The sequence below is a fragment of the Rahnella sp. CJA17(1/100) genome (assembly GCF_963881615.1).
GTDB lineage: Bacteria > Pseudomonadota > Gammaproteobacteria > Enterobacterales > Enterobacteriaceae > Rahnella > Rahnella aceris.
In genome coordinates this window covers 1-55,963 of record NZ_CAWOJA010000022.1, presented here as the reverse complement: position 1 = coordinate 55,963, position 55,963 = coordinate 1, and the positions used below count along the sequence as shown (strand labels likewise).

Sequence of the window (55,963 nt, the reverse complement as noted above, 5' to 3'; positions counted from 1 at the left end):
CCGGATCGCTGATGAATTTATTCAGCGTTTCAGCAGCTTCGTTCAGTTCAGTACGGATAATATCCTGGTACATAGCAGCCTCTTTTATGTCCATTTGCAGCCGGTTTCAGCACGGCCGATAGCAATAAAACGTTCCGCTGTGCAGTTTAACGGAAAGCCGAAACAGCGAGAAGCCATGAAGCGGTAATGATTCCGATAGTTTCTGTTTTTGACGCTTCGTGCGACCGGTTTGTGAGCTGTGTTGTAATTAGTATGTAAACGTATTGATAAAGAAATGAGCATGAACTAAAACCATTATATCCCTACAACAGGTCAGACCTCCTACTACTCAGGAGCTTTACTATGATGGTTCTTAGCATTGTTGCATTTATCGTGATCCTTGGTGCGTTGTTCTATCACAAGGTCAATCTCGCCCTGAGCAGCCTGATTTTACTGGCGTTTACGGCGGTTATGGGTGCCATTAATCTGTGGACACTTTGGCTGTTATTGCCGCTGGCGATCATTCTCCTGCCCTTCAATATCCCTGCCCTGCGCCGTTCATTGTTCTCCGGCCCGGCGCTTCGCACCTTCCGTAAAGTGATGCCCGCAATGTCGCGCACGGAAAAAGAAGCGATTGAAGCAGGCACCACCTGGTGGGAAGGTGACCTGTTTGGTGGCAAGCCAGACTGGAAGAAACTGCAGGATTATCCTGAGCAGCAACTGACAGAGGAAGAGCAGCGCTTTATTGACGGGCCGGTTGAAGAAGCCTGCCGTATGGCGAATGACTTCCAGATCACCCATGAACTGGCCGATTTGCCGCCGGAACTGTGGGCGTATCTGAAAGAACACCGCTTCTTCGCGATGATCATTAAGAAAGAGTACGGCGGTCTGGAATTCTCGGCTTATGCGCAGGCGCGTGTGCTGCAAAAACTGGCCGGTGTGTCAGGCATTCTGGCGATCACCGTCGGTGTGCCGAACTCCCTCGGGCCAGGCGAATTACTGCAACATTACGGCACCACGGAGCAGAAAGATCACTATCTGCCGCGTCTGGCCGAAGGTCTGGAAATTCCCTGTTTCGCCCTGACCAGCCCGGAAGCGGGTTCTGATGCCGGTGCAATCCCGGACTTTGGTATCGTGTGTAAAGGCCAGTGGCAGGGTAAGGAAGTGCTTGGCATGCGCCTGACCTGGAACAAGCGTTACATCACGCTGGCACCTATCGCCACCGTGCTGGGCCTGGCGTTTAAACTGAAAGATCCCGATCACCTGCTCGGCAACGAAACGGATCTGGGCATTACCTGTGCGCTGATCCCAACAGACACCGCCGGTGTTGAAATTGGTCACCGCCACTTCCCGCTGAACGTGCCATTCCAGAACGGCCCGACGCGCGGCAGCGATATTTTTGTACCGATCGATTACATCATTGGCGGCCCGAAAATGGCCGGTCAGGGCTGGCGTATGCTGGTGGAATGTCTGTCTGTCGGCCGTGGCATCACGCTGCCGTCTAACTCTACCGGCAGCCTGAAATCTCTGGCGCTGGCGACCGGGGCTTATGCCTATATCCGCCGTCAGTTCAAACTGCCTATCGGTAAAATGGAAGGTATCGAAGAACCGCTGGCGCGCATTGCCGGTAACGCTTACGTGATGGATGCCGCCGCAACGCTTATCACGAACGGCATTATGCTGGGTGAAAAACCAGCGGTGCTGTCTGCTATCGTCAAATACCACTGTACTCACCGCGGCCAGCGCGCCGTGATGGATGCGATGGATATCACCGGCGGTAAAGGCATTATGCTCGGCAGCAGCAACTTCGTGGCCCGCGCTTATCAGGGGGCGCCGATTGCGATTACCGTGGAAGGTGCCAACATTCTCACCCGCAGCATGATCATCTTTGGTCAGGGTGCGATCCGCTGTCATCCTTATGTTCTTCGTGAAATGGCGGCGGCGGAGAAAAACGATCTGGTTGATTTTGACCGTGCGCTGTTCGGGCATATCGGCCACGTCGGCAGTAACAAAATGCGCAGTTTCTGGCTCGGCCTGACTAACGGCCGCACCAGTGATACGCCGGTCAATGATAAAACCGCCCGTTATTACCAGCACATCAACCGTCTGAGCGCTAACCTGGCATTGCTGGCTGATGTGTCGATGGGCGTGCTCGGCGGCAGCCTGAAACGTCGCGAACGCATTTCCGCCCGCCTCGGTGATATCCTCAGCCAGATGTATCTGGCGACGGCGACGCTGAAACGTTATGACGAAGAAGGCTGTCACGAAGCGGATTTACCGCTGGTACACTGGGGCGTGCAGGATTGTCTGCATCAGGCCGAAGTCGCTATCGACGATCTGCTGCGTAACTTCCCGAACCGTTTTGTGGCTGGCGTGATGCGCCTGGTGATTTTCCCGTTGGGCCGTTCGCACTCCGCACCGTCTGATCGTCTGGATCACCAACTGGCGCGTATTCTGCAGGTGCCTTCAGCGACACGCAGCCGTATAGGGCGCGGTCAGTATCTGACACCCGGCGAGCACAACCCGGTTGGTCTGCTGGAAGAAGCCTTGCAGGATATTCTGGCCGCTGAGCCGGTTCACAAACGTCTGTGCGAAGCGATGGGCAAAAAATTGCCGTTCACCCGTCTGGATATTCTGGCGCAAAAAGGTCTGGATGCCGGTCATCTGAGCGCCGACGATGCGCGTATCCTGAGCCGTGCGGAAGAAAGCCGTCTGCGTTCAATCAACGTCGATGAGTTTGAACCGGACGCACTGGCTGCACAAAAACCGGCAGCGGAGAAAGACAGCGTAAAAAAGGCTGAGGCGAAACCCCGCCACACCGAAGCTGCCTGATTTAACTGTTAATCCATAAAAAAGCCTGAGTGTTTACGCACTCAGGCTTTTATTATTTATGAAGATACATACATATTACCCTGAATAGTTCGTGTTGCAGAAAGGCGGTAAGCTCACTCACCCTGGGAGTGCAGCCAACGCATCTGTGACGCGAAATATGACGGGTAATCAGAAGTAGTATTTAAAGCGTACCCGCGCCCCATACCGCTCATCGCTGTCATCATCGCCGCTGTAGGTTTTATCTGCTTCCAGCATGGAGACATAAGCGCCCAGATACACGTTGAAGTTTTCCATATCCATCACGTTCGGGATCAGGTAACTGGCGTGAACGGTATGAATGTCGTAGCTGCCCGGTTCATCAAACCAGTCATCGTCGTAATCGGATGCGCGAAGGCCATTGATGCTGAAGTCTTCGATTTTGTTGTGCGCATAGATGTAGCCCAGCTCGAAGCGTTTCCATAAGGCATTGGCACCGACGGTGAAGTCTTTTTCATCCGATGCATCCATATAGGCCGTGCTCAGGTTAGCCACCACGCCGTTCTCAGGGTCAGCTTTCTGCCCGTCCCAGGTCATGGTCATGCCATAACCATTACGTTTGGACTGATCAACGAATTCGCCATTTTCACCGGTGTAGCCGTACGCATTGTTCACCACGTTGGTTTCCATTGCGGCGGCCACCGAGAGCGCATCCCCTTTCCAGGCAATGACCGGACGCAGGTACGCGACGTTTTTATCATTTTCAAGTTGGTTGCCGTGGTAGTTTTGCTCAGCAAACAGTGAGGTGCCGTTTTCCAGCAGGGTGTTCAGCTCGAAATACCAGTTGCCGATATTCTTATTCAGCATGATGTTGCCGCCGCTGTCACTGCGACCGCGCCCTTCTTTCATCATGTAGACATAACCGTAGCCGTCGGCGTACAGATCATTGGCGGTATTCCCGGAGTATTCAACGAAGGTGTCCTGATTAAGCGGGAACATATCGTAAGCTTCGAAGCGGCCGATTTTTGCCATCCAGTTTTTTTCTTCACCGAAGAAGAAAGCGGCATCATCAAGATTCATTGAACCGTTCAGGTCAGCCGTTGGCTGCACAGAGAAACCGGAGAACTGACCATTATCATTTCGACGATAACCATCAAGACCGATTAATAACCGTCCGTTAACATCCCAACGCTCATTATTCCCCGGTTTCCAGTTTTTATTGTCACTGGTTCTGACGGAGGTTAATTGCCCGCTGCGGCTGGCACCGTCAACGTTAAATTCCACATCACCGTACAGTTTTAAATTATCGAATCCATTAAGTGTTAATAATTTGTCTTCCGATATGCCATCCTTTTTAACTTCTACCGGACTGGCTTCTTTCACGCGGGCAATTTCCTGCTCGCGCTTAATATCCTGATGCTTCAACTGCTGGATTTGTTTTTCGGCAGTTTCAGCCCGAGTTTCCGCCTGCTGAAGACGCTGCTCAAGCTGTGCCATACGGGCTTCAAGGCTGCTTCCAGACGTGGCGGCAACCGCAGAACCCGAAATGGCGAATCCGACGAATAAGGCCAATAGTTTAATTTTTGTCATAATAAGATATCCTTTTCACTATAAAAATTACCCGCTGCCAGTCAATTAACAGCGGTGTTTTATTTTTTGAAATAGTGCCCTGAGGTATTACGGCGAAGGATGAAGATAGTTTCCGAATTAATATGCTGTCAAAAATAAACTAGAGAAACGTGATGTGGGAAGTAAAATAACGAAATTTCGTCATTACAGAGTAAATAAACGTAAAGCGGGAGCCTTTTAAAAAAGGCTCCCGCTTATTATTTACTATTAAAGTATTCAGTATATAAATATTTATTTCATGAATACTTTATATTCAGCTTTTTTTAGGACGCACTTTCGCCGTCAGCCCTTTCAGGAAATAACGCATCACCTGATCGCCGCACGGACGGTAATTTTTGTGGCCTTCTTTGCGGAAGAATGCGCTCAGTTCACCTTCAGACACTTTGAAATCAGCCGCCGTCAGTACAGAAATCATGTCTTCGGTTTTCAGCTCAAACGCCACACGCAGTTTTTTCAGCATGATGTTATTGGTCAGGCGTTTTTCCACTTCCGGTGCCGGGAAGCGATCGTCTTTACCGCGTTTGAAGGTAATCAGGCCATTGAGGAAGTTCGCCATCACTTCGTCAGGCACTTCCATGTAACCTTCTTCGTCTTCTTTTTTCAGATAACGCGACATCACGTCAGGGCTGACGGGCGTACCGGTGGTTTTAAGGATCTCGATCAGCTGGCCTTCGCTTAAATCCAACATGTAGCGCACGCTGCGTAAGACATGGTTATGCATCATAATTCTGTATTCCTGTTAAAAGTAAACCGAGGAAATGCCACCGGGTTTACCCCTACGCACCTCGAAGGCGGGCATTATACAAGAAACTTACAGGATTAGCTGAACTGACGTATCCGCGCAATAAGTGACTCCACATCGCCGATTTGTTGTGCAGTGAGGATCAGTTTTTGCCCAAGGCTCAGCGCATGGCGCTGGCAGTCGGCGCGCATCGCATCATCTTTAATGGTATCGAGATCAGCAACATGTGCCAGGCCGATGGTGCGACGGATTAACTCCGCGCCGCAGTAACCGACGGCATCGTGCCAGACTTCCTGCAAAAAGAGTCCGGCATAGCCGGTTTCCGCCAGCGTCGGATCCTGAGATTTATCCCGCGCCAGTTGCAGGAAACGCTCTGAGAAACTCATCCACAGTTCACGCACATCTTTCAGGCGCTGCTCGCGGCCGTCCGCCGCCTCGCGCACACCCACCAGCCCCGGCAGACCACAATAGTTCAGCAACAGGTTGCCGATAGCAGAACCGGGATCAAAGCCCATGGGGCCGTAATAACCGAACTCCGCGTCAATGGCTTTCAGTTTGCCTTCAGCAACAAAAATCGAACCACTGTGAATATCACCGTGCAACAGCGCTTCGGCCTTGCTCAGGAAACGATGTTTGAGCGCGGCCACAGCCAGACGCAGCGGTTTGTCCTGACGCAGTGCATCCACCGCCGGCTGCAATACCGGCTCAAAATTATTGCGCTCATGGTCAACATACGGATCGGTGAAGAACAGATCTTCGGTGATCTGACACAATTCAGGGTTGGTAAAACGCGAGACTTCGGCTTTTTTGGCCTGCGCATTCTGGTAGAAATCGGAAGTATGAAACAGTGTCTGTGCCAGATACTCACCCAGTTGGGCTGCCGCCTGCGGGTAATGTTTCCCCAGTACCAGTTCACTGCGCCAGATCTGATGATCCGATAAATCTTCCTGCACCATCACCGCCAGTTCAGCGTCGTGATGCAACACATTAACCGTGTGCTGCGGACAATACTGGCCGTGGATAATCAGGGTTTCAGCTTCAATGCGCGCACGATCTAACGTCAGCGGCCAGGATTCCCCCACACAACGCACGTACGGCAGCGCCTGTTTTACAATCACCCGGCTTTTTCCCGCAGTATCGCGGATCTTAAACACCAGGTTCAGGTTTCCGTCACCGATTTCATCGGCCGTGACCAGAGATTGCGGATCCGCCACGCCACCAAACTGACGGGCATATTCAACGGCATCGTTGGCGGTAAATGTGTAGTAGCGTGACATCCTGACCTCTCGAATTCTTTTTTTAGCCTTTAAAGCGTTTAGACGTCTATACATCCGTGAAGCATGTTGGCAGAATAAGTGAACAGATGCAACCGGGCAACAAGGATTTAACTAACAATGCAAAGCCTCACAACCACCAGTTTACGTATTCGTGAAAACCAGCTGTGGATCCTCGACCAGCAAGCTCTGCCGCAACGTTCAGACTGGCGCGAATGCCGTGATGTCAGCGAACTGGTGGATCACATCCGCACCCTGCGCGTACGCGGTGCGCCGCTGATTGGTTTGTCCGCCAGTCTGTTGCTGGCGCTGCTGGCCGAACAGGGAATGGCGCAGGATGAATTGCATCATGCTCTGGAGACATTGCGCGCCTCACGTCCGACCGCAGTGAATCTGATGAACAATCTCGACCGTATGAAGGCCGCGTTGCAACAAGCTGATTACGTGAAAGCGCTGGTGGAAGAAGCATTGCGGCTGGTGGATGAAGACCAGACATTGTGCGATAGCATTGCCACTCACGGCGCAAAACTGGTCACGCCCGGCAGCCGTCTGCTCACCCACTGCAACACCGGCGGCCTGGCAACAGCGGGCGTCGGCACGGCCATCGGCGTGATCCGCCGAGCCCATGAACAGGGCAATGTAGAACAGGTTTGGGTGGATGAAACCCGTCCGTTGTTGCAAGGGGGGCGCCTGACCGCGTGGGAACTAGGCGAGCTGGGTATTCCTTATCAGCTGATTTGTGATTCGATGGCCGCCAGCCTGATGGCGCAAAAACGCGTTGATGCCATCTGGGTCGGCGCTGACCGCATTGCTGCGAATGGCGATGTCGCCAACAAAATCGGCACTTACAGCCTGGCGGTGCTGGCGAAATATCACGGTATTCCGTTCTATGTTGCCGCGCCGCATACCACCCATGACCCGCACTGCCCGAACGGTGCCGCCATCCCTATCGAACAGCGCGCGGCAAATGAAGTGACCGGCGTTTCCGGCAGCTTTGGTTCCGTACAATGGGCGCCGCTCGGCGCGCAGGTTTATAACCCGGCGTTTGATGTCACACCGGCGGAGTTGATCAGCGGATGGGTGCTGGATGTGGGGGTGGTGACGCCGGAGCAGGTACGGGATGGTGTGTTTGCGAAGGCGTTGAAGTAATCTTTTCTCCTCCCGGCAAACTGTGGCGAACAACTCGGTTTTACTCCTCCCCCTGCGAAGGGGGAGGCTGGGAGGGGGTTTTAAGGGCTAACACCTCAGTTAAAGCACACTTCAACATCTTGATTTTGCTTTAAAACCCCACCCCAACCCTCCCCTTCGCAGGGGAGGGAGTCAAAGCTTACTCCCCCATCCGCGGATACGCATCCGCAATCTTATCGCCGGTGAAATGCGCTACCCAGCCTTCCGGATTATCGAATACACGGATCGCGGTAAATGACGGGGATCCGCCCATGTCAAACCAGTGACGGGTGTTGGCCGGTACGGAAATCAGATCGTTTTTCTCGCACAGGATCTGAAAAATCTTGCCGTTCAGATGCAGGCAAAACAGCCCGGCACCTTCGACGAAGAAACGCACTTCGTCTTCGCCATGTGTATGTTCAGAGAGAAATTTGGTGCGCAGCACCTCACGCTGTTCGTTGTCCGGGCGCATGCTGATCACATCCCAGCTCTGATAGCCCTTCTCTTCGACCAGTTTGTCGATTTCATGCTGATAGGCGGCAATCACGTCCTGCGGCTGCGGGTTCTCGCCTAAATCGCGGTCAGCCTGCCAGCGTTCGAAACGCACATCAATTTTGCTCAGCTCAGCAGCGATCGCGTCCCCGTCGCGGCTTTCCCACAACGGTGCGGAAGGATCCTGGTCACTAAAAATCGTTAATGCACTCATGGTCAACCCTCTTATAAGAATGTTTCTAAGGCTATCTGATCAAAACGATTAACTTGCAGGTGATCGCTGAGTTCGTCCGCGTCATCGCGGATCAGTTGACAGGTATGCCAGCCCGCTAAGCGCGCGGCATCCAGCTCCTGACGGATGTCTGATAAAAACAGCAAATCCTGCGGCGGCAGGATCAGTTGCTCAGCGATGTTCTGATACGACTCCGTTTCACGCTTAGCACCGACGCGGGTATCGAAATATCCGCTGAACAGTGAGGTTAAATCACCGGCATCGCTGTAACCAAACAACAGCTTTTGCGCGTCCACCGACCCCGAGGAATACACGCAAAGTTGCAGACCTTCAGCTTTCCACGCTTCCAGCTGCGGCGCGACGTCAGCATACAGATGCCCGCGAAAATCGCCGTTTTCATAGCCGGTACGCCAGATGATGCCCTGCAACACTTTCAGCGACGTCGATTTCACGTCGTTATCCATGTAGGTAAAGAGTTGTTCAATCAGCGCCTCGACGCTGGCCTGTGGCCGGTCGATTCCGGCGCGTAAGGCATCCAGTGCCGCCGCAACGTCCGGCTGTTCATGCTCATGGCGCAGGAATTCAGCAAGACGCTGACGGGCATACGGGAACAACACCTGATGCACAAAACGGATATCCGTGGTGGTACCTTCAATATCAGTCACAATGGCGCGGATCATTTAGCCTCCAGCAGGCGACGTTGCAGTTCACACTGGAATAAAAATTCCAGCCCTTCCAGATGGCGGCGCGCTTCGGCCACATCCCGTCCCCAGCAGGTCAGCCCATGACCGCGCAGCAGAAAACCATACTGCAACGGCGTGTGCTCCGCTGATGCGATGATCTTCTGCGCCAGCGCGGGAATATCCTGACTGTTGTCGAAAATCGGGATCACCACCTGATCAAGGTGCGAGGTCTGGCCGCTGAGCGATTTCTGCATCTCATAGCCTTCCAGCACCAGCGCACCACTGCGTTCTACCCGCGATAACACTGTCGAATTGACCGAATGGGTATGCAGCACCGCGCCTGTTTCAGGATAGCGGGAATACAGCATGGTGTGCAGGCCGGTTTCCGCAGAAGGACGACGTCCGCTGGGCGCAAGGCCGCTTTCCAGTTCCACCAGCAGGAAATCGTCTGCGGTGAGTGATCCTTTGTCTTTTCCCGATTCGGTGATCAGGCAATGAGCATCGCCTTCGCGGACGGACATATTGCCGCCCGTTGCCGGGCTCCAGCCCTTCTGACCAATCCAGTGACAGGCTGCCAGCAGCGCGCCCAGTTGCAAATTCTCTGTCATCGTATTCCTGAAAAGCTGTGCGTTGAGGGACGGAGTTCGGAATGAAATAGACGCTTTTTACCGCGATATATTCAATGTGTTGCGGCTTAGATCGAATTGGCATTTAGCCATCTAAGCGTCTCGATTGCCAAATATTAACATCGTGTTATATTGTGAGCAACATCGCTATTTGCACACCTGACGCCTGTCAGGTCAACGGTCCAGGAGTATTGACCCGCCATGAGCACAGCAGCATTGATCCCCGAAAGTAAACTTCCTGCATTAGGCACCACGATTTTCACCCAAATGAGTGCGCTGGCGCAGAAACACAATGCCATTAACCTGTCGCAGGGGTTTCCTGATTTCGACGGCCCGCAATATCTGAGGGATCGTCTGGCGTATCACGTCAGTCAGGGCGCGAACCAGTACGCCCCGATGACCGGCACGGCGCAGCTACGTGAAGCGATTGCCACCAAAACCGAACAGATTTACGGCTATGCACCGGACGCCAACACCGACATCACCATCACGGCGGGCGCGACAGAATCGCTGTATATCGCCATCACCGCGCTGGTGTCGAAAGGCGACGAAGTGATTGCTTTCGACCCGAGCTATGACTGTTACGCCCCGGCGGTAGAACTGGCGGGCGGCGTGATGAAACGCATTCAGTTGCAGCCGCCGGAATTCAAAGTGAACTGGGCGGAATTCGCCGATCAGATTACCGACCGCACAAAGCTTGTGATCATCAACACGCCGCACAACCCGTCGGCTACCGTCTGGAGCCACAGCGACGTCGGGCAGCTTTGGCAGATCATTGCGGATAAACACATTTTCGTGCTGAGCGATGAAGTGTACGAACATATTTGTTTTGCGCCGGAAGGTCACGCCAGCGTGCTGCGACATCCGCAGCTGCGTCAGCGCGCCATTGCCGTATCGTCGTTCGGCAAGACTTACCACATGACCGGCTGGCGCGTGGGATATTGCATCGCACCGGCGGTGATCAGCGCCGAACTGCGCAAGGTGCACCAGTATCTGACCTTCTCCGTCACCACGCCGGTTCAGCTGGCGCTGGCGGATATGCTGCGTGAAGCGCCGGAACACTGGCAGGAACTACCGGCCTTTTATCAGGCCAAGCGCGACCGTCTGGCGCAAGGGCTGGCGAACAGCCGCCTGAAAGTTTTACCGAGCCAGGGCACCTATTTTCTGCTGGTCGATTACAGCGAGGTGTCCGGTTTAGACGATGTTGCATTCTGCCACTGGCTGACTGAACATGTGGGCGTAGCGGCCATTCCGATGTCGGTTTTCTGCGCCGCGCCTTTCCCACATAAACTGATCCGGCTGTGCTTCGCCAAACAGGAAGCCACGCTGGACGCTGCTTCGGAGCGCCTGTGTCAACTTTAAAACTGTCCGTATTGCAACAGCCGCTGGTGTGGCTGGATGGCGAGGCGAACCTCGCACATTTCGACGGTCTGCTCAGTGCACTGACCGGCCGCGACCTGATTGTTCTTCCTGAAATGTTTACCACCGGTTTCGCCATGCAGGCACCGGGCAGTGCGCTGCCTGAATCGCGTGTCGTGCAATGGCTGCAACAGTGGGCAAAACAACTCGGGGCGATGATTGGCGGCAGTGTGGCGTTAAGCACCACGGAAGGCGCTGTGAACCGTTTCCTGCTGGTTGAACCGCAGGGCAAGGTGCATTTTTACGATAAACGTCACCTGTTCCGCATGGCCGGTGAACACAATTATTATGTAGCGGGCAAACGTCGTGAAATCGTGGAATGGCGAGGCTGGCGTATTCTGCCGCAAGTCTGTTATGACCTGCGTTTTCCGGTGTATTCACGCAACCGGCAGGATTATGACCTGGCGCTTTACGTCGCCAACTGGCCTGCCCCGCGCAGCCGCCACTGGCAGACGCTGCTCGCCGCCCGGGCGATTGAAAATCAGGCTTATGTCGCCGGATGCAACCGCGTCGGCACCGATGACAACGGCCACTACTACAGCGGTGACAGCCTGATTATTAATCCGCAGGGGGAAGAGCTGGCGCGTGCTGAGCCGGGTTCGGCAATGATTATCGACGCAGAGTTGTCGCTGGAAGCGTTACAGGATTACCGCGAAACCTTCCCCGCCTGGCGCGATGCCGATACCTATTTGTTACATGACTAAAAAAATGCCCCGGACTTTTCAGCCGGGGCATTTTTAATTCCTGCCTGTCTGTTTAGTTTCCACCAATAAAGTCCATTTTACCGATGTTCACGCCCAGATGGCGCAGAATGTTGTAGGCGGTGGTGATGTGGAAGTAGAAGTTCGGCACGGCAAACACGGTAACATAGCTGTGCGCAGTAAATTTCATTTCACGATTTCTGCCTTTCACCACGATCTCACGGGATTCATCACCTTCCAGCTGTTGTGCATCCACACTTTCGATAAAACGCAGCGTTTTGGCGATGCGCTCCTGCAACTGGGCGAATGTCACTTCATTGTCTTCCATTGCAGGCGCGGCGATACCGGCCAGACGGGCAATTGCGCCTTTCGACATATCACTGGTGATTTGCACCTGTCGCGCCAGTGGATACATATCTTCTGCCAGACGGGTATTCAGGACTTCTTCTTCTGATTTTCCGTTTTCCTTTGCCCATGCCGCGCCTTTTTCCAGCAAGGCTGAAAGATTTTGTAAACCACGAACAAATTGTGCCGCCGTACTGCCATAAAGCGATGCTGACATGATGCTTCCTTAATGAATGATGGGTTAGAACAACTGGCGCTACCTTAGCGCGTTATGGTCTGAACAGCGCGCCGTTTTATAGCAATGAAGTGTGACGAAAAATCCGCTTTGCGAGCTGCCCCTGTTTTTTTGTCAGCGCATGTAAAAACATCCAGGTGTGGATCACTTCTTGCATTCAATACCCCCGCAAAAACATCTGACAGAGGATCACTGATGACTATCACCTTTATTGCCCACTCCACGCCCGAACCTGCGTTGTACGGCGCGATGGCAGCGATACTTGCTGAGCTACGCGCTTTGCCGCTGTGTCACTTTCCCGTCAGCCATGATGCGCAACGTTACCCGAATGCCCGCCAGCACGTGACGGCGCAAGGGCATGCACTGACCAGCGGGCTGCTGTGGCTTGAGCGCCTGACCGGGCGCGGTGCGGGTGAAGAATCCGGTGTTGAATCCCTGATTTATCGGGCACTTAAAGAAGATATCGTCGTACCGTTGCGTGAACCGTTATCCGCAGAACTGGCAGTGCAAATCGCCGAGCAGGGTATTGAAATTGAATCATTAACCGTGGTGCGTAATCAGGATAAATTCCAGCTTGAAGACGGCATCACCGGCAAAATTCGCAGCAACGGCTGGGGGCGTGATGCCTTTGGCCGCTGGGCATTAGGCCCGGTTTCACAACCGGTCATGCGGGCAGGAAAAACCCTGCGCGTGGCACTGGTCGGGGATTTTACCGAGCAGCGTGACAGTTATCCGGCGATGCTGGCTGCACTGGGAGACGCCGCCGATGCACTGGCAATGAACATTGATGTGATCTATGTGCCATCGACGTTACTGGGCAGCCAGCTTGATTGCACGCTGTTTGAAGTTGACGGTATTATGTTGCCGGGCGCGACGCTCACCCGCAGCGACACGCAGGCCGGACAACTGGCGACCGCCACCTGGGCTCTGGAAAACCAGACGCCGGTATTAGGGATTAATCAGGGTATGCATCAGATGATCACTGCGCTGGGGCAGAAAGTGCTCGGGCAGGAACGCGTGGTGATGCACGGGCCGTCGACGCTCGGCAGCCTGCAAACCGCGTTGCCGCTGGCCGAGCACGTGCAGCCGCGTGTGGGGAATCATCCGGTCATTACCCGCAACGGCAGCCTGCTGGCCAATAAAACGGGGGATGAATTTATGCTGCGCTACAACCAGCGCCGCTATCTGAATCCGCATTTGCTGGCTGAGCTGGAAAACGCCGGGCTGATCGTTTCAGGGTATGACGAAAGTGGCGAACAGGCGCAGGCAATTGAGCTGAACAATCATCCGTTCTTTATGGGTGTGCAGGGGCAGCCGGAGCTGATGTCACGCCGCGAGCGGCCAAATCCGCTGCTGATGGCGTTCCTGCAACAGGTCCGTCAGGGCAACCGTGACCGCGATGTCAGCCACGCCGCGCTGACCCAAAGCGTGCGGCTTAAACATCCGCACCTGCTGATGGGCTGACTGACAGAAACCTAACTGCCGCGATATGTTGAATAAGAATACGGACTGATCAGCAGCGGCAGATGGTAATGATCCTGATCACCGTCGATCACCACATCAATGATCGCCGAGTGATACAGCGTCTCACGACCGGTGGCGGCGAAATACGCGCCGATATCCGCACACAACCGGTAATGCCCGGAGGTGACCGGTTCCGGCGTTAATTTTGCGGCGCGGCCATCGGCATCGGTTTGGATTTCACTGATAAGCGTGACATTCTGCCCTTCAATACATTCCAGCCAGACGCGCACATTCACCGCGGGCTGCCCTAAAGACGTATCGAGAATATGGGTAGTGATGCGGGTCATTATTGAAATATCTCCTTTAAACGCAGCAGGGTAATTTCTTTGAGTTGTTGCGCCGTTTCCTGATCTTCAGCCTCCGGCGAATTCTGTAGCCGCCGTTGCAGATTATCAAGGATCTCCTCTGAACTACGCCCTTTAGCGCGGATCAGAAACACCCGCCCGAAACGCTGTTCATAACGCAGATTCCCCTCGTGCAGTGCATCAATCACTGCCTGCTGGCTGATATTGAGCGTCGCCTGTTCGCCACGGGAAAGCTGAGCTTCTTTACTGGCACCGGCGGCGCGTTCGCCGATACGCGGGTGCGCCGACAGCGCCTGAGTTATATCTTCAGGTTGCCAGTTTTCGCAGGCCGCTCCGGCGCTGTGCAATACGTCTTGCACAGAAGCATAAGGTCGCGCATCGCTGACGGTTTTCGCCCACGACGGGATATTCACCAGCGGGCGTAACAGGGCTACCGCTTCGAATTCGGATAATGCGTTGAATTCTTCAAAGGTCATAAATGTCCCTCAGCAAAACTCAGCACCGTATTGATATACGCCTGCACCGCGTAAGCCACGTCGCCGGTGGTGACAGATTCATCAGGATGATGGCTGATGCCGTCCTTGCAGCGCACAAACAACATGCCGACCGGCCAGCATTCAGCGATAGCAATCGCGTCATGCCCTGCGCCGCTTGGCAGCGACATCGCCTGTCCCTGCAAGTGTAAAACGCTCTGACTGAGACGATGCTGCAAACCGTCGTTACATTCAGTCGCGCTGATGCCATAAAACTGTTCGGCGGCAAACGTCAGCCCGCGACGTGCAGCAATATCGCGGCCCTTCGCCAGCAGCGTTTCCAGCAGTGCCGATAAATCATCATCACGCGGTCCGCGTACATCCAGCGACAATTTCACCTGTCCCGGAATGACATTCACCGCACCCGGCAGGCATTCCAGCGTGCCCACTGTCGCCACCAGATTGCGGCCGGTGGCGGTGGTGATACTTTCAATGGCCAGCGTCCATTCGGCGGCGGCAGTCAGCGCGTCCTGACGCTGCCCCATCGGCACGGTGCCGGCATGACCGGCGTGACCGGTAAATTCACAATTCAGGCGACGCGCGCCGTTAATCGCCGTGACCACGCCGAGCGGCACATCCGCCGTTTGCAGGCACGGCCCCTGCTCGATGTGCAATTCCAGGTAAGCGCAAAAGTCGCTGACCGCACGCTGTGATGCGCCGATTCTCAGCGGGTCCAGCCCGACGTCACGCATCGCCTGGGCGACCGAAATCCCCTGCGCGTCCTGACGTTCCAGCCAGTCCGCAGGCCAGGTACCGGTCAGTCCGCGACTGCCCAGCAGCGTGATGCCAAAACGTGTACCTTCCTCATCGCAGAACCCGACAATTTCCACCGCCATCGGCAAACGAATGCCGTTCTGATGTAAATGCGCCACCACTTCCAGCGCGGTCAGCACCCCCAGCGGGCCGTCGTAACGCCCGGCATTACGCACGCTGTCGAGATGTGATCCCAGCAAAATGGCCGGCGCTGTCGCATCCAGCCCGTCATAGCGCCCGCAGATATTGCCGACGCTGTCCTGCCAGACACGCATACCGGCCGCTTCCATCCACTCGCCCACCTGTCGGTTAGCCTGCAAATGTTCCGGCGAGAGATAGACGCGGGTCAGTTGTCCCGGCGTTTCGCTGATGGCGGCGAGTGCGTCGCAACGCGCCATCACCCGTTCAGCGGCAAGCTTTGCGCTTTCTGAAACCGCAGCCAGCGTAAAAGCTTCAGCCATTACTGACCTCCCGCGTAATGATCCCAGGCACCCTGCGCCCCTGCGCCGTATTTTGACGCAAAGCCGAGACGGTTGAGCACCGCTTCAAGCGCCACCAGCGTTTGCAACACGCAGTCTTTACGCGCGTTGTAACCCATGGTGCCGATACGCCAGATTTTCCCGGCCAGCGGACCAAATGAGGTGCCGATTTCAATGCTGAAATCATTAAGCATCATCTGGCGAACCTGTTCGCCGTGGATGCCCGGTGGAATGACTACGCCGAGCACGTTGCTCATGCGATTATTCAGGTCGCCGAACACTTCCAGCCCCATGCCCTGAATGCCTGCCAGTAATGCGCCGCCGTGTAATTTATGACGGGCGATGCCGGTATCCAGCCCTTCTTCCAGAATGATGCGCGCACATTCACGCGCCGCAAACAGCATGCTGGTGGCTTCAGTATGGTGGTTAAGACGCTCCGGCCCCCAGTAATCCATGATCATCCCCAGATCGAAATAGTTGGAGTAGATCATCTCGTCGTCGCCGTCAGCATGGTCGGCGGTACGGATACCTTGCTCGACACATTTACGGCGACGGATTTGTTCTTCAAAGCGCGGGCTGATGGTCACCGGCGAACTGCCTGACGGACCGCCGAGGCATTTTTGCAAACCGGCAGATACGGCGTCTAAACCCCATGCGTCGGTTTCCAGCGGGTTACCGCCAAAGGACGCCGTGGCATCGGAGTAGAACAGCACGCCGTGACGGCGGCAGATTTCACCCAGTTGCTCCAGCGGCTGCAACATGGTGGTGGAGGTATCGCCCTGCACGGTCAGCAACCAGCGCGGTTTAACGGATTTAATCGCATCTTCGATTTGCTGCGGATCAAACACTTCGCCCCACGGCACTTCGACGGTATGAACTTCCGCACGACAGCGACGGGCAATTTCGCACAGCAGATGACCGAAACGACCAAACACTGGCACAAGCACTTTGTCGCCCGGACGGATGCCGGAAAGCAGCACGGCTTCGATACCGGCGCGCGAGGTGCCGTCGATCAGGAACGTCCACTGATTGTCGGTTTTGTACAAGGCGCGGTACAGCGCCATCACTTCGTTCATGTAGCCGGTCATCACCGGATCATATTGCCCGACCAGTTGACTCGCCATCGCCCGCAGTACGCGCGGATCGGCATTGATGGGTCCCGGCCCCATCAGCAGACGGGTTGGCGGGTTGATTTGTCCGGGAGAGATGAAATCTGACATAGTTAATCCTTTACGATGTTAGCTTGCGGCAGCCTCAGTAAGGCCGCGTACGGATGCTATAAATTGTTTTAACTCCGGCGTTTGCGGATTGGCAAACAGCGCCCGGCTTTCGCCCTGTTCCCACACGGTGCCCTGATGCATAAACACCACGCGGTCGCCCACTTCGCGGGCAAAATTCATTTCGTGTGTCACCAGCACCAGCGTCATGCCTTCTTTCGCCAGTTGCTCGAGCACTTTCAATACTTCGCCGACTAATTCCGGATCCAGCGCCGAGGTGATTTCATCACACAGCAGCACTTTCGGGTTCATGGCCAGCGCACGGGCAATCGCCACGCGTTGCTGCTGGCCGCCGGAAAGATTCGACGGGTAATAATCCATGCGATCCGCCAGACCGACTTTCGCCAGCATCTGCGCGGCCAGTTCACGGCATTCGGCAGCGGACTTTTTCAGCACGCGGCGTGGCGCCAGCATGACGTTTTCCAGCGCGGTCATGTGCGGGAAAAGATTGAAACTCTGGAACACCATGCCCACGGAACGGCTGATGTCACGCGCCTGAGAATCGCGGTCGGTAATGGTCATCCCGCCGAGTTTGATGCTGCCTTCCTGATAGCCTTCCAGCCCGTTCATGCAGCGCAACAGCGTACTTTTGCCTGAACCGCTGCGGCCGATGATCGAAATCACTTCGCCGCTGTCAATATCCAGATCCACGCCTTTCAGTACGTGGTTCTGACCGTAAAATTTCTGAACCTGGTTGATGGTGATCAGTGGCATTACTGTTTCTCTCCACGCAATGATTTTTCTAAATGCTGGCTGTAACGGGACAGCGGATAGCACATCAGGAAGTAGCCCAGCGCCACTAATCCAAACACTTTGAACGGCTCATACGTCACGTTGTTCAGCATCGTTCCGGCTTTGGTCAGTTCGACAAAACCGATAATCGAGGCCAGCGCGGTCCCCTTCACCACCTGCACGGAAAACCCGACAGTCGGCGCGATAGCAATGCGCAACGCCTGCGGGGTGATCACCCGCCATAACGTCTGACCGAAATTCAGGCCGAGACAGCGCGACGCTTCCCACTGGCCTTTCGGTAATGCGGCAATACTGCCGCTCCAGATATCCACCAGATAAGCGCTGGTATACAGCGTCAGCGCCAGCGCGGCGGCGGTCCACGGGCTGACATTAATCCCAAACAGGCCAAGACCAAAGAAGGCCAGGAATAGCTGCATCAGCAGCGGCGTGCCCTGAAACAGCTCGGAATACAGACGGACAAAAAGCGTCGGCCAGCGGCGTTTGGTGAGACGCAGTAACAGCAACGGCAACGTCACCAGCGTGCCGCCGATAAAAGCGGTCAGCGACAACAATAACGTCCAGCGCGCCGCCAGCAGGAGATTGCGCACAATGTCCCAGTCGGTGAAGGTCATCATCAGTTTTCACTCCCAAAGACACGGCGTCCGGCCAGCAGCAACAACTGACGCATCGCAACCGACAGCAACAAATAAAACAACGTGGTGACCAGATACACTTCAAAACTGAGGAAGGTGCGCGACTGAATTAAGTTCGCGGCAAACGTCAGTTCTTCATAGGACACCTGCGATACCACGGAAGATCCGAGCATCACGATAATGCACTGGCTGACCAGCGACGGATAAATGCGTTTCAGCGACGGCGGCAGCACGATGCGCAGGAACGTCTGACTGCGGGTTAATCCCAGCACGCGCCCGGCTTCCCACTGACCTTTCGGCGTCACCTGAATACCGGCGCGGATAATCTCCGTGCTGTAGGCGCCGAGGTTAATCAGCATCGCCAGCAGCGCCGCTTCACCGGCAGTCATTTTCAGGCCAATGGCTGGCAGGCCAAAGACAATGAAAAACAGCTGCACCACAAACGGCGTATTACGGATGGCTTCGACATACACGCCCCAGACCGCACGCAGGGTTTTATGGTTGCCGCAGCGGATGGCCGCGCCGCAAATCCCTATTGCGACACCGCCAACCGTTGCCATTACCGTCAGCTCAATGGTGGTCCATAAACCGGCCAGCAGTTCCGGCATATAAGGCCATAGCGCGCTAAAGTTAAGCTGATAGGTCATGAAAGATCTCCGTCAGGCCTCTGATCACGCGCCGATGGACGCTGGCAGCGGTGCCTTCATCCATTTTTCAGACAGTGTATTCAGCGTCTTGTCTTTGATGCCTTCGGCGATCAGTTCATTCACTTTGTCTTTCAGCGCGGGTTCGTCTTTACGCAGACCGACGTAGCATGGTGAATCTTTCAGCATGACTTTCGAAACCGGTGCTTTGGCCGGGTTCATGCGGGCAATCGCGGCGACCACCAGGTTGCCGGTAGCGATGTATTCCACCTGGCCGGAAAGGTATGCAGACAGCGTGGTGTTGTTGTCTTCATACCGCTGAATTTTGGCATCTTTCGGTGCCACGCCGGTCAGTGCCAGATCTTCCACCGCGCCACGGGTCACGCCGATGGTTTTACCGGACAGTTCTTTCAGGTCGGACAGTTTGTCACCCTGGGCACCAAACACGCCGAGGAAGAACGGTGCGTAAGCGTTGCTGAAGTCGATGACTTTTTCGCGCTCAGCGTTTTTACCCAGGCTTGAAATCACCAGATCGACTTTATCCGTTTGCAGATAAGGCACGCGGTTGGCGCTGGTGACCGGCACCAGTTGCAACTTAAGTTTCATCTTATCGGCCAGATAATGCGCCATATCGATGTCATAACCTTCCGGCTGCAAATCCTTGCTCACCGAACCAAACGGCGGGAAATCCTGAGGAACAGCCACACGCAGCACGCCACGTTTCTGAATATCCTGCAACTGATCCGCCATTACGCTGGATGCCTGAAGCACCAGCATTGCCGCACCTGCCCATGCCAACAGCCGTTTGTTCATGTTCATAGATTATCTCCGGTGAAAGGTTTTTGGAACGATAGATTCTTATGTTTATAGCTTTGCAACGAATGTGCCAAAAGCCGGGCAGCAGAAAAATTGTGCACAAAGTCACGGTATGACAAGGAATTAGACAATGAGAGGCGCGATCAGAAGAAGTTTTTTTGCCCTGAATCAGGGCAAAAAGTGTGAACCAATGAAAAATATGATGCACTGAAATTGTGCGAAAGCACCAGAAAAGCGCCCGATTTGTTCTTCAAACGGGAATCAGCGCTGCTCCAGCTCATCCAGATCGTTATACAAATCGCTTATCTGATGAATACGCTGGCGGCCTGAAGCGAGCATATCGTGCAGCAATGCATTGCTGAGCAAATTCGCCAGACTCATGGCAGAAGAATAACTGTCGAATGCCGATACGCTGTCGAGCGGAGCAGCCAGATGCCAGGTTGCCAGCGGGATAAGTGTCTGCGCCTGCGGCTCGCAAATCAGCAACACCGGCACGCCAAGTGACTGTAACTGCATCAGAATTGCCTTCGCCATGCGCGGCCTGCGGCGGAAAGCGACGAAAATCACCACGTCCTGCGCGGTAAGATCCACCAGTTCTTCCGCCAGCGTTTGCCCCGGCTGCGGCATTATCATCACGCCAGCACGCACCTGAATCAGTTGCTGACGCAGGTGCAGCGCCACCGGGTAACTGTTACGAAAACCCAGCAAACGTACTTGCCGCGCCTGATTCAGGGCGGCGATCAGCGCACCGAACTGGGTGCCATCAATCTGGTTAATCCACTGCGTCAGGTTGGCCATTTCCTGTTTATAGTGCCGTGATAACAAGGTGTTACCTTGCACCGCGTCGCGGCTGTCGGTCAGCGGCATACCGCTCTGGCGCAGGGTGCGCATTTCATCGCGCATATCGCGGTAGCTCGGGTAACCGAGGCGTTTGAACAGGCGGCTGACCGTGGCTTTCGATACGCCGCTAAGCCGCGCCAGTTCGGCGCTGTTATAGCTCATCAGGTCGTCAATACTGGCAAAAATAAAGTCGGCCACCCGCTGTTCCTGCGGCGTCAGTTCTGCGTAATGGTCACGCAGACGCTCATCAATCTGTTTCATCTCTGGCCCTTTTGTAACCAATGTTTCAGTAAATCAGCGGAACATACCATGCACTATGCTTGCCAATGCAAGAGAAATTAGCGCTAAAGCTGCAAGGTTTTGCCGATGTGGAACACCTCTTGCTTAACTTTATCCCTACGCGCCCACAACCCTGCAAGCACGGGCAGCATAAAAAAGCGTTTCTAAAAAGGACATCGCATGATTAACAGTAACAGCGCACCGCTGGGCATGGCGGTCACACCTCATCATCTGGCGAGCCAGAGTGCGCTTGCGGTATTGCGTGAAGGCGGCAATGCCATCGAGGCCATGGTGGCTGCGGCCGCGACGATTGCCGTGGTCTATCCGCACATGAACGGGCTGGGGGGCGATGGCTTCTGGCTGATCGTGCCGCCGCAGGGCAATCCGGTGGCGATAGACGCCAGCGGTGCCGCAGGCTCCCTCGCCTCTCTCGATTTCTACGCCGGTGAAACGCACATTCCGCACCGTGGCCCGAAAGCCGCGCTGACGGTAGCGGGCACCGTCGGCGGCTGGCAGGAAGCGCTGAACGTGTCGGCTGAATTTGGCGGCGAGCAAAAACCGCTCTCCCGCCTGCTGCGTGACGCCATCCGTTATGCCGCTGATGGTATTCCGGTGACGGCATCGCAGGAAGCGGCGACCCGCGCCAAGCAACACGAACTGAAAGATTTCCGCAGCTTTGCCGATGTTTTTCTGCCTAACGGCGATGTGCCCCGCGCCGGAAACCGCTTCACTCAGCCGCAACTGGCGCAGACGTTATCGATGCTGTGCGAGGACGGGCTGAACAGTTTCTATCGCGGTCATCTGGCCGACAATATGGCCGCCGACATGGAAAAGCTCGGCATGCCAGTGACCCGCGCCGATCTCGCCGCTTACAAGCCACAGCGCCGTGTGCCGTTGCGGCTCAAACACAGTAAAGGCGAAATCTACAACCTGACACCCCCGACGCAGGGGCTGGTTTCGCTGGCGATCCTCGGCCTGACTGACCGTTTGCCGCTGGAAACCATGGACGAAAGTGCCACCATTCACAGCGTGGTGGAAGCCACCAAACTGGCGTTCGGTCTGCGCGATCGCTTTATCACCGATCCGCGCATGATGACGCAGGATGCACAGGAACTGCTGGATCCGCAGTATCTCGATGCTCTTGCGACCCGCATCAAACCACACAGCGCCGCCGACTGGGGTAAAGGTAAAGGGCCGGGCGATACCGTCTGGATGGGCGTGATGGACAGCAGCGGGCTGGCGGTTTCTTTTATCCAGAGCATTTATCACGAGTTCGGCAGTGGCGTGGTGCTGCCGGGCAGCGGCGTGTTGTGGCAAAACCGCGGCGCGTCCTTCAGCCTCGACGCCAGCCATTTACTGGCGCTGGCACCGGGCAAGCAACCGTTCCATACCCTCAACCCTGCCGCCGCACGCTTATACGACGGGCGCACCATGGTTTACGGCTCGATGGGGGGTGACGGCCAGCCGCAAACGCAGGCCGCCGTGTTTATCCGCCATGTAGTACAGGGGCAATCGTTGCAACAGGCGATCAGCGGCCCGCGCTGGCTGCTTGGCCGTACCTGGGGCGAGAGTTCGGATTCACTGAAACTGGAAGGCCGTTTTGCCTATCCGACGCTGGCCGGGCTGAGACAGCGTGGTCATGACGTCGAACTGTTGCCTGATTTCAGTGAAGCCGTCGGTCACGCCGGTGCCATCGTTCGTCACACCAACGGCATGTTTGAAGGTGCCTCCGACCCGCGCAGCAACGGCAGCGCCGCCGGTTTTTGATCAGGGTTTGCATAACAGAATGGATAAGGAAGCAGAATGAAAAATACCTCCGCAGCGACCGACTGGGCCGCCTATATCCGCCAGATGGAATCCGTTCTGGCGCTGGAACTCGACGACGCACGCCGTCAGGAATTGCTGGTGCAGTTCAGCCGCATTGCCCAAATGGCACAACCGCTGATGGATTTACCGCTGGATCCGCGTCTGGAAATTGCCGGGGTGTACCGCGCATGAAATCGTTTGATAGCTTTACCGTCAGCCAGTTACATCAGGTGATTGCGCAGGGCGAAATCTCGGCCACAGAAATCGCCACCTCCACGCTCGACGCCGTTGAACAGGCCAATCCGGTCATCAACGCCTGGACGCAGATCACCCGCGATCGCATGCTGAGTGAAGCAGCGAAAGTGGATAAAAGCCGCGCCAGCGGTGCCGTACTTCCACCGCTGGCGGGCATTCCTTATGCGGTGAAAAACCTGCTGGACGTGGCCGGTGAAGTGACGCTGGCCGGTGCCAGCCTCAACAGCAGCAACGCCGCTGCACGCCATGACGCCTGGACAGTTTCACGCCTGGCTTCTCAGGGTGCGATGCTTTCCGGCATGCTGAATATGGATGCTTATGCGTACGGTTTCACCACAGAAAACAGCCATTACGGTGCCACCCGTAACCCGCGGGATCTGGCGCGGGTAGCCGGAGGCTCTTCCGGTGGTTCGGCCGCCGCCGTGGCTGCCGGGCTGGTGCATTTCACCCTCGGCAGTGATACCAACGGCTCGATCCGTGTGCCGTCCTCATTAAGTGGTATTCTCGGCCTGAAACCGACCTTCGGGCGGATTTCACGTCGCGGCAGCCAGCCGTTTGTCGCCAGCCTCGATCACATCGGCCCGATGGCACGTTGCAGCGAAGATTTGTCGCAGGTCTATGACGCCATACAGGGCACGGATCCGCAGGATCACTTTCAGGCTGACAAACCTGTCACAGAAACATTTTCCCAGCTTAAGCGCGGGCAACAGGGCCTGCGCAGCGCCGTACTGGGCGGATACTTTTCTCTCTGGTGTGACGACCACGCCAAAGCAGCCGTACGCCGGATAGCGCAGGCACTGGAAGCCCAGGAAGAAATTGAAATGCCACAGGCCGGGCTGGCACGGTCCGCCGCGTTTATCATCAGCGCGTCGGAAGGTGGCAATCAGTACCTGCCAAAACTGCGCAGCATTCCGGAACAGTTTGAGCCACTTTCACGTGAGCGTCTGCTCGCTGGCGCAATGATCCCGGCGGCATGGTATGTTCAGGCGCAGCGTTTCCGTCAGCAATTTCAGCAGCAAATCTTGCCCTTGTTCGATCATTGGGACATTCTGATCGCCCCTGCCACGCCGTGTCCGGCAACGTTGCTTGGTCAGGAAACCATTCGCATCAACGGTCAGGATCTGCCGACACGCGCCAATATGGGCATGCTGACGCAGCCAATTTCGTTCCTCGGCTTGCCGGTGGTGACGGTGCCGGTCACCACGTCGACCGGCCTGCCGATAGGATTACAATTGATTGCGCCACCGTGGCGCGAAGATCTCTGCCTGCGTGCCGCCTGGGCACTTGAGCAGCAGGGAATAGTGAATGTCAGCAGTTCTCCGGTGATGCCCGCGTAACAACCCGCATCCCCGTTTTCCCAGGGTGAAGTGAAAAGAGTAAAGAGAGTCACTATGAAAACTGAACATATCGACCGCCCGGCGATCCTCGCCGAAATGAATGCGGCGTTTTATCGCTATGAACAGGCGCTGATCACCAACGATACCGCCGTACTCGACGAACTGTTCTGGCACGACCCGCGTACCGTGCGCTACGGCGCGGGAGAGAATCTTTATGGCATTGACGCCATCCGCGCATTCCGCACCGCGCGATCGTCACAAGGGTTAGACCGGGAACTGGTCAACACGACTATCACCACGTTTGGCGATGACATGGCGGTCGCCAGCACAGAATTCCGCCGGGAAGGCAGCGACAAGATTGGTCGCCAGCAGCAAACGTGGGTGAAGATGGCGAGTGGATGGAAGATTGTGGCGGCGCATGTGAGTTTGATGGTTTGACCGAACCAATGGGCGGTTCAGCTTTGGAAAGCTGAGGAAACTGTTCTTTTCCAGGAATGGACGGTGACAATTTCGGTTCCCACCGAGGGGAAATCTGAACGGTGATAATTTCGGTTTCTCAATAACAGCGATCACTTATCGCGCTGCGCCGAAACCGCCCAAAAGGGGCCAGGACGGGCCCCTCTTGGATCTCCCACGTCTTTTAATTGCGCGCTATCGCAGGCACGACGAACATGTTCCGGTAGAGCAGTGAGTGGCGCAAAATATTGCCGCTTCGCGGTTCCTTCTCTCGGTCTTCGAGCCTGTGGTCTCGAAGCCGCTCCGTTCAGCAAAATTTTTGATCACGCCAATGCACTTTTCTAAAAGATGAAAGCAGTCTGCCTTTGAATTTAAGATCGCACGGGCGATTCAGAAATCTTGCCGAATGGAGCGGCCTGAAGACCTAAGGCTTCAGGACCGAGAGAGGGAACCGCGCAGCGGCAAGATTTCCAGCCTGTCACGGTGATACCTGAAACATATTATCTAGCGATAGCGCGCAGTGAAAAAGCGCGGGAGTCCAGAGGGCGCGCGCTTACGCGTCCTCTGGGCCAGTTTGGGCGGCGAGCCCAAGGTTTTGAATTTGAATTTCGGGATTAAACACCGAAATGTTTAACCCAATGTTCCGCAATGTCCTGCCGCTTACACACCCACACGCGATCATGCGATTCGACGTAATCGAGAAACCGCTGTAAAGCGCGAAATCTCCCCGGGCGTCCCAGGATCCGACAATGCATCCCAATCGACATCATTTTCGGTGAGGTTTCGCCTTCGGCGTACAACACGTCAAATGTGTCTTTCAGGTAGGTATAAAACTGTTCGCCGGTGTTGAAACCCTGCGGAGAGGCAAACCGCATGTCGTTGGTTTCCAGCGTGTAAGGGATGACCAGATGCTGCCTGGTTTCGCCATTTTCCAGTTTTACCGGCGTCCAGAACGGCAGGTCATCGCCATAATAATCGCTGTCATACTGGAACCCGCCCGATTCCACCACCAGCTGACGGGTGTTCGGGCTGTCGCGTCCGGTATACCAGCCGGATGGCGCTTTGCCGAACAGGTCACGCAGCACGGTGATGGCTTTTTGCATGTGCTCCGCCTCTTCGGCTTTGCTCATGTCCTGATAATGGATCCAGCGCCAGCCGTGGCTGACAACGTCGTAATCCGCTGCTTTGATCGCACTGACGATTTCCGGATTGCGAGCCAGTGCCATCGCCACGCCGAAAACGGTCAGCGGTAAGCCGCGTTTCTGAAACTCATTGTGGATGCGCCAGAAACCCGCACGCGAACCGTATTCGTACAGCGAATCCATCGACATGTGGCGGTCGGGGAAACTGGCGGCACCGATAATGTCCGATAAAAATTGTTCAGAACCGGCATCACCATGCAGAACGTTATTCTCTGCGCCCTCTTCATAATTGAGGACAAACTGTACCGCAATGCGCGCGTTGCCCGGCCAGTTAGCGTGGGGCGGGCGTCCGGCGTAACCGATTAAGTCGCGCGGGTAAGCATCAGTAAAACCGTATTCAGTATCAGACATAGTGTTCTCTCAGATTCAGCCCGGCAAAACGGCCAGACAAGGGTTTTTCCAGCGGATAATCCAGATCACCGTGTTTACTGGTCGTCAGGTGAAGAGCCGCCAGTGACTCGACCATTTTGACCGCCGCGCTGACGCCATCGATCACCGGTATACGCAGCTCGCGCGTCAGTTCCTGCGCCAGATCGGCCATTCCGCCACAACCGAGCACGATCGCCCCGCTGCCGTCAGATTTTTTCGCCGCGATACACTGCTCGCGCACTTTTTCCTGCGCCAGCCCGCTGCCGTCTTCCAGTGATAACACCGGCAGATCGATGGCATGCAAGGCCGCACAATGGCGTTCGAACCCGTACTGATGCAGTAAATGCCGGGCGATCGTCAGTGTGCGCGGCAAGGTCGTCACGATAGAAAATCGCGTCGCCAGCATCGTCGCCAGATGCATTGCCGCTTCCGCAATACCGATAACCGGCGCATGCGCCAGCTCGCGGGCAGCCAGTAATCCGGGGTCACCGAAACAGGCAATAATATGGCCGTCGACACCGGCATCGCGCCCGGCTTTTATCTGCTGCAACACGCCCAACGTGGCAATCGCTTCATCGAAATGGCCTTCAATTGACGGCGCACCTTCTTCAGGGCAAACGGCCAGAATTTGTGTATCCGACCCCGCAACCGAGCGGGCAGTTTGCGCCATCACTTCGGTCATCGCCTGGCTGGTGTTCGGATTGATCAGTTGTATACAAAGTGATTTGACCATCAGCCTGGCTCCTTACCTGCAACCGGCTTCTGAACCGCAAATATCTGCGCAAAATCGGGGGTCTGCCCGTTATGTTGCTCAAAACGCAGACTGGCGACGATGGTGTCGAAATGATGCGCCATGCTTGCCGTCAGCCCGGCGACGTCGCGCTTTTTCAGCAACTCAATAAGGTCGTCATGATCATGGCAACGGCAGCCCTGTTGCCACGGTGCGCCCCAGGCAGCAATCGCCAGCGAGGAACGCAGGGTCAGTTGCGAGACAGACTCAGTCAGCACTTTATTGCCGGAAATAGCCTGAAGCTGAACATGGAAGGCGGCGGAAAGGCGGATCGCAGCGGCACCGTCACGTTCATCGTGCGCACGCTTTTCTTCCTGCACCAGTTTTTTCAGCGCCACCAGATGTGGCGACTGGCAATGCGCAATCACCAGCGGCAGGTTGGCGCACTCCAGGATTTTACGGGTTGCGAAGACATCGCGCGATTCTTCAGCGTCCGGGGTGGTGACATGCGCACCACGCTTGGGCAATAACGTCACCAGTTGCACTGCGGCAAGGCGCTGCAGGACGCGGCGAATCCCCGTGCGGCTGACTGAAAACACCTCAGCCAGCGCTTCTTCCGGCAATTTACTGCCCGGCAAAAGCTGGTGTTCCACAATAGATTTCACCAGCGCGTTATAAATATGGTCGTCCTTATCCTCGGTAAAATAGGCCGTATTAAGCCCGTTCCAACTGGTCATTGCCGTTACTCCGTATACCGTTCGAGAATTTAATCGTATACATGAAAGTTATTTTTTGTATACAAAAAATGAAATTTGGCCTGATTCATGCAGTGCTCCTGTGACTGCTTTTTAACTTTTGGCAGCCGGCATCCGGCTTCCGACTTTCACATGTTGTTTATGACAGGAGCACGATTTATGCCAAATCAGGAAATCACCTCCGCCACGGCGTCATCTGAACAGAGCGCCGGGATCATCAAACCTTATTACAGCCCGAAGCTGTGTAACGATGATTTAGCGCCCACCCGTGACCAAAACTGGAGCTGGTACAACATATTTTCTTTCTGGATGTCCGATGTGCACAGTATGGGCGGCTATGTGGTGGCCGCGAGCTTCTTTACGCTCGGCCTGACCAGCTGGCAGGTTCTGCTGTGTTTGTTGTGCGGGATTTGTATCGTGCAGATTTGTGCCAACCTGGTGGCGAAACCAAGCCAGCAGGCCGGTGTGCCTTACGCGGTCATTTGCCGTCAGGCATTTGGCGTATTCGGGGCGAATATACCGGCAGTGATCCGCGGGCTGATCGCTTTCGCCTGGTACGGCATTCAGACCTATCTGGCGGCTAATGCGTTAATGCTGGTGCTGCTCAAATTCTTCCCATCGCTGACACCTATGACCATTCCGCACTGGCTGGGATTGTCGGCGCTGGGATGGGTGTGTTTCGGCATTATGTGGGTGTTGCAGGCGATGGTGTTCTGGCACGGGATGAGCGCGATTAAGCGTTTTATCGATGTGGCGGGTCCGGCGGTATATGTCGTTATGCTGATGCTGGCGGGCTGGATTTTGTATAAAACCGGGCTGAGCAATATCTCCTTTACGTTATCCACCAAAACCCTGACGGTCGGCCAGCAAGGCTGGGAAATGCTGACCGCCACGGCGCTGGTGGTGTCTTACTTCTCCGGTCCGCTGCTGAACTTCGGCGACTTCTCACGTTACGGAAAAAGCATGGGCGAAATCCGTCGTGGTAACCGCTGGGGCCTGCCGTTTAACTTCCTGCTGTTCTCGATTGTGACCGTAGTGATCGTTTCAGGGACACAATCACTGTTCGGGCAGATGATCACCGATCCTATCGAAACCGTCAGCCGTGTGGGTAACAGCGTGGCGGTGGCGCTCGGCCTGCTGACCATGATCATCGCGACCATCGGTATCAATATCGTGGCGAACTTCGTGTCTCCTGCGTTCGACTTCTCTAACTGTTCTCCGCAGAAAATCAGTTTCCGTACCGGCGGGATGATCGCCGCAGTCGGTTCTGTTCTGCTGACACCGTGGAACCTGTTCCAGTCACCGGAAATTATCCACTATACGCTGGACGTGCTGGGATCCTTTATCGGGCCACTGTTCGGGATTTTACTGGCGGATTATTACCTGATTAAACGCGGTCATATGGATGTGGATGCGCTGTTTAACGCCACGCCTTCCGGCCGTTACTGGTACCGCAACGGGTTCAACCCGAAAGCGATTGCCGCGCTGGTGCCGGCGGTGGTGATTGGTCTGGTGATAAGCTTTACGCCGAGCCTGCATCAGGTGGCGAACTTCAGCTGGTTTATTGGTGCCTTCCTGGCTGGCGGTTTCTATCGTTACATCGCCCGTCATGATCGTGCGACCAGCGGTGCAATTGGCTATATGAAAACCGAAGCGGAATAACAGGAAGGAAATAGCCAGGACGGCTGAAACGACGAAGCCCTGAGTGATTTCTCACTCAGGGCTTCTGAATAGTGGCGGAACGGACGGGGCTCGAACCCGCGACCCCCTGCGTGACAGGCAGGTATTCTAACCAACTGAACTACCGCTCCGCGTTGTGTTCTGGTTAAGAACGGAGCGGATATTAAGGAATGGCCGCCGTTACGTCAATGCTTTTCCTGATATTTTCAATCAACCGCACAGTTTTTCCGCAGGCTGAACAATTTCAATCCCAAAGTCAGAAAAACGGCTTACGAACGCCACAAACAGCTACCGCCCTTTTTCACCACTAAATCTAAACGCTCTTCATGCCACGCCAGTTCCTGATCAGTGGCGGCGATGACTTTTAACCCGGAGGCTGGCCGCGCCACACGCTGGATCCCCAAGCCGTCAGCGCCAGTATTTTGCTCGCCTTCGTGGGTGAATTTAATGCTGGTCTGGCCGCCAGTCATCATCAGATAGACTTCAGCAAGAATCTCGGAGTCAAGCAACGCGCCATGGAGCGTACGCTTGCTGTTGTCGATCAGGTAGCGATCGCTCAGCGCATCGAGGTTGTTACGCTTGCCCGGGAACAGCTTGCGCGCCATGGCCAGGCTGTCGGTAATTTTGCAGAACGTCTCGGTTTTCGGCAGATTACGGCCGAGCATGTCGAACTCGTAATCCATAAAGCCGATGTCGAACGTTGCGTTATGAATGACTAATTCGCCGCCGCGAATGTATTCAATGAAGTCGTCGGCCACGTCGGCAAACGTCGGTTTATCAGCGAGGAATTCGTCGCTGATACCGTGAACGCCAAAGGCTTCCGGATCCACCAGGCGATCGGGTTTGAGATAAACATGGAAATTGCGCCCTGTCAGGCGGCGGTTAACCACTTCAACAGCACCGATTTCGATAATCCGGTGCCCTTCATAATGGACGCCGAGTTTATTCATACCGGTGGTTTCAGTATCGAGAACGACGATCCTGTTAGAGGTGTTTTGTAAATCCATGGCTCATTATCCAACGCTGACAGTCAATTACAGAAACGATCTGCCCGGCGCGAGACAGGGTGACGCGCCGGGCACTTTTTCTTACGCAGGGATTTGCTGTGTAATGCAGTGGATGTTACCACCACCCAGCAGAATTTCACGGGCAGGAATACCCGTGATTTTGTACTCAGGATACATTTCACCCAGCAACTTCTCAGCCTGCTTATCCGTTTTAGCGTCGAGCAGCGGGAAGATAATGTGGTTGTTGCTGATCAGGTAATTGACGTAAGACGCCGCCAGACGATTACCTTCCACACGCTCAATGGCTGTGCCCGGCAACACCCCGATCGTTTCTTCCGCAGTGGCATGCATAACCGGAGGTGAGGGCATTTTCCAGATTTTCAGGCTGCGCCCTTTGGCATCTTTCGCCGCTTCCAGCACTTTCAACGCTGCCGCCGAACGCGCGTACTGCGGATCCTGCTGATCGTCAGTCCAGTGCAACGCGACTTCTCCCGGACGCACGAAGCAGCACATGTTATCAATGTGACCGTCTGTTTCGTCGTTAAATACGCCGTCTTCCAGCCAGATGAATTGCTTAACACCGAGGAGTTCCCGCAATTTCGCCTCAATCTCTGCCTTCGACAAATCAGGATTGCGGTTAGGATTGAGCAAACATTCAGCGGTGGTCAGCAAAGTGCCTTCACCATCAACATGAATGGAGCCACCTTCCAGTACCAGATCCGTTGAAACATAAGGAATGTGGTGATAGTTCGCCACCTGACGCGCCACCCGCTGATCACGCTCCCAGCTTGAGTAAAGGCCACCGTGCAAGCCGCCCCATGCGTTGAATGTCCAGTCGATTGCCAGATGCTCACCTTGCGGATTGACGACAATGGTCGGGCCGGTATCACGCATCCACGCATCATCGCTTTCCATTTCCACCAGCGTAATTTGTGCTGGCATCACTTCGCGTGCATTTGCCATTTCTGCTGCCGGAACCGCCATAAATACCGGCGTTTTGGTCGCAATCGCTGCCGCTACGTTAGCAAAAGCCAGCTGGGCCGGACGCCCGTTTGAGCGCCAGTTATCGGTGCGATAAGGCCAGATCATCCAGACAGCCTGCTGCGCAGCCCATTCAGCGGGCATCGCAAAACCTTCAGCCTGAGGATTGATATCAATAGAAGACATCAGTTATTTCCTTGTTGAACCGTCGGACGTCGCGATTGCGCCATACATTTCAGGACGGCGGTCGCGGAACAGCCCCCAGGATGCGCGCTGTGCAGCGATAGCATCCAGATCAAAGGTATGAACCAGCACGGCTTCTTCCGTTTTGTTGGCCTGCTCAACCAGCGCACCGGTCTGATCAGCAATGAAGGAAGAACCGTAGAAGGTCATTTCATAATCAGGAATGAATTTGCTTTTTTCAGTACCAATGCGGTTTGAGGCGATCACCGGCACCAGATTTGCCGCAGCGTGGCCCTGCTGAACACGGGTCCAGTGTGGCTGGCTGTCAATTTCCGGATAGGCCGGTTCGGAACCAATCGCTGTCGGATAGAAGATAATTTCCGCGCCCTGCAATGCCAGACAACGGGCAGTTTCCGGGAACCACTGATCCCAGCAGATACCCACGCCGATTTTCGCGTAACGGGTATTCCACACTTTGAAGCCGGTATCACCAGGAATGAAGAATTGTTTTTCCTGATAGGCCGGGCCGTTCGGAATGTGAGTTTTGCGATAGACATCCAGCACACTGCCGTCAGCATCAATCATGACCAGCGAGTTGTAATAGGCGTTATTGCACTTCTCAAAGAAGCTCAGAGGAAGCACCACTTCCAGTTCTTTCGCCAGCGCAGAGAAATGGCGGATAAGCGCGCTGTTGTCCAGCTCCTGTGCCAGGCTGTAATGCTCAGGGCTCTGATCAATACAGAAGTAAGGTGCAGCAAAAAGTTCCTGAATCAGAATAACTTGCGCGCCTTTGGCATGTGCCTGGCGAACCAGCTTTTCGGCGTTAACAATATTATTTTCCAGATCCCAGCTGCAGCTCATTTGTGTTGCAGAAACCGTTACATTTCTCATCAGACATCCTTAAAGCATTGAAAAATTGGCAGTGAAAAAACCATGAAAGGCTCAACTCGCTCAGAGTTTTGAACTGGCACTCTGCATTTTCCTATTATATTGCAAAAGACAGCGCTCTCCAGCCAAAAGAGTGATGAATGCCCGGGCAACCTGTTACATCCCCCCGCTTTCAGACAGTTACACCTCAAGATATTGCTGTGCCCGGCACGGCGGTTTATGTCAGACTTGGTTTTTACATTTGATGAAAGAGCCTGCCAGATATGACCAAACAGGTAGAAATTTTCACCGACGGCTCCTGCCTGGGTAATCCCGGCCCCGGCGGTTTCGGCGCGATTTTACGCTATAAGCAACACGAAAAAGAGTTCAGCGCGGGTTTTCGTCTGACCACCAATAACCGCATGGAAATGATGGCGGCGATTGTGGCGCTTGAAGCTCTGAGCACACCATGCGAAGTGACGCTGAGCACCGACAGCCAGTATGTTCGCCAGGGGATCACATTGTGGATCCACAACTGGAAAAAGCGTGGCTGGAAAACTGCCGATAAAAAACCGGTGAAAAACGTCGATTTGTGGAAGCGTCTTGATGCCGCGATCCAGACGCATGAACTGAACTGGATGTGGGTGAAAGGCCATGCCGGACACCCTGAAAATGAACGCTGTGATGTGCTGGCGAAAGAAGCCGCGGGGAATCCGACGCTGGACGATTTAGGCTATCAGGCGGAGAATTAATTCCGCAGGAGCCACAGCCCATCCCAACCTTCCCCTTGTGAAAGGGGAAGGTGCAAGACTTCAGTCGCGATGCTCCTTCCGGTAACTCTTCGTTGCACCCACCGCCTGCGGTATTTTCTGTTTCTGCGCAAGAACTTTTTTCGCCGTTGGCGTCAGCGGGAAAGTCCGTTTACGGGCAATAATCAGCGTCATGCACCCCAGCGCGGGAAGGTGCGTACTCAGCAATTTTCCGCCATTCTTTTTCCACGGCAGCACGTGAAAACGCCGGTGCACCATCACTTCATAATTAAGCAACGACAGCCAGTCGAGCAGACGCATTTGGGTAAACAAGCGGCTGCTGTACGGCTGACGCTTGCGAAAAAGCGGCATCAGTTTGCCAATGCCCAGCAGGCTGAGCGGATTAAAGCTACTGAGCACCATCCAGCCATCATCAATCAGCACGCGGTCCACTTCGCGCAGAATGCGGTGCGGGTCATCCGCGTAGGCCAGCGTATGGCTGAGCAGGCAGGCATCCACTGATTTTGCTGCGAAAGGTAAATGGTACGGATCACCCCGTACATGCAGCCCCTCGCCTTCCTGGGCAAAATTTACCTGATGCGAGATCGGGCACGCCTGAGCGTCGATTTCGGCACTTAATGCGCCGATTTTCAGCAGGTGGAAACCGTAAAGTTTCCCCCACCAGGGTTGCAGTTGTTGCTCAAGCGCGGCACGGTAGTAGCCGCCGCACGGGATCTCATCCCAGGAAGCCGGAGCAACAATGGTCTTGCGGATGCGGGCTGGTCGCATAGTTTATTATCTTCTTTCAAGCAGTTGCCAAAGAGAGGTTGCCATGAATCTTATCAGTATTCCGGCGTTGCAGGACAATTACATTTGGATGCTCGATGACCAGCAGGGGCATTGCCTGATCGTCGATCCCGGCGAAGCAGCGCCTGTTTTGGCCGCGTTGAAAAAGGCCAATTTAACCCCGACAGCCATCCTTCTGACACATCATCATCACGATCATGTGGGGGGCGTTGATGAGATTTCGAGCCATTTTCCGGGTCTAAAAGTATACGGACCTCACGAAACTGAGAATAAATTTAGTCAGACTAGTCTTAAAAATGGTGAAAAAAGGGTAATTGGCGGTCTGGAATGGCAGATCTTTGCTACGCCCGGTCATACGCTTGGTCATATTTCATACTATAGCGCGCCTTATCTTTTCTGTGGAGACACGATGTTTTCCGCCGGATGCGGTCGCTTGTTCGAAGGGACGCCGGAGCAAATGTACCAGTCGTTTCAACGGTTAGCGGCGTTGCCTGACGAAACATTAGTCTGCGCAGCACATGAGTACACTCTTTCAAATCTTAAGTTTGCGCGCTCTATTTTACCGGAGGATGATGATATTCTTTCTCATGAGCACAAAGTGCAACAAATGCGTGAAAAGGGACAATCTTCCCTGCCTTCAACCCTCGGTCTTGAGCGTAAAATCAACCTCTTTTTACGATGCGATGACATTGATTTACAAAACAAATTAAACCTTAACGATCCCTTAAAGCCTGACTGGCAGGTTTTTGCCTATTTAAGGGCACTCAAGGATAGCTACTAGACCCAAAGGTTGTGTTTTTTTCCGAAGCAAAGTATTATCGCTCGTCTTTTAAGCAACTATGACACACACATGAAGGCAAACGCGATCCTAATAATCGCCTCCATGTTGCTCACAGGTTGCCAGGCGTCCAGGCAGGGCGTGAAGGTACCGGAACAACATGCACAGAGTTTGTCTTCAGCAAGTCAAAGTGAAGAAGCAGGACAGTTCACAGGTGATGGCCGAGCGGCCTCTGGGGGATGGTTGGATGGAAACGACACCGTCTCCCAACAAAATCTGTGGAACTTCATAGGCGACGAGCTGAAGATGAAGGTTCCGGATAATCCCCGGATCCGCGAACAAAGAGTTAAATATTTAAAAAATAAGAGCTATCTCCACGATGTAACATTACGGGCAGAGCCGTACATGTACTGGATCACCGAGCAGATTAAGAAACGTAATATGCCGATGGAACTGGTACTGCTACCCATAGTGGAGAGCGCTTTTGACCCCAAAGCAACCTCATCAGCTAACGCTGCAGGGTTGTGGCAGATTGTGCCGCAGACGGGTCGAAACTATGGTTTGAAACAAAACCAGTGGTATGACGGACGCCGCGATGTTGTGGCTTCGACAACTGCTGCGCTTGATATGATGCAACGTCTGAACAAGATGTTTGGTGGCGACTGGTTACTGACCGTTGCTGCGTATAACAGCGGTGAAGGCCGTGTCATGCAAGCGGTGAAAGCGAACAAAGCCAGAGGCCGTTCCACGGATTTCTGGGCACTGGCGCTGCCACGTGAAACATCGATTTATGTGCCGAAAATGTTAGCCCTTAGCGACATTCTCAAGCACAGCAAAAAATACGGTATCAATCTGCCGAAACCGAGTGAAGACCGTGCTCTTGCGCGTGTTGAAGTCGGACAGCAGATGCAACTGACCCAGGCGGCTGAGATGGCGGGCATGTCCCTGACCAAGCTTAAGTCGTTTAACACTGGCTACAAGAAAAATGTAACCGCGCCGAATGGCCCGCATTACATTGTTCTGCCGAAGGCGCATGCCGACCAGTTAAAAGATTCACTGGCTGATGGCGATATTGCCGCAGTACAGGAAACCAAACTGGCCAGCAACACTCCGTCAGGTGCAAAACAGTACAAGGTTCGCTCCGGCGACAGCTTGTCTGGCATTGCAGCCCGGCTGAATGTGAAGACCCGTGATTTACAGCGTTGGAACAATTTGCGCTCAGCAGGCGCGTTAAAAGTTGGGCAAACACTGCAGGTGGCGGATAACAGCGTCAGCAATACCAGTGCCAATGGCGGCAGTATCACTTATCAGGTACGTAAAGGTGATTCATTGTCGAGCATAGCTAAGCGTCACGGCGTCAACATCAAGGATGTGATGCGCTGGAACACCAATGCCGACAACCTGCAGCCGGGCAACAAGTTAACGTTGTTCGTCAGCAACAAGATGAGTCCTGATACCTGATTCGAAAGGTACCGGTAATAAAAAAGCACCCTGAAGATTCCGGGTGCTTTTTTTATGTCTGCGTTTTTTAGCGGACGAATTAAGCGTTATTGCGTCAGCGGTTTTCCCGCCATAAATTCTACCCGCAACGGGTTATGGTCAGAGGCTCGTGTTTCCATCACCGATGCGCTGGTGACGCTGAGATCCCGGTAGAAAATGAAGTCCAGCGGTCTGCCGAACGCCCGCTTGCGGTAATCAGAAGGAAAACGGACTTCCTCCAGATGGATATTTCCCGCAAAGCCAAACAGGGCATTGATACGCTGTTTGCTCCACGCATTAAAATCCCCGGCCATGATCACCGGCCCTTTGTGATGAGCAATCTGCTCACCAATCGGATCCAACTGCTTGCTGTAAACGTCGATGCCAATGCTGAAATTGACCGCATGAATGTTCACCACCATCAGTAAACGACCATCTACAAGCGGATACACCGTAACTAAAGCCGATTTAGACAGCCTCAGAAGCGGCTCACGCTCACGCAGCGGGCAACAATAAACCGGATGTGCCGCAGAGAGTGTCATCACGCCAGAGGGGTGCTGAGGCAGCATAAAGGCAGGCACCTGATCGGCGGCCAGATAATTTGAGGTCGCGTAACGGATCAGTTCAGGGGTTGTCTGGGCTTCCTGAAGCAACACCAGTTGCGCATCTTTGCCATAATCGCGCAGCACTGACAACCAGTCAGCCCGCTGTTGTTTGAAGATATTCCACACCATCACGCGCAAAATATTCGAATTGGGCAGTGCAGCACCCGGCGGCAAATCTGGTCCTAAATGTGCGAGGACTCCCGGAAAGATTTGCTCTGCGGGCTGACCTGCGACATACCTCATTGCATATGTTTTTTTCCGCACGCTAATCGCCTGTTTACCCGTTATATCGTTGCTATATGAGAGAGATTCTCACAGCGAAAGCTCAGTATACGCCCGCAAGCGCTCAGGCCAAATCTGTTTACATTGGTATACAACCTGGTCACATCTATAGGCTAGCATAAAAATAAAAACGGCCCGCCAGAGGCGAGCCGTGCAGACGCAGAATGACAGGATAATCAGGCCAGCGCCGCTTTGGGTTTTCGGTCCAGATGCCCGCTCAGGCAGATAAGCAGCAGCGCGCCCGCGACGATAACCGCTCCAATCCATGGCGTTTGCGCCAGGCCAAGGGTGGAAACCACCTGCCCGCCAATCACTGACCCCAGGGCAATACCGACGTTAAAGGCCGCAATGTTCAGGCCGGAAGCAACATCGACCGCATTTGGCGTCACCTCTTCGGCTTTCTGCACCACATAAACCTGTAATCCCGGTACGTTACCGAAAGCAAAGATGCCCATCACCAACAGCGTGATTAACGCCGGAATACCGAAACCTGAAGTGAACTGGAAAATCAGGAGCAGCACAGCGAGTGCGGCAAAAATAATCGTCAGCGCTTTGACTGCGCCATGACGGTCAGCCAGTTTGCCGCCCCAGATATTCCCGATGGCCACCGACACGCCATACGCCAGCAGGATCCAGCTCACCATGCTGGCTGAGAAACCGGCTTGTTCCTGCATCATCGGAGCAAGGAACGTAAAGGTAGTGAATACGCCACCGTAACCCAGCGCGGTAATGGCGTAAATGAGTAACAGTCGCGGATTCATCAGCACTTTTACCTGATCTACAATGCGTGACGCAGGTTTGTTTTTGATGTTATTGGGCACCAGAATAGCGCTGGCAATAATCGCCACGACACCAATAACTGACACGGCGAGGAAGGTTTCGCGCCAGCCAAAATGCTGACCTATAAATGTCCCGAGCGGCACACCGGTCACCAGCGCGACGGTCAGACCGCCAAACATCAGCGCAATCGCAGAAGCCGCTTTTTCTTTCGCCACCAGACTGGTGGCGATCGTCGAGCCAATAGAGAAGAAAACGCCATGCGCCAGACCGGTCAGCAGACGCGCCATCACCAGCGTGCTGTAATTCGGTGACTGCCACGCCAGCAGATTACCCAGCGTGAACAACACCATCAAACCAATCAGCAGCGCTTTGCGCGGTACGCGGCTGGTCAGCGCCGTCAGAACCGGTGCGCCAATCGCCACACCGAGGGCGTATATAGACACCAGCAAACCGGCTGACGGGACCGAAACCCCCAGTTGCTGCGCGATAGTCGGCACCAGCCCGACGATGACAAACTCTGTTGTTCCTATAGCAAACGCACTGATGGTCAGTGCTAATAGTGCAAGCGGCATAACCTTTACTCCACATGAATATCGATTTGATGGCGACGATTATCAGCTTGTGCTTAAATGACTTAAATAACCAAAGTATCAATTTATTTATGCTGGAGTAACAACAATGCGAGCCAGTTCCGAAGAGTTGATTACGTTTGTGACTGTGGTGGAAAGTGGCAGTTTCAGCCGTGCCGCTGAACAACTGGGTCAGGATAATTCAGTGGTCAGCCGGACATTAAAACGTCTGGAACAAAAGCTGGGGATCACCCTGCTCAACCGCACCACGCGTCAGATCAGCCTGACGCACGAAGGCGAGCGCTATTTCGTCCGGGTACAAAAAATCCTGCATGAGATGGCGGCTGCAGAAGATGATTTGCTGGAGAACCGCGACGATCCGCAGGGGCTGTTGCGAATCGATGCCGCAACGCCGGTCATTTTGCATGTCATTTCACCGCTGGTGGCGGAATTTACTGAACGTTTCCCGAAGATGTCGCTCGCGCTGTTCTCCTCCGAGAGCAATATCAATCTGATCGACCATAAAGTGGATGTAGCGATCCGCGTCGGTGAGCTGGAAGATTCCAGCCTGCGGGCGCGCAAACTGATGCTGAGCTATCGCAGCGTGCTGGCTTCGCCGTATTACCTGAAAAAATGGGGAACGCCGCAAAGCGCCGATGATTTACTGAAACACCGTTGTCTGGGCTTTAACGAAGTGGTTGCGCTGAATAAATGGCCGCTGCTGTGCGCTGACGGTCAGCAACTGACGGTCACACCATTTATCAGTTCAGGAAGCGGTGAAACACTGCGCAGGCTGTGTTTGCAGGGCAATGGTATTGCCTGTCTGTCGGATTTTATGACTGATGAAGATGTGGCGCGGGGTGATTTGGTAAAACTGCTGGTGCCGGACATTATGCGCATCGCCATGCCGTTGCACGCGGTGTATTACAGCGATCAGACCGTCAGCACACGTATCCGGTGTTTTATTGATTTTCTGAGTGAGAAGCTTGGGGCTGGAAGAGCTTAAATGCCTGCTTCTCCCCCTTTGCAGGGGGAGGCGTTGTGGATCAATCCCACGCAGGCGCCAGACCTTCAGGGCTGACCAGACGCCCGTTGCGTTCCAGCGCAGCGATCTGCTGCATATCCGCATCTGTCAGCGTCAGTTGTTGCGCCAGCAGATTACTTTGCAGGTTTTCACGTTTGGTCGATGACGGGATCACTGCGTAACCCAGTTGCAATGCCCAGGCCAGAACGATCTGTGCAGGTGTTGCGTTATGGCGGGCGGCAATCTCAATAATCGTCGAATCTTTCAACGCGTCGCCGTAAGCCAGCGTCATGTAAGACGTCACGGCAATACCGTTCTGGCGGGCAAAATCGACTACGGTCTGGTTTTGCAGGAACGGTGAAAGTTCAATCTGGTTAGTCGCAATCTGATCCGCGCCCACCGCGTCGATCGCTTCCTGCATCAGTGCAACGGTAAAGTTGGAAATACCAATTTCACGGGTCAGGCCCATTTTCTTCGCCTCAACCAGCGCATGCATTGTTTCTGCCACGCTGACGGCCTGATTCGGTGACGGCCAGTGGATCAGCGTCAGATCGACATAATCGGTTTTCAGTTTGCGCAGACTGTCTTTCAGGCTGTCGATGACTTTGTCAGCCGCAAGGTTTTCAATCCAGATTTTGGTGGTGATGTAAAACTCTTCACGCGAGACACCGCTTTCAGCCAGTGCATCGCCGACAGCCGCTTCGTTGTCATAAATCTGTGCGGTATCGATGGCGCGATAGCCCAGTTCCACGGCGGTGGCTACGGACGCTTTGACCACGTCATCTTTCAGGCGGAATGTGCCCAGACCGAATGCAGGAATACTCATACTGTTCTCTCTTTGAATGTTTCAGGAAGATAAATCTTGGAGAGAGTATGGACTGCGCATTCATGGATAAAAACGACCGCTTTGCCAGAAGACTTTTGATGTGAGCGCAATAATCAGGAAAGGGAAAAGCGGGTCCAGCGCCGTGAAACCTGCCAGATAAAACCGCCTGACGCGGCATCAAACCGATATTCATCAACCTCAGAGACACCGGCAGGCAACGCCAGGGCGCGCATCACGGACTCATCCGCAGCGCACCATAACCGGCTTTCAGCGGCAGATTGTGAAGTAAACCGCTGATTGCCTGGATCCAGGCGAAGCCTGTCCATCTGCCACACACTGCCACCCTGCTGTTTCAGCCACGCCTCACGCAGACACCACAGCTGCCAGAACGCCGTTTGCGGGCAAGCCTGTTCCACCAGCCACTGACATTCGATATCACTGAATGCGGCGCGTGCCACGTCAAGATAACGTGGGCGCGGGCGGATTTGCTCCACGTCGCCGCCGCTTTCACCCGCCGGACATAACAACAGTTGCAGATGATTTTTACTGTGGCTGAGGGAGAAATGTGGCAGAGAAGCATCCGCAAAAGACGGTTTTCCCTGCGCGGAAATCTGCAGGGCGGGTAAGTTGTCACAGCCGTTGAAAACTGACATGGCCTCGGCCAGAAGCGCCCTGCCCGCTAACCATTGCTGGCGGCGGACAGGATTCATCCCTTCACTTTTTTCGAGCCATTCTGCGGGCAAATGTGACAACGAAAAGTTGTCATCCAGCGACGCAGTAATGACACGCGCAACATTCATCGTTACGGCCAGCGACGGAAAACTAAAGAGGTATTAATTCCACCGAATGCAAAGTTATTCGACTGGATAAATTCAGTCTGAATATGACGTGATTCGCCCATTACGTAGTCGAGTTCGCCGCAAAGCGGATCCGGCTGCGTCAGGTTGATAGTCGGCACGAACCGGTCTTCGCGCATCATTTCCAGCGACATCCACGCTTCCAGTGCACCGCAGGCACCGAGTGTATGACCAAAGTAGCTTTTCAGTGACGAGATTGGCGTCTGATTGCCAAACACCGCAGCGGTCGCGTGGCTTTCGGCAATATCACCGCGGTCGGTGGCCGTGCCATGTGCACTGATATAACCGATTTCAGAAGCAGGTATACCGGCATTTTTCAGCGCTTTTTCGATGCAAATCTGCATCGTCGATTGCTGCGGCTGAGTGATATGGGACGCGTCGCAGTTAGTGGCAAAACCCACGATCTCGGCGTAAATTTTCGCACCGCGCGCCTGTGCATGTTCCAGTGACTCGAGGATCAGTGCCCCGGCACCTTCGCCGATCACCAGTCCGTCGCGCTGCGTATCAAACGGACGCGGCGACAGTTCAGGGTGCTCATTTTGCTGGCTGGTGGCGAACAGCGTGTCAAACACAGCAGCTTCTGACGGGCAAAGTTCTTCCGCGCCGCCTGCCACCATCACCGTCTGGTAACCGTGTCTGATGGCTTCATAGGCATAACCGATCGCCTGGCTGCCCGAGGTGCAGGCGCTGGAGGTTGGGATCACCCGCCCTTTCAGGCCAAAGAACAAACCTGCATTCACCGCTGTGGTGTGCGGCATCATCTGCACGTAAGTCGTACCGGTAATATTGTTAGTGTGCTTTTCCGTCAGCATGGTAGCGAATTCGCTGACCGGACCCGTGCTGCCAGTGGATGAGCCGAAGGCAATACCGGTTTCGCCGTCAGTCAGCACCGGGTCTTCCAGTAAACCGGCCTGCTCCAGCGCCAGTTCAACCGCACGGGTTGACAGCAGGGAGACGCGGCCCATCGAACGGATGCGCTTGCGGGTGTAATGCGCCGGGATAACAAAATCATCCACCGGCGCACCCAGATGCGTATTCAGTCCCTGATAAATCAGCCATTCGTCCATGTGGCGGACAGCGTTTTTACCCTGTTGCAGGCGGGTGGAAATCTCGTCCCAATGGTTGCCGAACGCCGTTATGCCTTTCATACCGGTAATGACTACGCGCTGGCTCATACCATGCCTCCGTTGATGGAGATCACCTGGCGGGTCACATAACCGGCGATATCTGACATCAGATAGCTTGCCAGTCCGGCAACTTCTTCTGCCCGGCCCATACGTTTGAGCGGGATCATACCCATTGCGGCATCGAGTGCCGTTTTTTCCATATCCAGCATGCCAGTGTCGATCAGCCCCGGCGCAATACAGTTAACAGTGATTTTGCGTTTCGCCAGTTCCAGCGACAGCGCTTTACAGGCACCGATAATTCCGGCTTTCGCCGCGCTGTAGTTGACCTGTCCGCGGTTGCCCGTAATACCGGAAACCGAGGAAAGCGCGATTATACGCCCGCCCTGACGCAGCCCAATCATCGGCATCACGCAGGGCTGTAAAACATTGTAGAAGCTGTCGAGATTGGTGTGGATCACGCCGTCCCAGTCTTCGTCGGTCAGTGCCGGAAATGCCGCGTCGCGGGTAATCCCGGCATTATTGATCACACCGTAGTACGCGCCATGCGCCTCAATATCGGCTTCAATAACGTCGCGGCACTGCTGGCGGTTGCTGATATCAAACTGCACAATTCGCCCGCTGCCGCCGTTGTCGGTTATCTGTTGCAGGGTGCTTTCTGCCCCTGCTTTATCGCTGTGGTAGTGAATGACCACCAGAAAACCATCGCCGGCTAACTGGCTGGCAATGGCTTTGCCGATCCCTTTGCTGGCACCGGTTACTAATACCGAACGCATCATTCCTGTTTCCCCTGAGTTAACTTAATAAGTTCATCCTTGTCTGGCTGGTATGTATTCAGCCGTCCTTTTGCAACCTGCAGGTTGTCTTTTTCTTGTTTAATGCAGATCACGCCTTCGAAGCTGGCGAGTTTTTCATCGCGCAGCACCATTGAGACGCTGATGAATAATTCACTGCCTGCCGCAAATTCCGGCACGCTGCATTTCAAAGCCCTGCCGCCCAGCAACATGCCAACCTGAGGCGGTTCGCCACTTTGTGCACCATGCCAGCCGCTCCAGACGCCGACCGTTTGCGCGATAAGCTCAAGGGCATACCACGCAGGTAACGCGCCACGGACATTGAGAAACGGCGCCAGCACGCTGTTTTCGGACACCACCACGCTGCACAGCGCGGTCTCTTCTGTGACGCTAAGTACCTTATTCAGCAAAACCATCGGTGATTCATGCGGCAGATAATGCTCCGCGCTGAGCATACTCATGACGGCCTCCCGATCACAATGCAGGCGTTATTACCGCCAAAGGCAAACGAGTTGGAGAGAATAACGGGTTTCGCCAGCGCTTCGCCTTTTTCCACCAGCCGGATCGCCGCCAGACGGGTATCACGGGGCATCACGCTGAAATCCTGTGGCGGCAGGTTAAGATTTTGCGTCAGGATCAGCCAGCCCAGCGCCGCTTCTGTCGCACCCGCCGCGCCCAGCGTATGGCCAGTGAGATGCTTGGTCGAACTGCACGGCGTCTGGCTGCCAAACAGCCGGTGTATGACAGCGGCTTCTGCCTGATCATTGAGCGGTGTGGCGGTACCGTGTGCGTTGATGTAACCCACGTCTGCCGCACTGAGCCCGGCCTGCGCCAGTGCCATGCGGATTGCCCGTTCCGCGCCGAGACCTTCCGGATGCGGTGCAGACATATGCCACGCATCGGATGATTCGCCAGCCCCCAGTAATGCGACGTCTGCGGGCTCACGGGTCAGCAGGATCAACGCCGAGGCTTCACCGATATTGATGCCATCACGATCTTGCCCGAACGGCGTACAGCGTCCGCGGGAGAAAGATTCCAGGCTGTTGAAGCCGTTCACCGGCATCCGGCACAGGCTGTCAGCGCCGCCCACCAGCGCCGCGTCGGCCAGCCCGGCGTCAATCAGGCGTTTCCCGCTGATAATCGCTCGCGCGCTGGATGAGCAGGCTGTTGATAATGTGTAAGCCGGGCCACAGAGATCCAGCAACTCCGCCATAAAAAGTGAAGGATCGCCCAGTTCCTGTTGCTGGTAATCATAGCCCGACGGAAATTGCCCATGCCGGTGCAGATGGCGCACCGCCTCTTCGCCTTCGGCAATGCCCGAGGTACTGGTGCCCATAATGACCGCGACACGATCTTTACCGTACCGGCTGACAGCCGCGTGAACCTGAGACTCAATCTGTGCCAGCGCAGCCAGCAACAACTGGTTGTTGCGGCTGCGGTGCGCTGACAGAGAGCCGGGGATCGCGGGCAGTTCGCCGGTCACCGCGCCGAGCCAGACCGGCCGTTCTTCCGTCAGCCAGCCTTCCTGCAACGACATTCCCGGCGCGGCACCTGATGTCAGGCTGGCAGCGATTTGCGCATTGCTGTTTCCCAGCGCGTTAACCATGCCCACGGCCGAAAAATAAATCATGTTAGTCACCCACATTCTGGATAGTTATCTGGTAGTGGAACGCCATCTGCGTGATGGATACCGGCTGACGTCCGCTGCCCTGTGGCAGATAGTCGATGCGGGTGATCGTATGGCCCTGGTTATCCAGTAACGTGCGGCGCAGCGGCTGATCGTCCAGTTTCCAGCCCGCCGGCAACAGCGGCTGCCAGCGCTGCGCTGGCCAGTAGCTCAGCATAATATCGGCCAGAACTTGATTTGCTGGAGGTAAACCGTCGATCTTCATGGCCTGTTCGGTGTGGATCCCCGTTTGATCGTAGACCACTTTGAAAAGGCGGATCCCCAGAGGGGAAAGCCCGGCAAGCTGTAACGACTTTCCATCCGCATTGAGCAGCACCAGCAAAGACTGTTGTTTACCTTTCACCGTGGCCGTCAGCAACTGCTGCTGGCTGACCGGTTTATCCAGGGTGGGCGCGGGTAATTTCACCTGCACGCCGCGTTTCAGCCAGGCTTGCGGCTGCGGATCTGAAGGGGAATTTGTCGCGCACCCGACAAGTATAAAAATCAGAAGTGTCAGCGCTGGCAGCATAAACCGGGTCATTTTTTGCGTCCTCTTTTTTTAGCTGGCAAGGTCAGTGGCGACAACAGAAATGCCGTTAATATGCCAAAGCTCAGCACGATGCCAAAACTGCTGATCGCCTGCGTGGAACTGAACACCAGCATACCGAACGTCAGCAACGTGGTGACCGCAGCCATAAAAATGGCAAACATGGATGTCGTCGGCGTGCCGCGTGGATTGGTGAAAAACAGGGTGTAATTGATGCCGATCCCCAGCACCAGAATCAGCGCCAGCAGGGAGAACAAATTAAGATTATGGCCACTGAAGCCCAGCGCAGAGACGCCCATCCCAAGGGAAAGTAAGGTCGGAACCAGACAAACAAGCCCGTGTGGCAGGCGAAAACGCCAGAGATAAGTGACCGCAATGACTGCAACGGCGAGCGCCAGTAGCCAGGTCAGATAAACACGGTATTGCGAAAACAGTTCGCTGAATTCAGTTTTACGATCGATCCAGCCGGTTCCCGGCATGGATGCCGCCAGCGCCGCCATGGCTGCGCTGTCATGAACGCCATTCACCGGGATCAGTGCGGCGCTGCGCCCGTCCGGCAGGGACAGCCACAACAAACGCCAGCCCTCACTGACCACGCTGTTGCGCCATTCCGGCACATCAACCGTCTGCGCACTGAGATCCGGCTTCGCCACCGGGATCCCCGCCTGCTGCAATTGCGCAATAATTTGCGGTGCGTGCTGGCGAAGCAGCGATAAATCCCGCTGCTGCTGTGCCTGAGAAGGCAGAGTGATCGCCCGGAATCCGTCAATCCCCCCCTTCTCTTTAGCCTGAGCCAGCTTTGGCCGCAATGCTTCCAGACGTTGCAGTGTCTGCTCTGCGCTATCGCCGTATACCACCAGCCATTTCTGATCGTTCGTCTGCCCGGTCAGCGCGGCGATTTGCTGTTCCTGTAGTTGCAAACCAGCCGGAAGAGATTGCAAATCCGCAATGTCATCATTGATTTTCAGCCGCGATATTCCTGCCACCACCAGCACTAAAATCAGTAACGGCAGGCCAATGCGCACAGCTTTGCGACTGCGCCAGGCCAGTAACCAGCGCATGATCAGCGTCAGCCCCGGCGCTGGCCCTGTCGGCAAACGCCTGGACAAATACGGATACCAGCACATCACGGTGATGCAGGCCGCACTCAGCCCGGCGGCGGCAAACACTGCCAGCTGCCGCAAGCCGGGGAATGGCGCAATCAGCAACATCAGATAGGCCACCACCGTGGTCAGCAGCGCCACCGATAACGCAGGGAACAGTTTTTTCAGACTTTCCAGCGGTGTGCTGGAATCGCCATGCACCCGCCGTTCGGTCAGGAAATACAGCGTGTAATCGGCAGAAATACCAACAATGCTGGTGCTCAGCACCAATGTCATCACGTGGATTTCACCAAATACCCACAGGGTAAACACCGTGCCTGACAGCGCGCCGATAGCGATTGACAGTAAGCTGAGCAGCATCGGCAGGACCGAACGAAACATCAGTAAAATCAGCACAAACACGCCAGTTACTGACGCCGCACCAATCGTGGAAAGATCGTGCTCAGCCTGCTGGCTGGCATAATTGCTGTAGAAAATCGTGCCACGCTCAAGCACTTTTGCACCCGGCCAGCGCGCCTCAAAAGCTTCTTTCACCGCACCAAGAGCCGCTACGGTTTGTTTAGCCGACGTGATGTCATAAGAAGACGCCTTCAGCTCGCCATGCACCATATACCAGCTACGACCCTTTTTATCACGGACCATCAGCCAGCCCTGATCCAGCGTCATACCGCCGCTGCTCTGCTGTTGCGCCATCTGCGAGGCACGAACCAGCAATAACGGATCGTTTGCCAGCTCTTTGCCGCTGACACCGGCAAACGCCGAATAGATCTGGCCGAGGATCCACTGGCTTTGCGATTCAGCACCTGCCATCAGACGCTGGCGTGTGGCGTCATCGAGCAACGCATTGCGATGTTTGAAGAAGAAAGTGCCCCACTCCTGCTGACGCTGTGCGTCCATCGGGCCCTGTACCTGACTCAGTTCAGGCAGCGCCTGCAAATGCTTCAGCCACTCAGCAGCGGGCTGAATACCCGCTCCCGGCGGCGGGCTGACCAGCCACATAAGCTGGCGATCCAGACGCTGAGTAAAGCCGTCAGAAAAAGCCTGCGGAATATCCGTTTCCTGCTGCTGCGGCAACAGCGCCAGAACGCTGCTGTTAATCTGGCTGCGTGGCAGTAACCAGAACAACGCTGCGACCAGTAGCACGATAATCAGCAGCCAGCTTTGCGCCAGTTTTCGATGAAGGTCAGGATGCAAAATGGCGTTTCTCTGCGTCAGTCAGCATGGCTGGCGTCGTTTTCTGATTGAAGAAACGAATATGCGTGGCGTCGCCCTGCATGTCATTAATATCGATATTGTTCAGAAAGGTTTCGCCATTGAGCGTAATACTGCGGAACAGACGGTTTAGCGGCGAGACCTTCGGCGTCAGAATCAGCGTCCAGGCGCCTTTACCGTGATCGGTAAAATCAAGCGAAAAATTCTCTTCCAGCACCTTGCGGTCTGCGTGGAACAGCGCGCTGAGCAAGGAATTAAACTGGAACATTTGCGGATTCCTCTCCGCCGTGACCACCTGTGGCTGCTGCCCCGCCATGATTTGCACCATGCGGTTTTCAGTCAGTAATAATGTCAGGCCGAACGGTTTTTCCTGCTGCCACCACAGCCCTTGTTGCCGGGCAATCAGCAGATTCCCGCTGGAATTGAGCGGTTGCGCCATCCCGCTGATGGTTCTTTGCTGCGCAAACTCAGCACGGAGTACCGGCACCTGGCTGAAGCGCTGTTGTAATTCTTCCAGGGTAACAGCGTTTGCCGTTACGCTGAAAACCGTCAGTACAAATAGCAAAAAGGCTTTCACAGGCTGACTCCTGTTTTATCAAAAAGAACCTGCGGCGAGACAAAACACATTTCTTTGGTGGCAGCGTCTACCGCGACCTGTAACGTGTAACCTGTCGTTGTGCGTTTACCGGTTTCGATGTCGTAAATCTGATAGCCGATGCGCAAACGGTTTTCGATTTCCTCAAGCTGCGCATGAACGGCAATACGCTGTTCAAAGAGCAGCGGCGCGATATATTTCACGCGGGTATCAACGATCGGCCAGACATAACCTGACGCTTGCATCTGACGATAACCGTAATCAAATTGCTTGAGTAACTGCTCGCGCGCGACTTCCAGATAACGGAAATAGTTGCCATGCCAGACCACGCCCATTGCATCTGCGTCGTGGAAAGGAACCGTGATTTCAACGCGGGTAGAAAATCGCGGATCGTTAAAACGCGGATCAAGTTTGGAAGTCATATCAGTCAGGTTTCCTGTCAGGGGCAACATCCGTCGGATGTTGCCAGAAATCATAAAAATTGAACCAGTCGTGAGGCGCCAGCAGGCTGTAATGCTCAAGTCGTGCGGCATAGTGATCGACGGCAGACTGTAACGCAGACAGGCGGCTGGCACGCGGCAGGATCAGAGGATCCGCAAAAGATTCGCAGTAAATATGCAGACGCTGTCGCTGCATGATGCCAAACATCAGCATGACGGGCGCGCGTAGCGCTGCAGCCAGAATAAAGGGCCCCTGCGGGAATGCGGCGGGTTCACCCAGAAACTCGCTGTAAATCACGCGGGCATGCTCTCCACGCTGATGAGGACTGGCAGATGTCCGGTCGCCGACAATCGCCACCCACTCACCGGCATCCAGTTTTTCCTGCAATAAAATGGCGGTCTCCGGCCCCATCTTGCTTACCTGGATAAGGTTAACCACGGCCTGCGGATTAATCTCTTTCATTACCTGATTGAACCGCTCGGCATGTTCGGTAAATACCAGCGCATTGACGGTAATGCGGTGATTGAGCGCGCCAATCGCGCGGCAGGATTCGATATCGCCTAAATGCGAGGCGAGGATCACCGTGCCACGCCCCGAGGCAATATGCGATTCGCAAATTTCGGGATTGACCAGTACCGCATCGGTCAGGGTTTTATCGCCCTGCCAGCTCGCCAGTTTACTCAGCATAGATTCACCAAACCGCATGAAATGCCGGAAAGTGCTCAGCGGATAAGGCAGGGAAATATTGCGATGTGCGGCCGTTACGCGGACACGTTCCAGCCAGCTGGCAGAGGCATTGCGCTGTTTGCGGCCGGTAAGCCAAAAATAGGTGATGACCGGATAAAGCAGCAGACGAAAAGCCTGATATCCCAGTGTCCGGTAAACCGCCAGCATCAGGCGAATACCCCACAATCCTTTGCGTTCCTGTGTAGCAGACCAGTGCCGGGGACATTTTCTTCGCTGACGCAGCAAATAAGGAATACGCGCCAACATGCCAAAAAACAGCCGCGTGTGCATCCAGGAAATCTGCAGATTGTCCTTCACTGCATCAAAATGCGAGAGGCCATCTTCGGGATAGGTCACCCGCGTGGGCAGGAAACGGCTGCGCGTGCCCTGCCAGTAAAGGCGCACCATGATTTCCGTATCGAAATCCATCCGTAAACCCAGTGTTTTTTCCGCCATCAGTTGCAGACAAGGTTTGAGAGGATACACGCGAAATCCACACATACTGTCTTTGATTGAGAATGACAGGGTTTCAATCCAGACCCAGAAATGGGTGATATAGCGGCCATACAGGCGCGATTTTGGCACGCTGTCATCGTAAACCGGCTGCCCGGAGATCAGACAATCCGGATGACTTCTGGCTTCAGACAGCATCGCGGGAACATCTGAAAGCTGATGCTGGCCGTCGGCATCCACCTGTAAGGCGTGCGTAAAGCCTTTTTCAACGGCCAGCCGCAGGGCCGCCATCACCGCCCCACCTTTCCCCTGATTTACAGTTAATCGCGTCAGGCTCATCCACGGCGTCACACTGGCCAGGCGTTGCAACTCTTCTGCTGTCTGCTCGTCGCTGCCATCATCCACCACAATGCAGGGCAAACCGAATGGCCGGAGACTCTCCAGTACACCGGCCATCATCGGCCCGTGGTTGTAGCAGGGAATAATCAGGCAGGGAGAAAATGGGGCTGGCGGCATCATGGACATAAGGTGATTTTCCCGCTGCTGGCAATCGCCTCGCCCACGCTGTAACGGAATACCAACCGCTGTTTTTCTTTCAGCCAGTCGATGTGCAAATCTACGGTTTCTTCAGGCAAAAGTGGTCGCTGGAATTTCACCACTTCCATGCCGGAAAACGCTTTATCCAGCCCCAGAATTTCTTCGGCGTAGCCCATGACCCAGTTCACCTGTGTCACGCCAGGCAAAATCGGCGACGACGGGAAATGGCCTTTAAACCAGAATAAATCCGCCGATAACCGGAGCGTGAGAAGCAGACGGGTGTCGCTGACGAGTTGCTGGTTCAGCACTTGAGGCAAAATCATAAGAACAGTTCCTGTAATTCAGCAGTTGCGCGTTTGCCTTGCTGGTTAAGAGGAATGGCAGACGCCAGACGCCAGTATCGCGGCACAGAGACCGGCGATAACCACTGGTGCAGCGTCAGGCGAATCTGCCCAAGCAGCGCGGCCTGCCCCTGCGCCTGTAATAAATGCTCTCCGCCGTGACTTAATACCAGTACGGCTGCGATATAAAGCCGCCCCTGTTTTTCGAGTGTCAGCACGCTGGCGTCGCTTAAAAGATCCAACGCACACAAACGCTGCTCAATTTCAGTCAGTGAGATCCGCTGCTCTGCAATCTTAACGATCCGATCCTTACGGCCTAAAAGAACAAACTGGCGTTGTCCCGTGGGCAATAGCTGGATTTTATCACTGAGGATCATGCCTTCCGGCTGCGGGATCAGCGGAGAAATCAGGGAAATATTGCCATCAGCACAGGAAGAGAATCGGATATTTTCAAAAAGCGTCCAGGCTTCGTCTGGCTGATGTTGCGTACGAAAAGCAATAATGCCGCTTTCGCTGGTGCCATAGATTTCTGTCGGCAGACAACCACAGACATTTTCTACCAGCAAGGCGGCCTCATTACTTAGCGGGCCTCCGGCAGAAAAGACATGCCGGCAGTGAGTTGGCTCCAAAGCCGGATCAAGGCGTTTAAGAAAGGCCGGGCTGCTGGTCAGCACCAAAGTATTTTTACTGGCAAGTGACTGCAACTGTTCGTGATACTCCACACTTTTCGTCGCAAAAGGCCGGCCAAGCGACAGCGGCAACATAAAAGCAAAACTCAGGCCGTACATATGATGAGGCGCCACGGTGGCAACAAAGTGTGCATCTGCGAATTGATCGCCCCATCGCGCTGAAAGCCACTGGCTCTCCAGTTCAAGACAGGTAATTGGTTTGATTATTTTTTGCGGTTTACCGGTCGAACCGGAGGTAAATAAGTGAAGCGCGGGATTTTCTGGCCAGTTGGGTAAAACAGTCAATGGCTGATCCACTGAGCAAGGCAAACGCAGAACAGGGCAATCAATCGTCAAATCAAGATCGGTAATTAACGCATCAAATTCATCGCGTTGTTCAGCCAGAACGGCCGGGCGAAAATGTCCAGGTAAAACCGGCGTGTTACCGCTGTAAAGCACTGCCAGCAGCGACACGGCAAATGAATAGTTATCTTCAAAACACAATGCCCAGCGGGTATGCGATGTCGCGCTGATATGAGTCAGCAGAGATAATACGTCCTGGCGGAAATCACACTGACGCCATTCCCGGCTTTCGCTCCAGGCAACCAGATAATCATCTGCTCTTTCCGTGCTTAGCCATTTGCACATTGGCAGCGTCATGGCTGGCGCAGACGCTTTCTGACTATCCATTCAATACCCATTATTAAGCCAATCAGCAGATAACTGATCCCGCCGTTGTAAAGAGCCCATAGGGCCATATCGCCTTTCAGGCAGGTATATAAAGCAAATGATCCATTCCACAGAAAAAAAATGCACCAGACCTGGGTGACACGGCGTGTATAAACAACACCTTCGGGCGGTAAATCGGGTTCATTCAGTCGCGCAAGACGTTCAACCAAAGATTGCCGGGCGTATAAGGAACTGAAAAATACCCCCAGTAATAAAGCATTTACCGCGACCGGGTAATACAACAGCATAGAGGTTTCGCGTAATAAAAGGCTGCTGGCGACCAGCACAATCCCTGAGGCTGCAATCGCTTTTCCAAAAAAAGTTAACTGGGATAATTTTCCGCGAAAAGTCAGTAATCGCAGAATAAAGACAGCAATCAGCACAGGTGCCAGAACGCTAATTCCCCAACTTTTTAAACCGCACCATACGGCTAGCGGATAGACAATAACCGCCACCGGCATCGCCCAGCGGGCAATCTTCGCAACCAGAGAAAATGAGAAGCGCCGGGGTTTATCCACAAAAAAGATACCCACACATACTATGGTGCCGGGGAATTAAGTAATTCATCTATGGCATCAACAACATCCTGAACGGTGCGAACAGATTTAAACATTTCAGGCTTAATTTTTCTGCCGGTGATTTTCTGCAAATGAACCACCAGATCAACAGCATCAATGCTGTCTAATTCCAGATCCTCATAGAGTTTTGCATCCGGGCGGATATCATCTTCATCGATTTCAAATAGCTTGACTAATAACGCGCTAATCTGCTGGTAAATTTCTTGCTTCTGCATAGGAATCTCTTTAACCACGCTGTACTGATATAAATCTGGCCAAACTTTCAACAGAATAAAAGTGCTCGCGCATTTCCTGACTTTCCGCCGAAAGGATCACACCGTATTGCTTCTTTAATGCCAGACCAAGCTCAAGGGCATCAATAGAATCCAGCCCTAATCCGTCACCAAAAAGTGGGGCCTGCGTCTCTATCTCATCTGGCGTCATTCCTTCCAGATTCAGCGTCTCAATGATAAGTGCTTTTATGTCGTTACTTAATGAATCCATGACTTAATTCTCGTTATTTTGCATATTGCTGCGCATCAACTCAGTGCACAAATACTGCGTCAGACGCCGTGCAGCCAGAGCAGGTGAAAGATCGCTTTCATCTAAAAAGTCTTCAGCCTTTACCTTATCGGCAACGGTAATCACAAACTGAGGTTTTACACGGGGAATTTCGTACCACTTCCCATTTTTTGTCAGCATGGGTGGCTGACATGAAATATGGACAATCCTGACATCACACCCCGCCCTCAGAGCAATGTTAGCGGCACCACGCTGCAGCGTCATCGGTTTCTCAGGTAAGGAGCGCGTTCCTTCCGGAAAAATTAACAGCGTACCGCCTGCTTGCAACCGGGTTTCACAGGCCTGCAACAGAGCGTCAGACCCAGAGTTAATCAGGTAGCCCGCCGCTTTTATCACTCCGCTTAAGAATGGGTTTTGCAACAAAGCCTGTTTGACGATGCAGTCACAACGCGGCATCCGGGATGCCAGGATCACATAATCAAGAAGGCTGGGATGATTCGCCACGATCAGACACCCGGTATCTTGCTGAAACTTTTCATCACCGGTAAACCGGTAATCCATCACTCCCACCCTCCGTAATCCACTCAGAAAAAACCTAAAACTATTACGGATGCTGTTTAGCGTCATTCGGTGCAATCTGTCGGGTTGCCGGATGATCAGTCGCAACAGATTAAACCAGATAATAGAAAGCAACAGCCCGCCAATTCCGAAAAGTGCGAAAAAGAATCCAGTTGCCAGCCATCGCCAGATGCGATTTACCAGAGAAGACTTTTCTTCGGGTACTAGCGTTTCTCTCATCACAAATCCCGAACCCATTGCCAGCTATGGTGGCTATCTGCACTGACATTGAATAAAGAAGAGGAAGAAAGATAACCTCGCAGAAATTGCAGACTCTGCGGAATTTCTGAATTCAGATCCTCACCCGGCAATGAAATACGCTGGCACTGCAAACTATCGCCAGAAGTTAATATTATTGCTACAGCGTAAGGTAGAAACTCAGAATTTACCGATTCGTTATATATATCGGGGATTTCACCATCAAAATCGACCAGCATGACGCTGGAAGCACCGGTTGCCAGCATCGACTGAGCTTCCAGTATTCCTTGCTGAAAACTGTCCTTTCCGGCTGCTAATGAGGTTACCGGCAACGGATTTTTGCTAATAATGGTAAGCCAACCTGCTGCGGTATTATGTACTGACATGGAGAATTCAGTCGGAGATAAAGCGTCTTCCTCTGCCAGAGAATGCAAAATTCGCCCTGTATTCTCCAGCTCACCATGGCGGCTGGTAAAAATTGCCGCATCTACGTTGTTATTGGCGAGCAATGCAAGCCCGGCATCAACAGCAAAACGACTGCCGGTACTCATTCGACGTGCTGACATCATTGGAATTTGCTGGCTTTTGGGGTTCTCACCGGAAAATGTATTTATATCTGAGCACTGAGCCCATTGGATCCAGTGCTCACAACTATCGACTCCCGGAGCCACTGCCCGCCAGTCCAGTATATCCAATGAGAATTTCATAATGATGATCTTTGTGATTATTCCAAATTGAGACTTTATGGTATTTTATTGGAACTTGCATCTGTAATCTGACAACTTATTGAACTGGATTAAGAATTTTAGTACTCATTTATTATGAGCTTTATTAGTACTTTGCAGGTTTATCTGAACACACAAATTTTTCAATTTGATACAAAGTATTCCCTGGATGTCTGAATATACTTATTCTTTGATGAATCCAAACTGATAGCCATTCTATTTAGTTAAAGATAATAGTTTAATATCAGTTAACTCCTCAGAATTAAATCCTGTAAGAAACGCCGATGAGATAAACGTGAGCCTGTGAGATAATAAAATATATCAGAGAAAGAAAGGAGTCTGGTTTGCATTTTCACTGGAAAATAAATGCAAAAAGTCCCTGAATCTTTCGATTCAGGGACTATGCAATAATTGGCGGAACGGACGGGGCTCGAACCCGCGACCCCCTGCGTGACAGGCAGGTATTCTAACCAACTGAACTACCGCTCCACCGGTTCTTTCACACGTATCAGAAAGCGTCTGATACCTGTTTGTTCCTGTTATTTTCCTTGTCAGGGGAAAAGGAACACGTTCTTTATTATAAAAAATTGATGCCTGGCAGTTCCCTACTCTCGCATGGGGAGACCCCACACTACCATCGGCGCTACGGCGTTTCACTTCTGAGTTCGGCATGGGGTCAGGTGGGACCACCGCGCTAGTGCCGCCAGGCAAATTCTGTTTCATTCATAACGCTCACCTTAAATCAGGCTTGCACTACGAACCAATCTCGGAACTTCAGCTGAAAATCTACTTCAAGTCTCTAAAAACACCTTTGGTGTTGTAAGGTTAAGCCTCTCGGGTCATTAGTACTGGTTAG

At 54.1% G+C, this 55,963-nt stretch carries 58 protein-coding genes, 2 tRNA genes and 1 rRNA gene (1 of these 61 cut by a window edge); 14 read left to right on the top strand and 47 right to left on the bottom strand.

Features of this window, described 5'->3' with window-relative positions:
* A protein-coding gene (lpcA, locus tag AACU55_RS11705) for a D-sedoheptulose 7-phosphate isomerase (RefSeq protein WP_037036516.1) crosses the window boundary here: on the bottom strand, positions 1-73 show its 5' end (the start). It extends 509 nt beyond the left edge of the window; the window shows 73 of its 582 coding nt (coding positions 1-73); it begins with the start codon at positions 71-73; its stop codon lies off the left edge, out of view.
* 269 nt (positions 74-342) lie between these two features.
* On the opposite strand from lpcA, the gene fadE reads away from it, so the two are divergent.
* The gene (fadE, locus tag AACU55_RS11700) at positions 343-2,811 is read left to right on the top strand and encodes an acyl-CoA dehydrogenase FadE (RefSeq protein ID WP_037036518.1); all 2,469 of its coding nucleotides are present in this window, start codon (positions 343-345) and stop codon (positions 2,809-2,811) included.
* A 168-nt stretch (positions 2,812-2,979) separates the two neighbouring features.
* Here the strand turns inward: fadE and AACU55_RS11695 are convergent, their stop codons facing one another.
* The 3 genes from AACU55_RS11695 to mtnK all read right to left on the bottom strand — a co-directional run bounded on the left by AACU55_RS11695 (position 2,980) and on the right by mtnK (position 6,435).
* Complete coding sequence (locus AACU55_RS11695; protein WP_134705479.1) at positions 2,980-4,377, bottom strand: carbohydrate porin; 1,398 nt, start codon at positions 4,375-4,377, stop codon at positions 2,980-2,982.
* 292 nt (positions 4,378-4,669) lie between these two features.
* On the bottom strand, positions 4,670-5,140 hold the full coding sequence (locus tag AACU55_RS11690; protein WP_013574280.1) for a YehS family protein: 471 nt from the start codon (positions 5,138-5,140) through the stop codon (positions 4,670-4,672).
* A gap of 95 nt (positions 5,141-5,235) precedes the next feature.
* A complete protein-coding gene (gene mtnK / locus AACU55_RS11685; protein ID WP_013574279.1) occupies positions 5,236-6,435 on the bottom strand; it encodes an S-methyl-5-thioribose kinase in 1,200 nt (399 codons plus the stop codon).
* A gap of 117 nt (positions 6,436-6,552) precedes the next feature.
* On the opposite strand from mtnK, the gene mtnA reads away from it, so the two are divergent.
* Entirely contained in the window at positions 6,553-7,581 is a 1,029-nt protein-coding gene (mtnA, locus tag AACU55_RS11680; protein WP_037036522.1) for an S-methyl-5-thioribose-1-phosphate isomerase, read from the top strand.
* A gap of 178 nt (positions 7,582-7,759) precedes the next feature.
* On the opposite strand, the gene AACU55_RS11675 is transcribed toward mtnA, so the two are convergent.
* Genes AACU55_RS11675 through AACU55_RS11665 form a run of 3 tightly spaced genes read right to left on the bottom strand, consistent with a single transcriptional unit; the run spans position 7,760 to position 9,614 of the window.
* Positions 7,760-8,305: a 1,2-dihydroxy-3-keto-5-methylthiopentene dioxygenase gene (locus AACU55_RS11675; RefSeq protein WP_013574277.1), complete on the bottom strand. Its 546-nt coding sequence runs from the start codon at positions 8,303-8,305 to the stop codon at positions 7,760-7,762.
* Between the two features lie 11 nt (positions 8,306-8,316).
* Positions 8,317-9,003, bottom strand: a complete 687-nt coding sequence (gene mtnC, locus AACU55_RS11670) for an acireductone synthase (protein WP_037036524.1) — start codon at positions 9,001-9,003, stop codon at positions 8,317-8,319.
* The gene (locus AACU55_RS11665; protein WP_134705478.1) at positions 9,000-9,614 is read right to left on the bottom strand and encodes a methylthioribulose 1-phosphate dehydratase; all 615 of its coding nucleotides are present in this window, start codon (positions 9,612-9,614) and stop codon (positions 9,000-9,002) included. Before AACU55_RS11665 ends, mtnC begins: the two co-directional genes overlap by 4 nt.
* Positions 9,615-9,833: 219 nt before the next feature.
* On the opposite strand from AACU55_RS11665, the gene AACU55_RS11660 reads away from it, so the two are divergent.
* Positions 9,834-10,994, top strand: a complete 1,161-nt coding sequence (locus AACU55_RS11660) for a pyridoxal phosphate-dependent aminotransferase (protein WP_013574274.1) — start codon at positions 9,834-9,836, stop codon at positions 10,992-10,994.
* A complete protein-coding gene (locus tag AACU55_RS11655; protein WP_112151324.1) occupies positions 10,982-11,755 on the top strand; it encodes an amidohydrolase in 774 nt (257 codons plus the stop codon). The genes AACU55_RS11660 and AACU55_RS11655 overlap by 13 nt, the downstream gene beginning before the upstream one ends.
* A 52-nt stretch (positions 11,756-11,807) precedes the next feature.
* Here the strand turns inward: AACU55_RS11655 and AACU55_RS11650 are convergent, their stop codons facing one another.
* Positions 11,808-12,314, bottom strand: a complete 507-nt coding sequence (locus AACU55_RS11650; RefSeq protein WP_013574272.1) for a DUF1993 domain-containing protein — start codon at positions 12,312-12,314, stop codon at positions 11,808-11,810.
* Positions 12,315-12,527: 213 nt separating this feature from the next.
* Here AACU55_RS11650 and AACU55_RS11645 point away from each other — a divergent pair, with 213 nt between their 5' ends.
* On the top strand, positions 12,528-13,796 hold the full coding sequence (locus AACU55_RS11645) for a glutamine amidotransferase-related protein (RefSeq protein ID WP_013574271.1): 1,269 nt from the start codon (positions 12,528-12,530) through the stop codon (positions 13,794-13,796).
* An 11-nt stretch (positions 13,797-13,807) separates the two neighbouring features.
* On the opposite strand, the gene uraH is transcribed toward AACU55_RS11645, so the two are convergent.
* From uraH to AACU55_RS11600, 9 genes are all read right to left on the bottom strand, one after another.
* Entirely contained in the window at positions 13,808-14,143 is a 336-nt protein-coding gene (uraH, locus tag AACU55_RS11640; RefSeq protein WP_134705477.1) for a hydroxyisourate hydrolase, read from the bottom strand.
* Complete coding sequence (uraD, locus tag AACU55_RS11635) at positions 14,143-14,637, bottom strand: 2-oxo-4-hydroxy-4-carboxy-5-ureidoimidazoline decarboxylase (RefSeq protein ID WP_112197223.1); 495 nt, start codon at positions 14,635-14,637, stop codon at positions 14,143-14,145. Before uraD ends, uraH begins: the two co-directional genes overlap by 1 nt.
* Positions 14,634-15,908, bottom strand: coding sequence for an allantoate amidohydrolase (gene hpxK / locus AACU55_RS11630; RefSeq protein ID WP_134705476.1), 1,275 nt, complete (start codon positions 15,906-15,908; stop codon positions 14,634-14,636). Before hpxK ends, uraD begins: the two co-directional genes overlap by 4 nt.
* On the bottom strand, positions 15,908-17,146 hold the full coding sequence (locus AACU55_RS11625; RefSeq protein WP_037036539.1) for a pyridoxal-phosphate-dependent aminotransferase family protein: 1,239 nt from the start codon (positions 17,144-17,146) through the stop codon (positions 15,908-15,910). Before AACU55_RS11625 ends, hpxK begins: the two co-directional genes overlap by 1 nt.
* Positions 17,147-17,164: 18 nt before the next feature.
* Positions 17,165-17,917, bottom strand: coding sequence for an amino acid ABC transporter ATP-binding protein (locus AACU55_RS11620; RefSeq protein ID WP_037036540.1), 753 nt, complete (start codon positions 17,915-17,917; stop codon positions 17,165-17,167).
* The gene (locus tag AACU55_RS11615; RefSeq protein ID WP_099049209.1) at positions 17,917-18,567 is read right to left on the bottom strand and encodes an amino acid ABC transporter permease; all 651 of its coding nucleotides are present in this window, start codon (positions 18,565-18,567) and stop codon (positions 17,917-17,919) included. Before AACU55_RS11615 ends, AACU55_RS11620 begins: the two co-directional genes overlap by 1 nt.
* Positions 18,568-18,569: 2 nt before the next feature.
* Positions 18,570-19,235: an amino acid ABC transporter permease gene (locus AACU55_RS11610; protein WP_013574264.1), complete on the bottom strand. Its 666-nt coding sequence runs from the start codon at positions 19,233-19,235 to the stop codon at positions 18,570-18,572.
* A 24-nt stretch (positions 19,236-19,259) separates the two neighbouring features.
* A complete protein-coding gene (locus AACU55_RS11605) occupies positions 19,260-20,051 on the bottom strand; it encodes a transporter substrate-binding domain-containing protein (protein WP_037036542.1) in 792 nt (263 codons plus the stop codon).
* Between the two features lie 258 nt (positions 20,052-20,309).
* Complete coding sequence (locus AACU55_RS11600; RefSeq protein ID WP_037036543.1) at positions 20,310-21,149, bottom strand: MurR/RpiR family transcriptional regulator; 840 nt, start codon at positions 21,147-21,149, stop codon at positions 20,310-20,312.
* A gap of 198 nt (positions 21,150-21,347) precedes the next feature.
* Between AACU55_RS11600 and AACU55_RS11595 the strand changes: the two genes are divergently transcribed.
* The 4 genes from AACU55_RS11595 to hpxZ are packed head-to-tail and all read left to right on the top strand — an operon-like array spanning position 21,348 to position 25,003.
* Entirely contained in the window at positions 21,348-22,934 is a 1,587-nt protein-coding gene (locus AACU55_RS11595; RefSeq protein WP_037036544.1) for a gamma-glutamyltransferase family protein, read from the top strand.
* Between the two features lie 36 nt (positions 22,935-22,970).
* Complete coding sequence (gene hpxX / locus AACU55_RS11590; RefSeq protein ID WP_013574260.1) at positions 22,971-23,165, top strand: oxalurate catabolism protein HpxX; 195 nt, start codon at positions 22,971-22,973, stop codon at positions 23,163-23,165.
* Positions 23,162-24,565: an AtzE family amidohydrolase gene (locus AACU55_RS11585; protein ID WP_134705475.1), complete on the top strand. Its 1,404-nt coding sequence runs from the start codon at positions 23,162-23,164 to the stop codon at positions 24,563-24,565. Before hpxX ends, AACU55_RS11585 begins: the two co-directional genes overlap by 4 nt.
* A 54-nt stretch (positions 24,566-24,619) precedes the next feature.
* On the top strand, positions 24,620-25,003 hold the full coding sequence (hpxZ, locus tag AACU55_RS11580) for an oxalurate catabolism protein HpxZ (protein WP_013574258.1): 384 nt from the start codon (positions 24,620-24,622) through the stop codon (positions 25,001-25,003).
* 632 nt (positions 25,004-25,635) lie between these two features.
* On the opposite strand, the gene puuE is transcribed toward hpxZ, so the two are convergent.
* The 3 genes from puuE to AACU55_RS11565 are packed head-to-tail and all read right to left on the bottom strand — an operon-like array spanning position 25,636 to position 28,059.
* On the bottom strand, positions 25,636-26,574 hold the full coding sequence (gene puuE, locus AACU55_RS11575) for an allantoinase PuuE (protein ID WP_037036546.1): 939 nt from the start codon (positions 26,572-26,574) through the stop codon (positions 25,636-25,638).
* Positions 26,567-27,325 (bottom strand): aspartate/glutamate racemase family protein, encoded by a 759-nt coding sequence (locus tag AACU55_RS11570; RefSeq protein ID WP_134705474.1) that lies wholly within the window; start codon positions 27,323-27,325, stop codon positions 26,567-26,569. The genes puuE and AACU55_RS11570 overlap by 8 nt, the downstream gene beginning before the upstream one ends.
* Positions 27,325-28,059, bottom strand: a complete 735-nt coding sequence (locus AACU55_RS11565) for a GntR family transcriptional regulator (protein ID WP_013574255.1) — start codon at positions 28,057-28,059, stop codon at positions 27,325-27,327. The genes AACU55_RS11570 and AACU55_RS11565 overlap by 1 nt, the downstream gene beginning before the upstream one ends.
* Positions 28,060-28,236: 177 nt before the next feature.
* On the opposite strand from AACU55_RS11565, the gene AACU55_RS11560 reads away from it, so the two are divergent.
* Positions 28,237-29,739 carry an NCS1 family nucleobase:cation symporter-1 gene (locus AACU55_RS11560; RefSeq protein ID WP_134705473.1) on the top strand — a complete coding sequence of 501 codons (1,503 nt, stop codon included), beginning with the start codon at positions 28,237-28,239 and terminating at the stop codon, positions 29,737-29,739.
* A gap of 72 nt (positions 29,740-29,811) precedes the next feature.
* Here the strand turns inward: AACU55_RS11560 and AACU55_RS11555 are convergent.
* The 4 genes from AACU55_RS11555 to aguB form a co-directional block, all read right to left on the bottom strand.
* Positions 29,812-29,888, bottom strand: a tRNA-Asp gene (locus tag AACU55_RS11555).
* Positions 29,889-30,026: 138 nt separating this feature from the next.
* Positions 30,027-30,764 (bottom strand): DNA polymerase III subunit epsilon, encoded by a 738-nt coding sequence (dnaQ, locus tag AACU55_RS11550; RefSeq protein WP_013574253.1) that lies wholly within the window; start codon positions 30,762-30,764, stop codon positions 30,027-30,029.
* Between the two features lie 81 nt (positions 30,765-30,845).
* Complete coding sequence (gene aguA / locus AACU55_RS11545; protein WP_037036548.1) at positions 30,846-31,931, bottom strand: agmatine deiminase; 1,086 nt, start codon at positions 31,929-31,931, stop codon at positions 30,846-30,848.
* A gap of 3 nt (positions 31,932-31,934) precedes the next feature.
* Positions 31,935-32,819, bottom strand: coding sequence for an N-carbamoylputrescine amidase (gene aguB, locus AACU55_RS11540; protein WP_013574251.1), 885 nt, complete (start codon positions 32,817-32,819; stop codon positions 31,935-31,937).
* 260 nt (positions 32,820-33,079) lie between these two features.
* Between aguB and rnhA the strand changes: the two genes are divergently transcribed.
* Complete coding sequence (rnhA, locus tag AACU55_RS11535; RefSeq protein WP_013574250.1) at positions 33,080-33,547, top strand: ribonuclease HI; 468 nt, start codon at positions 33,080-33,082, stop codon at positions 33,545-33,547.
* Positions 33,548-33,607: 60 nt separating this feature from the next.
* Here rnhA and AACU55_RS11530 read toward each other — a convergent pair whose 3' ends face one another.
* Positions 33,608-34,333, bottom strand: a complete 726-nt coding sequence (locus tag AACU55_RS11530) for a class I SAM-dependent methyltransferase (protein ID WP_037036549.1) — start codon at positions 34,331-34,333, stop codon at positions 33,608-33,610.
* A 43-nt stretch (positions 34,334-34,376) separates the two neighbouring features.
* On the opposite strand from AACU55_RS11530, the gene gloB reads away from it, so the two are divergent.
* Both gloB and mltD read left to right on the top strand, forming a co-directional pair.
* Complete coding sequence (gene gloB, locus AACU55_RS11525) at positions 34,377-35,132, top strand: hydroxyacylglutathione hydrolase (protein ID WP_134705472.1); 756 nt, start codon at positions 34,377-34,379, stop codon at positions 35,130-35,132.
* Between the two features lie 69 nt (positions 35,133-35,201).
* Positions 35,202-36,590, top strand: coding sequence for a murein transglycosylase D (gene mltD, locus AACU55_RS11520; RefSeq protein WP_037036550.1), 1,389 nt, complete (start codon positions 35,202-35,204; stop codon positions 36,588-36,590).
* An 86-nt stretch (positions 36,591-36,676) separates the two neighbouring features.
* On the opposite strand, the gene AACU55_RS11515 is transcribed toward mltD, so the two are convergent.
* Positions 36,677-37,477, bottom strand: coding sequence for an endonuclease/exonuclease/phosphatase family protein (locus AACU55_RS11515; RefSeq protein ID WP_037036551.1), 801 nt, complete (start codon positions 37,475-37,477; stop codon positions 36,677-36,679).
* A gap of 194 nt (positions 37,478-37,671) precedes the next feature.
* Complete coding sequence (locus AACU55_RS11510; RefSeq protein WP_037036552.1) at positions 37,672-38,847, bottom strand: MFS transporter; 1,176 nt, start codon at positions 38,845-38,847, stop codon at positions 37,672-37,674.
* 106 nt (positions 38,848-38,953) lie between these two features.
* On the opposite strand from AACU55_RS11510, the gene yafC reads away from it, so the two are divergent.
* Complete coding sequence (yafC, locus tag AACU55_RS11505) at positions 38,954-39,850, top strand: DNA-binding transcriptional regulator YafC (protein ID WP_134705471.1); 897 nt, start codon at positions 38,954-38,956, stop codon at positions 39,848-39,850.
* Between the two features lie 40 nt (positions 39,851-39,890).
* Here yafC and dkgB read toward each other — a convergent pair whose 3' ends face one another.
* The 20 genes from dkgB to rrf all read right to left on the bottom strand — a co-directional run bounded on the left by dkgB (position 39,891) and on the right by rrf (position 55,815).
* A complete protein-coding gene (gene dkgB / locus AACU55_RS11500; RefSeq protein WP_013574243.1) occupies positions 39,891-40,694 on the bottom strand; it encodes a 2,5-didehydrogluconate reductase DkgB in 804 nt (267 codons plus the stop codon).
* Positions 40,695-40,807: 113 nt separating this feature from the next.
* The gene (locus AACU55_RS11495) at positions 40,808-41,494 is read right to left on the bottom strand and encodes a 4'-phosphopantetheinyl transferase superfamily protein (RefSeq protein WP_134705470.1); all 687 of its coding nucleotides are present in this window, start codon (positions 41,492-41,494) and stop codon (positions 40,808-40,810) included.
* Positions 41,495-41,496: 2 nt separating this feature from the next.
* Entirely contained in the window at positions 41,497-42,726 is a 1,230-nt protein-coding gene (locus AACU55_RS11490; RefSeq protein ID WP_013574241.1) for a beta-ketoacyl-ACP synthase, read from the bottom strand.
* Positions 42,723-43,454 carry a 3-ketoacyl-ACP reductase FabG2 gene (locus tag AACU55_RS11485; RefSeq protein ID WP_013574240.1) on the bottom strand — a complete coding sequence of 244 codons (732 nt, stop codon included), beginning with the start codon at positions 43,452-43,454 and terminating at the stop codon, positions 42,723-42,725. Before AACU55_RS11485 ends, AACU55_RS11490 begins: the two co-directional genes overlap by 4 nt.
* Positions 43,451-43,930, bottom strand: a complete 480-nt coding sequence (locus tag AACU55_RS11480) for an ApeP family dehydratase (RefSeq protein ID WP_134705469.1) — start codon at positions 43,928-43,930, stop codon at positions 43,451-43,453. Before AACU55_RS11480 ends, AACU55_RS11485 begins: the two co-directional genes overlap by 4 nt.
* Positions 43,927-45,099, bottom strand: coding sequence for a beta-ketoacyl-[acyl-carrier-protein] synthase family protein (locus AACU55_RS11475; protein WP_037036556.1), 1,173 nt, complete (start codon positions 45,097-45,099; stop codon positions 43,927-43,929). Before AACU55_RS11475 ends, AACU55_RS11480 begins: the two co-directional genes overlap by 4 nt.
* Before the next feature lies 1 nt (position 45,100).
* Positions 45,101-45,676: a DUF3261 domain-containing protein gene (locus tag AACU55_RS11470; RefSeq protein WP_134705468.1), complete on the bottom strand. Its 576-nt coding sequence runs from the start codon at positions 45,674-45,676 to the stop codon at positions 45,101-45,103.
* Complete coding sequence (locus AACU55_RS11465; protein WP_134705467.1) at positions 45,673-47,979, bottom strand: MMPL family transporter; 2,307 nt, start codon at positions 47,977-47,979, stop codon at positions 45,673-45,675. Before AACU55_RS11465 ends, AACU55_RS11470 begins: the two co-directional genes overlap by 4 nt.
* On the bottom strand, positions 47,969-48,574 hold the full coding sequence (locus tag AACU55_RS11460) for a LolA family protein (RefSeq protein ID WP_134705466.1): 606 nt from the start codon (positions 48,572-48,574) through the stop codon (positions 47,969-47,971). Before AACU55_RS11460 ends, AACU55_RS11465 begins: the two co-directional genes overlap by 11 nt.
* Positions 48,571-49,014, bottom strand: a complete 444-nt coding sequence (locus AACU55_RS11455) for an acyl-CoA thioesterase (RefSeq protein ID WP_013574234.1) — start codon at positions 49,012-49,014, stop codon at positions 48,571-48,573. The genes AACU55_RS11460 and AACU55_RS11455 overlap by 4 nt, the downstream gene beginning before the upstream one ends.
* A gap of 1 nt (position 49,015) precedes the next feature.
* Entirely contained in the window at positions 49,016-50,731 is a 1,716-nt protein-coding gene (locus AACU55_RS11450; protein ID WP_134705623.1) for a glycosyltransferase family 2 protein, read from the bottom strand.
* Positions 50,728-51,072, bottom strand: a complete 345-nt coding sequence (locus tag AACU55_RS11445; RefSeq protein WP_134705465.1) for a 3-hydroxyacyl-ACP dehydratase FabZ family protein — start codon at positions 51,070-51,072, stop codon at positions 50,728-50,730. Before AACU55_RS11445 ends, AACU55_RS11450 begins: the two co-directional genes overlap by 4 nt.
* Positions 51,069-52,448 carry an AMP-binding protein gene (locus tag AACU55_RS11440; protein ID WP_240785630.1) on the bottom strand — a complete coding sequence of 460 codons (1,380 nt, stop codon included), beginning with the start codon at positions 52,446-52,448 and terminating at the stop codon, positions 51,069-51,071. The genes AACU55_RS11445 and AACU55_RS11440 overlap by 4 nt, the downstream gene beginning before the upstream one ends.
* Positions 52,415-53,020, bottom strand: coding sequence for a hypothetical protein (locus tag AACU55_RS11435; protein WP_013574230.1), 606 nt, complete (start codon positions 53,018-53,020; stop codon positions 52,415-52,417). Before AACU55_RS11435 ends, AACU55_RS11440 begins: the two co-directional genes overlap by 34 nt.
* Before the next feature lie 5 nt (positions 53,021-53,025).
* The gene (locus tag AACU55_RS11430) at positions 53,026-53,280 is read right to left on the bottom strand and encodes an acyl carrier protein (protein ID WP_037036563.1); all 255 of its coding nucleotides are present in this window, start codon (positions 53,278-53,280) and stop codon (positions 53,026-53,028) included.
* A 10-nt stretch (positions 53,281-53,290) separates the two neighbouring features.
* The gene (locus AACU55_RS11425; protein ID WP_013574228.1) at positions 53,291-53,548 is read right to left on the bottom strand and encodes a phosphopantetheine-binding protein; all 258 of its coding nucleotides are present in this window, start codon (positions 53,546-53,548) and stop codon (positions 53,291-53,293) included.
* A gap of 3 nt (positions 53,549-53,551) precedes the next feature.
* The gene (locus tag AACU55_RS11420; protein ID WP_013574227.1) at positions 53,552-54,364 is read right to left on the bottom strand and encodes a lysophospholipid acyltransferase family protein; all 813 of its coding nucleotides are present in this window, start codon (positions 54,362-54,364) and stop codon (positions 53,552-53,554) included.
* The gene (locus tag AACU55_RS11415) at positions 54,364-55,089 is read right to left on the bottom strand and encodes a beta-ketoacyl synthase chain length factor (protein ID WP_134705464.1); all 726 of its coding nucleotides are present in this window, start codon (positions 55,087-55,089) and stop codon (positions 54,364-54,366) included. Before AACU55_RS11415 ends, AACU55_RS11420 begins: the two co-directional genes overlap by 1 nt.
* Before the next feature lie 430 nt (positions 55,090-55,519).
* Positions 55,520-55,596: transfer RNA gene (locus tag AACU55_RS11410), tRNA-Asp, on the bottom strand.
* A 103-nt stretch (positions 55,597-55,699) separates the two neighbouring features.
* Positions 55,700-55,815, bottom strand: a 5S ribosomal RNA gene (gene rrf, locus AACU55_RS11405).
* Between the last annotated feature and the right edge of the window lie 148 nt (positions 55,816-55,963).

Excerpts from the sequence above, each read along its gene's own strand:
- fadE (WP_037036518.1), top strand. The coding sequence starts at position 343 with ATGATGGTTCTTAGCATTGTTGCATTTATCGTGATCCTTGGTGCGTTG.
- AACU55_RS11695 (WP_134705479.1), bottom strand. The coding sequence starts at position 4,377 with ATGACAAAAATTAAACTATTGGCCTTATTCGTCGGATTCGCCATTTCG.
- AACU55_RS11690 (WP_013574280.1), bottom strand. The coding sequence starts at position 5,140 with ATGATGCATAACCATGTCTTACGCAGCGTGCGCTACATGTTGGATTTA.
- mtnK (WP_013574279.1), bottom strand. The coding sequence starts at position 6,435 with ATGTCACGCTACTACACATTTACCGCCAACGATGCCGTTGAATATGCC.
- mtnA (WP_037036522.1), top strand. The coding sequence starts at position 6,553 with ATGCAAAGCCTCACAACCACCAGTTTACGTATTCGTGAAAACCAGCTG.
- AACU55_RS11675 (WP_013574277.1), bottom strand. The coding sequence starts at position 8,305 with ATGAGTGCATTAACGATTTTTAGTGACCAGGATCCTTCCGCACCGTTG.
- mtnC (WP_037036524.1), bottom strand. The coding sequence starts at position 9,003 with ATGATCCGCGCCATTGTGACTGATATTGAAGGTACCACCACGGATATC.
- AACU55_RS11665 (WP_134705478.1), bottom strand. The coding sequence starts at position 9,614 with ATGACAGAGAATTTGCAACTGGGCGCGCTGCTGGCAGCCTGTCACTGG.
- AACU55_RS11660 (WP_013574274.1), top strand. The coding sequence starts at position 9,834 with ATGAGCACAGCAGCATTGATCCCCGAAAGTAAACTTCCTGCATTAGGC.
- AACU55_RS11650 (WP_013574272.1), bottom strand. The coding sequence starts at position 12,314 with ATGTCAGCATCGCTTTATGGCAGTACGGCGGCACAATTTGTTCGTGGT.
- AACU55_RS11645 (WP_013574271.1), top strand. The coding sequence starts at position 12,528 with ATGACTATCACCTTTATTGCCCACTCCACGCCCGAACCTGCGTTGTAC.
- uraH (WP_134705477.1), bottom strand. The coding sequence starts at position 14,143 with ATGACCCGCATCACTACCCATATTCTCGATACGTCTTTAGGGCAGCCC.
- uraD (WP_112197223.1), bottom strand. The coding sequence starts at position 14,637 with ATGACCTTTGAAGAATTCAACGCATTATCCGAATTCGAAGCGGTAGCC.
- hpxK (WP_134705476.1), bottom strand. The coding sequence starts at position 15,908 with ATGGCTGAAGCTTTTACGCTGGCTGCGGTTTCAGAAAGCGCAAAGCTT.
- AACU55_RS11625 (WP_037036539.1), bottom strand. The coding sequence starts at position 17,146 with ATGTCAGATTTCATCTCTCCCGGACAAATCAACCCGCCAACCCGTCTG.
- AACU55_RS11620 (WP_037036540.1), bottom strand. The coding sequence starts at position 17,917 with ATGCCACTGATCACCATCAACCAGGTTCAGAAATTTTACGGTCAGAAC.
- AACU55_RS11615 (WP_099049209.1), bottom strand. The coding sequence starts at position 18,567 with ATGACCTTCACCGACTGGGACATTGTGCGCAATCTCCTGCTGGCGGCG.
- AACU55_RS11610 (WP_013574264.1), bottom strand. The coding sequence starts at position 19,235 with ATGACCTATCAGCTTAACTTTAGCGCGCTATGGCCTTATATGCCGGAA.
- AACU55_RS11605 (WP_037036542.1), bottom strand. The coding sequence starts at position 20,051 with ATGAACATGAACAAACGGCTGTTGGCATGGGCAGGTGCGGCAATGCTG.
- AACU55_RS11600 (WP_037036543.1), bottom strand. The coding sequence starts at position 21,149 with ATGAAACAGATTGATGAGCGTCTGCGTGACCATTACGCAGAACTGACG.
- AACU55_RS11595 (WP_037036544.1), top strand. The coding sequence starts at position 21,348 with ATGATTAACAGTAACAGCGCACCGCTGGGCATGGCGGTCACACCTCAT.
- hpxX (WP_013574260.1), top strand. The coding sequence starts at position 22,971 with ATGAAAAATACCTCCGCAGCGACCGACTGGGCCGCCTATATCCGCCAG.
- AACU55_RS11585 (WP_134705475.1), top strand. The coding sequence starts at position 23,162 with ATGAAATCGTTTGATAGCTTTACCGTCAGCCAGTTACATCAGGTGATT.
- hpxZ (WP_013574258.1), top strand. The coding sequence starts at position 24,620 with ATGAAAACTGAACATATCGACCGCCCGGCGATCCTCGCCGAAATGAAT.
- puuE (WP_037036546.1), bottom strand. The coding sequence starts at position 26,574 with ATGTCTGATACTGAATACGGTTTTACTGATGCTTACCCGCGCGACTTA.
- AACU55_RS11570 (WP_134705474.1), bottom strand. The coding sequence starts at position 27,325 with ATGGTCAAATCACTTTGTATACAACTGATCAATCCGAACACCAGCCAG.
- AACU55_RS11565 (WP_013574255.1), bottom strand. The coding sequence starts at position 28,059 with ATGACCAGTTGGAACGGGCTTAATACGGCCTATTTTACCGAGGATAAG.
- AACU55_RS11560 (WP_134705473.1), top strand. The coding sequence starts at position 28,237 with ATGCCAAATCAGGAAATCACCTCCGCCACGGCGTCATCTGAACAGAGC.
- dnaQ (WP_013574253.1), bottom strand. The coding sequence starts at position 30,764 with ATGGATTTACAAAACACCTCTAACAGGATCGTCGTTCTCGATACTGAA.
- aguA (WP_037036548.1), bottom strand. The coding sequence starts at position 31,931 with ATGTCTTCTATTGATATCAATCCTCAGGCTGAAGGTTTTGCGATGCCC.
- aguB (WP_013574251.1), bottom strand. The coding sequence starts at position 32,819 with ATGAGAAATGTAACGGTTTCTGCAACACAAATGAGCTGCAGCTGGGAT.
- rnhA (WP_013574250.1), top strand. The coding sequence starts at position 33,080 with ATGACCAAACAGGTAGAAATTTTCACCGACGGCTCCTGCCTGGGTAAT.
- AACU55_RS11530 (WP_037036549.1), bottom strand. The coding sequence starts at position 34,333 with ATGCGACCAGCCCGCATCCGCAAGACCATTGTTGCTCCGGCTTCCTGG.
- gloB (WP_134705472.1), top strand. The coding sequence starts at position 34,377 with ATGAATCTTATCAGTATTCCGGCGTTGCAGGACAATTACATTTGGATG.
- mltD (WP_037036550.1), top strand. The coding sequence starts at position 35,202 with ATGAAGGCAAACGCGATCCTAATAATCGCCTCCATGTTGCTCACAGGT.
- AACU55_RS11510 (WP_037036552.1), bottom strand. The coding sequence starts at position 38,847 with ATGCCGCTTGCACTATTAGCACTGACCATCAGTGCGTTTGCTATAGGA.
- yafC (WP_134705471.1), top strand. The coding sequence starts at position 38,954 with ATGCGAGCCAGTTCCGAAGAGTTGATTACGTTTGTGACTGTGGTGGAA.
- dkgB (WP_013574243.1), bottom strand. The coding sequence starts at position 40,694 with ATGAGTATTCCTGCATTCGGTCTGGGCACATTCCGCCTGAAAGATGAC.
- AACU55_RS11495 (WP_134705470.1), bottom strand. The coding sequence starts at position 41,494 with ATGAATGTTGCGCGTGTCATTACTGCGTCGCTGGATGACAACTTTTCG.
- AACU55_RS11490 (WP_013574241.1), bottom strand. The coding sequence starts at position 42,726 with ATGAGCCAGCGCGTAGTCATTACCGGTATGAAAGGCATAACGGCGTTC.
- AACU55_RS11485 (WP_013574240.1), bottom strand. The coding sequence starts at position 43,454 with ATGATGCGTTCGGTATTAGTAACCGGTGCCAGCAAAGGGATCGGCAAA.
- AACU55_RS11480 (WP_134705469.1), bottom strand. The coding sequence starts at position 43,930 with ATGAGTATGCTCAGCGCGGAGCATTATCTGCCGCATGAATCACCGATG.
- AACU55_RS11475 (WP_037036556.1), bottom strand. The coding sequence starts at position 45,099 with ATGATTTATTTTTCGGCCGTGGGCATGGTTAACGCGCTGGGAAACAGC.
- AACU55_RS11470 (WP_134705468.1), bottom strand. The coding sequence starts at position 45,676 with ATGACCCGGTTTATGCTGCCAGCGCTGACACTTCTGATTTTTATACTT.
- AACU55_RS11455 (WP_013574234.1), bottom strand. The coding sequence starts at position 49,014 with ATGACTTCCAAACTTGATCCGCGTTTTAACGATCCGCGATTTTCTACC.
- AACU55_RS11450 (WP_134705623.1), bottom strand. The coding sequence starts at position 50,731 with ATGATGCCGCCAGCCCCATTTTCTCCCTGCCTGATTATTCCCTGCTAC.
- AACU55_RS11445 (WP_134705465.1), bottom strand. The coding sequence starts at position 51,072 with ATGATTTTGCCTCAAGTGCTGAACCAGCAACTCGTCAGCGACACCCGT.
- AACU55_RS11440 (WP_240785630.1), bottom strand. The coding sequence starts at position 52,448 with ATGGATAGTCAGAAAGCGTCTGCGCCAGCCATGACGCTGCCAATGTGC.
- AACU55_RS11430 (WP_037036563.1), bottom strand. The coding sequence starts at position 53,280 with ATGCAGAAGCAAGAAATTTACCAGCAGATTAGCGCGTTATTAGTCAAG.
- AACU55_RS11425 (WP_013574228.1), bottom strand. The coding sequence starts at position 53,548 with ATGGATTCATTAAGTAACGACATAAAAGCACTTATCATTGAGACGCTG.
- AACU55_RS11420 (WP_013574227.1), bottom strand. The coding sequence starts at position 54,364 with ATGAGAGAAACGCTAGTACCCGAAGAAAAGTCTTCTCTGGTAAATCGC.
- AACU55_RS11415 (WP_134705464.1), bottom strand. The coding sequence starts at position 55,089 with ATGAAATTCTCATTGGATATACTGGACTGGCGGGCAGTGGCTCCGGGA.